This is a genomic window from Salmonella sp. FC25216 (assembly GCF_057751355.1).
The window spans coordinates 288,358-346,028 of the sequence record NZ_JBDGON010000005.1 but is presented as its reverse complement, the minus strand read 5'-3'; the positions used below and the strand labels follow the sequence as shown (position 1 = coordinate 346,028).

At 50.6% G+C, this 57,671-nt stretch carries 52 protein-coding genes and 1 pseudogene (2 of these 53 only partly in view); 25 read left to right on the top strand and 28 right to left on the bottom strand.

All coding sequences use genetic code 11. The features are described 5' to 3' along the window. Together AC3G3F_RS12895 and AC3G3F_RS12890 are read left to right on the top strand one after the other, a co-directional pair. A protein-coding gene (locus AC3G3F_RS12895) for an NEL-type E3 ubiquitin ligase domain-containing protein (protein ID WP_220531510.1) crosses the window boundary here: on the top strand, positions 1-2,081 show its 3' portion. Its footprint begins 256 nt before the window's first position; 2,081 of the gene's 2,337 nt are visible here — the last part of the coding sequence; its start codon lies beyond the left edge, outside the window; its stop codon occupies positions 2,079-2,081. Between the two features lie 127 nt (positions 2,082-2,208). Next, positions 2,209-3,966, top strand: coding sequence for an NEL-type E3 ubiquitin ligase domain-containing protein (locus AC3G3F_RS12890; RefSeq protein ID WP_079796439.1), 1,758 nt, complete (start codon positions 2,209-2,211; stop codon positions 3,964-3,966). Between the two features lie 51 nt (positions 3,967-4,017). Here the strand turns inward: AC3G3F_RS12890 and putP are convergent, their stop codons facing one another. After that, positions 4,018-5,526, bottom strand: coding sequence for a sodium/proline symporter PutP (gene putP, locus AC3G3F_RS12885; protein ID WP_023248704.1), 1,509 nt, complete (start codon positions 5,524-5,526; stop codon positions 4,018-4,020). Between the two features lie 421 nt (positions 5,527-5,947). Between putP and putA the strand changes: the two genes are divergently transcribed. Together putA and AC3G3F_RS12875 are read left to right on the top strand one after the other, a co-directional pair. Beyond that, a complete protein-coding gene (gene putA / locus AC3G3F_RS12880; RefSeq protein ID WP_488395108.1) occupies positions 5,948-9,910 on the top strand; it encodes a trifunctional transcriptional regulator/proline dehydrogenase/L-glutamate gamma-semialdehyde dehydrogenase in 3,963 nt (1,320 codons plus the stop codon). A gap of 58 nt (positions 9,911-9,968) precedes the next feature. Then, positions 9,969-10,364 (top strand): lysozyme inhibitor LprI family protein, encoded by a 396-nt coding sequence (locus AC3G3F_RS12875; RefSeq protein WP_053510693.1) that lies wholly within the window; start codon positions 9,969-9,971, stop codon positions 10,362-10,364. On the opposite strand, the gene rutR is transcribed toward AC3G3F_RS12875, so the two are convergent. Next, positions 10,361-10,999, bottom strand: a complete 639-nt coding sequence (rutR, locus tag AC3G3F_RS12870) for an HTH-type transcriptional regulator RutR (RefSeq protein ID WP_079817534.1) — start codon at positions 10,997-10,999, stop codon at positions 10,361-10,363. The genes AC3G3F_RS12875 and rutR overlap by 4 nt on opposite strands. Positions 11,000-11,134: 135 nt before the next feature. Further along, positions 11,135-11,302 (bottom strand): con-10 family general stress protein, encoded by a 168-nt coding sequence (locus AC3G3F_RS12865; RefSeq protein WP_001273663.1) that lies wholly within the window; start codon positions 11,300-11,302, stop codon positions 11,135-11,137. Between the two features lie 384 nt (positions 11,303-11,686). Here AC3G3F_RS12865 and wrbA point away from each other — a divergent pair, with 384 nt between their 5' ends. After that, positions 11,687-12,283 (top strand): NAD(P)H:quinone oxidoreductase, encoded by a 597-nt coding sequence (gene wrbA / locus AC3G3F_RS12860; RefSeq protein WP_023248708.1) that lies wholly within the window; start codon positions 11,687-11,689, stop codon positions 12,281-12,283. 20 nt (positions 12,284-12,303) lie between these two features. Further along, complete coding sequence (locus tag AC3G3F_RS12855) at positions 12,304-12,531, top strand: YccJ family protein (RefSeq protein WP_023248709.1); 228 nt, start codon at positions 12,304-12,306, stop codon at positions 12,529-12,531. A gap of 33 nt (positions 12,532-12,564) precedes the next feature. Here the strand turns inward: AC3G3F_RS12855 and agp are convergent, their stop codons facing one another. The 5 genes from agp to AC3G3F_RS12830 all read right to left on the bottom strand — a co-directional run bounded on the left by agp (position 12,565) and on the right by AC3G3F_RS12830 (position 17,352). Then, positions 12,565-13,806, bottom strand: coding sequence for a bifunctional glucose-1-phosphatase/inositol phosphatase (gene agp / locus AC3G3F_RS12850; RefSeq protein WP_070804034.1), 1,242 nt, complete (start codon positions 13,804-13,806; stop codon positions 12,565-12,567). 132 nt (positions 13,807-13,938) lie between these two features. After that, positions 13,939-14,445: a protein disulfide oxidoreductase gene (locus AC3G3F_RS12845; protein WP_023248711.1), complete on the bottom strand. Its 507-nt coding sequence runs from the start codon at positions 14,443-14,445 to the stop codon at positions 13,939-13,941. After that, positions 14,435-15,058, bottom strand: coding sequence for a DsbA family protein (locus AC3G3F_RS12840; protein ID WP_023248712.1), 624 nt, complete (start codon positions 15,056-15,058; stop codon positions 14,435-14,437). Before AC3G3F_RS12840 ends, AC3G3F_RS12845 begins: the two co-directional genes overlap by 11 nt. Beyond that, positions 15,055-16,941 (bottom strand): protein-disulfide reductase DsbD family protein, encoded by a 1,887-nt coding sequence (locus AC3G3F_RS12835; protein WP_053530160.1) that lies wholly within the window; start codon positions 16,939-16,941, stop codon positions 15,055-15,057. The genes AC3G3F_RS12840 and AC3G3F_RS12835 overlap by 4 nt, the downstream gene beginning before the upstream one ends. Before the next feature lie 48 nt (positions 16,942-16,989). Beyond that, positions 16,990-17,352, bottom strand: a complete 363-nt coding sequence (locus AC3G3F_RS12830; RefSeq protein WP_023248714.1) for a hypothetical protein — start codon at positions 17,350-17,352, stop codon at positions 16,990-16,992. 234 nt (positions 17,353-17,586) lie between these two features. Between AC3G3F_RS12830 and cbpA the strand changes: the two genes are divergently transcribed. The 3 genes from cbpA (at position 17,587) to AC3G3F_RS12815 (ending at position 19,829) form a co-directional block, all read left to right on the top strand. Continuing rightward, a complete protein-coding gene (gene cbpA / locus AC3G3F_RS12825) occupies positions 17,587-18,507 on the top strand; it encodes a curved DNA-binding protein (protein ID WP_023248715.1) in 921 nt (306 codons plus the stop codon). After that, positions 18,507-18,812: a chaperone modulator CbpM gene (gene cbpM / locus AC3G3F_RS12820; RefSeq protein ID WP_023227206.1), complete on the top strand. Its 306-nt coding sequence runs from the start codon at positions 18,507-18,509 to the stop codon at positions 18,810-18,812. Before cbpA ends, cbpM begins: the two co-directional genes overlap by 1 nt. A gap of 654 nt (positions 18,813-19,466) precedes the next feature. Further along, complete coding sequence (locus AC3G3F_RS12815) at positions 19,467-19,829, top strand: anti-adapter protein IraM (RefSeq protein WP_023248717.1); 363 nt, start codon at positions 19,467-19,469, stop codon at positions 19,827-19,829. 408 nt (positions 19,830-20,237) lie between these two features. On the opposite strand, the gene AC3G3F_RS12810 is transcribed toward AC3G3F_RS12815, so the two are convergent. From AC3G3F_RS12810 to hpaG, 9 genes are all read right to left on the bottom strand, one after another. Further along, the gene (locus AC3G3F_RS12810) at positions 20,238-21,176 is read right to left on the bottom strand and encodes an MBL fold metallo-hydrolase (protein ID WP_023248718.1); all 939 of its coding nucleotides are present in this window, start codon (positions 21,174-21,176) and stop codon (positions 20,238-20,240) included. 13 nt (positions 21,177-21,189) lie between these two features. Further along, positions 21,190-22,086 (bottom strand): 4-hydroxyphenylacetate catabolism regulatory protein HpaA, encoded by an 897-nt coding sequence (gene hpaA / locus AC3G3F_RS12805; protein WP_000336602.1) that lies wholly within the window; start codon positions 22,084-22,086, stop codon positions 21,190-21,192. A 9-nt stretch (positions 22,087-22,095) separates the two neighbouring features. Beyond that, positions 22,096-23,472: a 4-hydroxyphenylacetate permease gene (gene hpaX / locus AC3G3F_RS12800; RefSeq protein WP_053530158.1), complete on the bottom strand. Its 1,377-nt coding sequence runs from the start codon at positions 23,470-23,472 to the stop codon at positions 22,096-22,098. A gap of 72 nt (positions 23,473-23,544) precedes the next feature. Beyond that, the gene (gene hpaI, locus AC3G3F_RS12795; RefSeq protein ID WP_023248720.1) at positions 23,545-24,339 is read right to left on the bottom strand and encodes a 4-hydroxy-2-oxoheptanedioate aldolase; all 795 of its coding nucleotides are present in this window, start codon (positions 24,337-24,339) and stop codon (positions 23,545-23,547) included. A 10-nt stretch (positions 24,340-24,349) separates the two neighbouring features. Then, positions 24,350-25,153 (bottom strand): 2-oxo-hept-4-ene-1,7-dioate hydratase, encoded by an 804-nt coding sequence (hpaH, locus tag AC3G3F_RS12790; RefSeq protein ID WP_000884795.1) that lies wholly within the window; start codon positions 25,151-25,153, stop codon positions 24,350-24,352. A 77-nt stretch (positions 25,154-25,230) separates the two neighbouring features. After that, a complete protein-coding gene (locus AC3G3F_RS12785) occupies positions 25,231-25,611 on the bottom strand; it encodes a 5-carboxymethyl-2-hydroxymuconate Delta-isomerase (protein WP_023248721.1) in 381 nt (126 codons plus the stop codon). A 9-nt stretch (positions 25,612-25,620) separates the two neighbouring features. After that, the gene (gene hpaD, locus AC3G3F_RS12780; protein WP_023248722.1) at positions 25,621-26,472 is read right to left on the bottom strand and encodes a 3,4-dihydroxyphenylacetate 2,3-dioxygenase; all 852 of its coding nucleotides are present in this window, start codon (positions 26,470-26,472) and stop codon (positions 25,621-25,623) included. 1 nt (position 26,473) lies between these two features. Beyond that, positions 26,474-27,940: a 5-carboxymethyl-2-hydroxymuconate semialdehyde dehydrogenase gene (gene hpaE, locus AC3G3F_RS12775; protein WP_053510707.1), complete on the bottom strand. Its 1,467-nt coding sequence runs from the start codon at positions 27,938-27,940 to the stop codon at positions 26,474-26,476. Then, positions 27,937-29,226 (bottom strand): 4-hydroxyphenylacetate degradation bifunctional isomerase/decarboxylase, encoded by a 1,290-nt coding sequence (hpaG, locus tag AC3G3F_RS12770; protein ID WP_023248724.1) that lies wholly within the window; start codon positions 29,224-29,226, stop codon positions 27,937-27,939. Before hpaG ends, hpaE begins: the two co-directional genes overlap by 4 nt. 274 nt (positions 29,227-29,500) lie before the next feature. Here hpaG and hpaR point away from each other — a divergent pair, with 274 nt between their 5' ends. The 3 genes from hpaR (at position 29,501) to AC3G3F_RS12755 (ending at position 32,252) form a co-directional block, all read left to right on the top strand. Then, entirely contained in the window at positions 29,501-29,941 is a 441-nt protein-coding gene (hpaR, locus tag AC3G3F_RS12765; protein WP_023248725.1) for a homoprotocatechuate degradation operon regulator HpaR, read from the top strand. A 218-nt stretch (positions 29,942-30,159) separates the two neighbouring features. Then, positions 30,160-31,722 (top strand): 4-hydroxyphenylacetate 3-monooxygenase, oxygenase component, encoded by a 1,563-nt coding sequence (gene hpaB / locus AC3G3F_RS12760; RefSeq protein WP_000801496.1) that lies wholly within the window; start codon positions 30,160-30,162, stop codon positions 31,720-31,722. 17 nt (positions 31,723-31,739) lie between these two features. Then, entirely contained in the window at positions 31,740-32,252 is a 513-nt protein-coding gene (locus AC3G3F_RS12755; protein WP_023248726.1) for a 4-hydroxyphenylacetate 3-monooxygenase reductase subunit, read from the top strand. A 123-nt stretch (positions 32,253-32,375) separates the two neighbouring features. Here the strand turns inward: AC3G3F_RS12755 and hiuH are convergent, their stop codons facing one another. Continuing rightward, positions 32,376-32,786 (bottom strand): hydroxyisourate hydrolase, encoded by a 411-nt coding sequence (gene hiuH / locus AC3G3F_RS12750; protein ID WP_023248727.1) that lies wholly within the window; start codon positions 32,784-32,786, stop codon positions 32,376-32,378. A gap of 135 nt (positions 32,787-32,921) precedes the next feature. On the opposite strand from hiuH, the gene hprR reads away from it, so the two are divergent. The 4 genes from hprR (at position 32,922) to AC3G3F_RS12730 (ending at position 36,812) form a co-directional block, all read left to right on the top strand. Further along, positions 32,922-33,602 (top strand): response regulator transcription factor HprR, encoded by a 681-nt coding sequence (hprR, locus tag AC3G3F_RS12745; RefSeq protein ID WP_063390318.1) that lies wholly within the window; start codon positions 32,922-32,924, stop codon positions 33,600-33,602. Then, positions 33,595-34,953, top strand: coding sequence for a heavy metal sensor histidine kinase (locus tag AC3G3F_RS12740; protein ID WP_023248729.1), 1,359 nt, complete (start codon positions 33,595-33,597; stop codon positions 34,951-34,953). Before hprR ends, AC3G3F_RS12740 begins: the two co-directional genes overlap by 8 nt. 179 nt (positions 34,954-35,132) lie before the next feature. Continuing rightward, a complete protein-coding gene (locus AC3G3F_RS12735; RefSeq protein ID WP_488395097.1) occupies positions 35,133-36,602 on the top strand; it encodes a C69 family dipeptidase in 1,470 nt (489 codons plus the stop codon). A 108-nt stretch (positions 36,603-36,710) separates the two neighbouring features. Next, entirely contained in the window at positions 36,711-36,812 is a 102-nt protein-coding gene (locus AC3G3F_RS12730; protein ID WP_044136463.1) for a hypothetical protein, read from the top strand. Positions 36,813-36,820: 8 nt separating this feature from the next. Here the strand turns inward: AC3G3F_RS12730 and AC3G3F_RS12725 are convergent, their stop codons facing one another. Further along, complete coding sequence (locus tag AC3G3F_RS12725; RefSeq protein WP_023248731.1) at positions 36,821-36,991, bottom strand: YlcI/YnfO family protein; 171 nt, start codon at positions 36,989-36,991, stop codon at positions 36,821-36,823. Between the two features lie 332 nt (positions 36,992-37,323). On the opposite strand from AC3G3F_RS12725, the gene AC3G3F_RS12720 reads away from it, so the two are divergent. Both AC3G3F_RS12720 and sigE read left to right on the top strand, forming a co-directional pair. Further along, positions 37,324-39,003 (top strand): type III secretion system effector inositol phosphate phosphatase, encoded by a 1,680-nt coding sequence (locus AC3G3F_RS12720; RefSeq protein WP_088734029.1) that lies wholly within the window; start codon positions 37,324-37,326, stop codon positions 39,001-39,003. A 15-nt stretch (positions 39,004-39,018) separates the two neighbouring features. Further along, positions 39,019-39,360: a type III secretion system chaperone SigE gene (gene sigE, locus AC3G3F_RS12715; protein WP_023248733.1), complete on the top strand. Its 342-nt coding sequence runs from the start codon at positions 39,019-39,021 to the stop codon at positions 39,358-39,360. A 250-nt stretch (positions 39,361-39,610) separates the two neighbouring features. On the opposite strand, the gene AC3G3F_RS12710 is transcribed toward sigE, so the two are convergent. Both AC3G3F_RS12710 and AC3G3F_RS12705 read right to left on the bottom strand, forming a co-directional pair. After that, positions 39,611-40,018, bottom strand: coding sequence for a hypothetical protein (locus AC3G3F_RS12710; RefSeq protein ID WP_063390316.1), 408 nt, complete (start codon positions 40,016-40,018; stop codon positions 39,611-39,613). Between the two features lie 340 nt (positions 40,019-40,358). Further along, positions 40,359-40,877, bottom strand: a complete 519-nt coding sequence (locus AC3G3F_RS12705) for a DUF2165 family protein (protein WP_063390315.1) — start codon at positions 40,875-40,877, stop codon at positions 40,359-40,361. A 290-nt stretch (positions 40,878-41,167) separates the two neighbouring features. Between AC3G3F_RS12705 and AC3G3F_RS12700 the strand changes: the two genes are divergently transcribed. The 4 genes from AC3G3F_RS12700 (at position 41,168) to AC3G3F_RS12685 (ending at position 44,056) form a co-directional block, all read left to right on the top strand. Further along, entirely contained in the window at positions 41,168-41,248 is an 81-nt protein-coding gene (locus AC3G3F_RS12700) for an IS1-like element transposase (RefSeq protein WP_488395127.1), read from the top strand. An 82-nt stretch (positions 41,249-41,330) separates the two neighbouring features. Continuing rightward, positions 41,331-41,444: an IS1 family transposase gene (locus tag AC3G3F_RS12695; RefSeq protein WP_077944456.1), complete on the top strand. Its 114-nt coding sequence runs from the start codon at positions 41,331-41,333 to the stop codon at positions 41,442-41,444. A gap of 200 nt (positions 41,445-41,644) precedes the next feature. Next, a complete protein-coding gene (locus AC3G3F_RS12690) occupies positions 41,645-42,982 on the top strand; it encodes a surface lipoprotein assembly modifier (protein WP_053510724.1) in 1,338 nt (445 codons plus the stop codon). A gap of 9 nt (positions 42,983-42,991) precedes the next feature. Then, positions 42,992-44,056 (top strand): transferrin-binding protein-like solute binding protein, encoded by a 1,065-nt coding sequence (locus AC3G3F_RS12685; protein ID WP_121767776.1) that lies wholly within the window; start codon positions 42,992-42,994, stop codon positions 44,054-44,056. Positions 44,057-44,239: 183 nt separating this feature from the next. Here AC3G3F_RS12685 and AC3G3F_RS12680 read toward each other — a convergent pair. From AC3G3F_RS12680 to AC3G3F_RS12650, 7 genes and pseudogenes are all read right to left on the bottom strand, one after another. Next, a pseudogene (locus AC3G3F_RS12680) lies at positions 44,240-44,451 on the bottom strand (Hha/YmoA family nucleoid-associated regulatory protein). Positions 44,452-44,584: 133 nt separating this feature from the next. Then, positions 44,585-45,694: a fimbrial protein gene (locus AC3G3F_RS12675; protein WP_488395093.1), complete on the bottom strand. Its 1,110-nt coding sequence runs from the start codon at positions 45,692-45,694 to the stop codon at positions 44,585-44,587. A gap of 73 nt (positions 45,695-45,767) precedes the next feature. Then, positions 45,768-48,314, bottom strand: coding sequence for a fimbria/pilus outer membrane usher protein (locus tag AC3G3F_RS12670; protein WP_079836511.1), 2,547 nt, complete (start codon positions 48,312-48,314; stop codon positions 45,768-45,770). A gap of 10 nt (positions 48,315-48,324) precedes the next feature. Further along, entirely contained in the window at positions 48,325-49,056 is a 732-nt protein-coding gene (locus tag AC3G3F_RS12665; protein WP_023247010.1) for a fimbria/pilus periplasmic chaperone, read from the bottom strand. Positions 49,057-49,112: 56 nt separating this feature from the next. Then, entirely contained in the window at positions 49,113-49,649 is a 537-nt protein-coding gene (locus AC3G3F_RS12660; protein ID WP_488395090.1) for a fimbrial protein, read from the bottom strand. Between the two features lie 1,749 nt (positions 49,650-51,398). Continuing rightward, a complete protein-coding gene (locus AC3G3F_RS12655; RefSeq protein ID WP_023247013.1) occupies positions 51,399-52,286 on the bottom strand; it encodes a siderophore-interacting protein in 888 nt (295 codons plus the stop codon). Positions 52,287-52,301: 15 nt separating this feature from the next. Beyond that, a complete protein-coding gene (locus AC3G3F_RS12650; RefSeq protein ID WP_023247014.1) occupies positions 52,302-53,513 on the bottom strand; it encodes an MFS transporter in 1,212 nt (403 codons plus the stop codon). Positions 53,514-53,645: 132 nt separating this feature from the next. On the opposite strand from AC3G3F_RS12650, the gene iucA reads away from it, so the two are divergent. The 3 genes in view from iucA to iucC are tightly spaced (each overlapping or abutting the next) and all read left to right on the top strand, a layout consistent with a single transcriptional unit that may run on beyond the window. Continuing rightward, positions 53,646-55,370: an aerobactin synthase IucA gene (gene iucA / locus AC3G3F_RS12645; RefSeq protein WP_149667662.1), complete on the top strand. Its 1,725-nt coding sequence runs from the start codon at positions 53,646-53,648 to the stop codon at positions 55,368-55,370. Then, entirely contained in the window at positions 55,371-56,318 is a 948-nt protein-coding gene (gene iucB / locus AC3G3F_RS12640) for a N(6)-hydroxylysine O-acetyltransferase (protein WP_085425556.1), read from the top strand. Beyond that, on the top strand, positions 56,318-57,671 hold the 5' portion of the coding sequence (gene iucC, locus AC3G3F_RS12635) for an aerobactin synthase IucC (RefSeq protein ID WP_023247017.1). 380 nt of this gene lie beyond the right edge of the window; 1,354 of the gene's 1,734 nt are visible here — the first part of the coding sequence; it begins with the start codon at positions 56,318-56,320; the stop codon falls past the right edge of the window. The genes iucB and iucC overlap by 1 nt, the downstream gene beginning before the upstream one ends.

Here is a 57,671-nt window from a genome sequence, read left to right as displayed (position 1 = left end):
GTAATAATCATTTATCTGCCCTTCCAGATCTACCCAAAGGATTAAGAGCTCTTACTTGCGCTGGCAATACATTGGCCTCACTTCCCGTGCTCCCTCCAACGTTACAAACACTTGATTGCTCACAAAACACATTATCCGAACTACAAAACGTCCCTCCCGCGTTAACGGCGCTCAATTGCTCAAAAAATAGTTTGAGAGAGCTTTCTCATTTACCTGATACACTTCAATCATTAGATTGTTCAGGTAATATGATAGCCTCACTTTCAGAATTACCTGATACACTTCAATCATTAGATTGTTCAGGTAATATGATAGCCTCACTTTCAGAATTACCTGATAACTTACAAATACTCGATTGTTCAGGAAATAGGCTTGAAGTCCTACCGGATCTCCCCCCTTCATTGAAAACTCTTAATTGTGCTGTCAATGGATTAATAGGCTTTCCATTTATGCCTTTTTCGCTGCAAACACTCAATTGCTCATACAATGAACTCACCGGGCTTCCCCCTTTTCCTGATTCACTGATAAATCTCGACATCGCCTATAATGAATTTAATTCTCTACCGCCACTCCCTCCTTTATTGGCTACATTCATATGTACAAATAATCCACTTCACCAGTTTCCAGTATTGCCTCTTTCACTACAAAGACTTACCTGCGCCAGCACATCACTAACGGCACTCCCGCCTCTGCCATCTGCACTACAGGAACTTCATTGCCAGAATAATGAGCTTATCTTCCTGCCTGAGTTGCCTGCTTCATTAACCGATTTGAATTGCTCAAATAATTATCTGGTGAGAATGCCAGCGCTACCTGACTCGCTCATTTCGCTTGATTGCTCACACAATCGTTTAGAAACGCTTTCTATTTTACCCAATTCACTTCAATTCCTGATTATCCTTCATAATCGATTAACGACGCTTCCTCAATTATCTGAATCACTGAGGTTTCTCAACTGTTCGAGTAATGGGATTACGGTACTCCCAGATTTACCTAATACTTTAAATAGTCTTTATTGCTATGCCAATAGACTGGAAACGCTTCCTACTTTGCCAGATACCCTACAAGAGCTTGGCTACAGCGGTAATCCACTGACAACGTTACCCGAATTACCGGCGTCACTCATAAGCCTGAATAACAGTGAGTCTGCCGGAGGCGCTATCGCTCCTCTTTCGTTCATCCAAAGTATTGGATATTGGTTTCCGTTCTCGCAGAGAGCTGAAATGCTTACTCGTTTTGAGGGAATAGCCAACGAAGAGAATGCAGAGATATTTAGTCGTTTTCTTAACAGACTTCAATATCGTTACAGAGACCCACAGTATGAAGATTTCAGATCCCAGGTTAAGGAGTGCCTTATCCGACTCGCTGACAAACCTGAATTGAGAGAAAAATTATTTATGTGCGCCTATGAATCAACACTAAATTGCGATGATCGCATTTCTCTCACATGGAATATGATGCGGGTCGCTGAAATGGCTTTTACCGTAGAGCAAGAGGGTCATGAGGGAAATCTTCCGGAAATGATCGATATAGCTCGTCAAGTATTTAGAATAGAATCGTTAACGGAGATTGCCAACAGAAAAATCCAGCAGATCCTAAGAGTAAACAATACATTCAATGAAGATTTAGAGGTGATATTAGGCCTACAAACCCAACTGCGCGACGCTCTTCGCTTAACGCATGTCGCCCCAGATATGTATTTCTTCCGTTTTTCTCATCTTACTGAAATAGATGTAAAAACTGCAGAACGTCAGGTGCGAGTAGCGGAAAATAGCCGGTTTGAATCATGGCTCAACAATTGGGAACCGTGGCAAATGTTGCTAAAACGTATAGATCCACTGTGGTATGAAACGGCTGTAAATGAAAAATACGCTTTTGTGGATGGCCCGGATTTTCAAAACCGACTGGACGAAAAATTCCAATTACATCAGGTACCTCCTGAGGCTCGTGACGATGCCCGCTATCCTTTAGGTAAGATCGTTCTTGCAGAAAAAATACACGAAATTTTTGTTAATCAGACACGCAAAATTTTGGCAGCGAAAGAGCACTCATCCTTGTTGGAGCCACTATGGACCGAATAAAAAACCGATTCTTCAGGAAGAAAAAACAGACAGTTAGCTAACAGCGCAGGCGACTACTGCCGTTCCTATATGATGCCACTGGTATCGACATATCAACGACATTGATGCCATGAACAGGAGAGTTATTATGCTACCAATAAATAATCCCGGAGGTATTCCGACATTGGTGCCAGAAACACCGCCAGCTACGGACAAGGACTATCCTGCTCTCTGGCAGGCCTGGGCAAAAGAAGCACCCGCAGGAGGCCATGAATTGAGAGAGATGGCAGTCGAAAGATTACTGGCCTGTCTGGCAAAACAGGAAAGTACGTTAGATCTCAGCGAGCTTAACTTAAGTTCGCTGCCAGACTTACCGCCATTGATTAAGACACTGCACGTGAATGATAATCATCTTTCGTCGTTGCCGGATCTGCCTGAATCGTTACAGATACTCATCTGTTCATTTAATCCACTGGAGCAACTGCCTCCCTTGCCCTACTCGTTGAAAGAGCTTACCTGTTCAGCCTGCCATCTGAAAAACTTGCCTTCATTGCCAGACGCTCTGGAAGAACTCTGTTGCTCAGGGAATTCTCTGGAAGAACTTCCCGTACTCCCTGTATCGATGAGGTATCTTACCTGCACAAACAATGGCCTTAGATCGCTTCCTGCTCTACCAGAATCGCTACGCATGTTGATTTGCTCAGACAATCCACTATCAGCATTACCCGGTTTACCGGGATCACTGTGTTCACTTTACTGCTCAGGGTGCAAATTAGAAACACTGCCAGACTTACCAGAGTCGCTAAACTCTCTCATCTGCCCACGTAATCAGCTCCGGGAAATGCCAACATTACCTCTTGACCTGGACGAACTTAACTACCTGGAAAATCCCCTACTGCAATTTCCTGTTTTGCCACCGTCACTCATTACACTTAATAATAGCCCCTATGAAGGCGGCGCGACCAACACTGCGCGTCCGCTGACGGATAGCGTCGCCGACTGGTTTCCTCTCGTCCAACAACGAGATATTCGTGAGCGCTTTCGGGAGATCACGCATGAAGCAAACGCCGGAATTTTTAGCGAGTTTTTAGACCGGCTGCGCAACCGTTACGCCGATCCGCAGTATGAGACTTTCAGGTATCAGGTTATGGGCTGCCTGCTCCGCTTAGCCGCGTCCCCTGGGTTACGGGAAAAATTATTTATGTGCGCGCTGGGCGCAACGGCTCGCTGTGACGACCGCGTCTCTCTGAGTTGGAACAACATGCGCATCGCGGAAATGGCCTACACCGTTGAACAACACGGCGCTGAACATAATCTGCCTAAAATGGTCGACCTCGCCCGCGAGGTATTCCGTATGGAAAGGCTTACTCAGATCGCCAGTCAGAAGCTCGCCCAAATTCAACGCGCGCACGAACACTTTAATGAAGATTTAGAGGTCCTGCTGGGTTACCAAACCGCTCTACAACATACGCTTCGTTTGACGCAAGTCGTACCGGATATGTATTTCTTCACCTGTTCGTATCTGACAACAGAAGATGTGGAAGCGGCAAGGATTCAGGTTCAGACAGCAGAAAATCAACATTTTCTGGAATGGCTGAGCCTGTGGGAGCCATGGCAGGCAATGCTCAAACGGCTTAATCCTGCCGCCTGGGACGCTGCGGAAAGCGAAAAAAACGCCTTTACGGTTAGCGAAGAATTTCAGCGCCGAATTAATGCGAAGCTGGAAACGCCCGGCTCGTCTGAATCCGTTCCCAATAAGACGATGCAGGAGGCTGGCGTCGAAGTGATGAAAGAGAAACTACGAGAATTATTTATGCCCTGTACGCTCAGCACGCTGGAAGCCAAATCGCAGTTATCGCTGCTGGAACCGGTCTGGGACTTATCAGGGAACCAGGCAGGCGTATAATACCGCCGGGTAAAACATGTCCGATAGCAATAACGCTATCGGACATGTCGGTTATTCCGCCTGTAGTTTCGACGGCGGCGCTGAATGATAATGCGCGTCCGCTTTTGCAAAGCGCTCCTGCATCGCCGCTGTCGGCGCTTTGCCAAGCAGGCTAAAGACTACAATGCCTATACTGCCGAAAATGAAGCCGGGGATGATCTCATACAGTTCCAGCCAGCCATACTGTTTCCAGACAATAACCGTGACCGCGCCGATGATCATTCCCGCCAGCGCGCCGTTACGTGTCATACGCGACCACATCACAGAAAACAGGACAACAGGTCCAAATGCCGCGCCGAATCCAGCCCAGGCGTAGCTCACCAACCCCAGCACACGGTTATTGGGGTTCGCCGCCAGCGCAATGGCGATCAGCGCCACCACCAGCACCATCACTCGCCCTACCCATACCAGCTCTTGCTGGCTGGCGCTTTTACGCAGAAAAGCCTTATATAAATCTTCCGTAATCGCGCTGGAGCATACCAGCAACTGACAACTCAACGTCGACATCACCGCCGCCAGGATAGCAGACAGGAGAATACCGGCAATCCACGGGTTAAACAGGATCTGCGCCAGTTCAATAAATACGCGTTCTGAGTTTTGGTTCACCGCCCCGGCCAGCGCAGGGTTATTGTTAAAGTACGCAATACCAAAGAAGCCCACCGCAACCGCGCCCGCCAGACACAGAATCATCCAGGTCATACTGATACGACGCGCATGCACAATGCTGTGATGGGAATCCGCCGCCATAAAGCGCGCCAGGATATGCGGCTGACCGAAGTAACCCAGTCCCCAGCCCATCAGGGAAATAATGGCGACAAAATTCAGCCCCTTGAGCATGTCAACGTTTTCGATGCTCTTTTGCTTGATCACCTCCAGCGATTCGCTAAAACCGCCTACGCCGACAATAACCATCACTGGCGTCAGGATTAACGCAAAAATCATCAGGCTGGCCTGAACGGTATCCGTCCAGCTAACGGCAAGGAACCCGCCGATAAACGTATAAATGATAGTTGCCGCGGCCCCCGCCCACAGAGCGGTTTCATAGCTCATACCGAAGGTGCTTTCGAACAGTCGAGCCCCAGCGACAATACCTGACGCGCAATAGATAGTGAAAAACAGCAGAATGACCAGCGCGGAAATAATACGCAGAACTCGACTCTTATCCTCAAACCGACCGGTAAAATAGTCCGGCAGCGTGAGCGCGTTATTGTTAAATTCGGTATGCACGCGCAGGCGCCCGGCCACCAGCTTCCAGTTAATCCATGCGCCTAACGTCAGGCCAATGGCGATCCAGCTTTCAGAGATCCCCGACAGAAAGATAGCGCCAGGCAGCCCCATTAACAGCCAGCCGCTCATATCCGACGCGCCGGCTGATAAAGCCGTAACAAACGGCCCCAGACTGCGACCGCCAAGAATATAGTCATCAAAGTTTTTGGTTGAGCGCCAGGCGATAAACCCAATCAATATCATGCCAAAAATATAGACACAGAATGTCACCAACATCGGTGTGCTAATAGCCATCAAGGTTCTCCAAATTTATTTATTGGCACTACCGTAGCGTGCCGTTTTGTACCCTGCCGGAACGTGGCAAGGGTGTTATGTTTACCAGGGCGACCGTATCCTGCCGGAAGCGGTGGTTATTCACAATCGATTTAACACACCATTTACATCAAATTTGATTGCAGAGGGATACTATTTTTCTCCAGGTTGCACTCTCTCACATTTTTTGCGGTTGCACCTTTTAAAAGTGTTAACTACCGCAGAGAAAATAAATCCAGATGGTTTTCCCCGTCAGACTCCCCCTTTCTTTTTTTAACAATTTATTCATTTTTAAGCTTGCAACGCAGGTCACATTCAACGAGGTTGCACAAAGTTGCAACATAGTGGATATTTTCCGCTAACTATTGGTTAGCAGATAGAGCGAATAACAGGAGTAGAGGGTATGGGAACCACCACGATGGGGGTTAAGCTGGACGACGCCACGCGCGAACGGATCAAAATGGCCGCCTCGCGTATCGATCGCACGCCGCACTGGTTAATAAAACAGGCAATCTTTAGCTATCTGGACAAGCTGGAAAATAGCGATACGCTACCAGAGCTACCTGCACTGTTTGCCGGCGCGGCAAATGAAAGCGAGGAGCCGGTCGCGCCGCAGGATGAGCCGCATCAGCCCTTTCTGGAGTTTGCCGAACAGATCCTTCCTCAATCCGTCTCGCGCGCCGCTATCACTGCCGCCTGGCGCCGCCCGGAAACCGATGCGGTATCAATGCTAATGGAACAGGCGCGCCTGTCGCCGCCTGTCGCTGAACAGGCGCATAAACTGGCGTATCAACTGGCGGAGAAATTGCGCAATCAAAAATCCGCCAGTGGTCGCGCGGGTATGGTGCAAGGCCTGTTGCAGGAGTTTTCCCTCTCTTCGCAAGAAGGCGTAGCGCTGATGTGTCTGGCGGAAGCGCTGCTGCGTATTCCCGACAAAGCTACGCGCGATGCGTTAATTCGCGACAAAATCAGTAATGGCAACTGGCAGTCGCATATTGGCCGTAGCCCGTCGCTGTTTGTAAACGCCGCCACCTGGGGGCTGCTCTTTACTGGCCGACTGGTCTCAACGCATAACGAAGCCAATCTTTCGCGCTCGCTGAACCGCATTATCGGCAAGAGCGGCGAACCGTTAATCCGCAAAGGCGTCGACATGGCGATGCGTTTAATGGGCGAGCAGTTCGTTACCGGCGAAACCATTGCTCAGGCGCTGGCGAATGCCCGAAAACTGGAAGAGAAAGGGTTCCGCTATTCTTACGATATGCTGGGCGAAGCCGCGTTAACCGCCGCCGATGCGCAGGCCTATATGGTCTCTTACCAGCAGGCGATTCATGCCATCGGCAAAGCGTCTAACGGTCGCGGTATTTACGAAGGGCCAGGCATCTCGATTAAACTGTCCGCCCTGCATCCGCGCTATAGCCGCGCGCAATACGATCGGGTAATGGAGGAGCTTTATCCGCGCCTGAAATCCCTGACGCTGCTGGCGCGCCAGTATGATATCGGTCTCAATATCGACGCCGAAGAGGCGGATCGCCTGGAGATCTCGCTCGATCTACTGGAAAAACTCTGCTTCGAACCCGAACTGGCGGGCTGGAACGGCATTGGCTTTGTGATTCAGGCTTACCAGAAACGCTGCCCGCTGGTCATTGATTATTTAGTCAGTCTGGCCTCCCGTAGCCGCCGTCGGCTGATGATTCGTCTGGTGAAAGGCGCCTACTGGGATAGCGAAATCAAACGCGCGCAAATGGAAGGGCTGGAAGGCTATCCGGTTTACACCCGCAAAGTGTATACCGATGTCTCTTATCTGGCCTGCGCGAAAAAACTGCTCGCCGTACCTAATTTGATCTACCCGCAGTTTGCGACCCACAACGCCCATACATTAGCGGCGATTTATCATCTGGCCGGGCAAAATTACTATCCGGGTCAGTACGAATTCCAGTGCCTGCACGGTATGGGAGAACCGCTGTATGAACAGGTCACCGGTAAAGTGGCGGACGGAAAACTTAACCGCCCCTGCCGTATTTACGCGCCGGTGGGAACACACGAAACCCTGCTGGCCTATCTGGTACGACGCCTGCTGGAAAACGGCGCCAACACCTCTTTTGTCAACCGCATCGCCGATGCCACCCTACCGCTCGATGAACTGGTGGCGGACCCGGTCGAGGCCGTGGAAAAACTGGCGCAGCAGGAAGGTCAGGCTGGCATACCACATCCGAAAATTCCGCTGCCGCGCGATCTGTACGGCGAAGGTCGGATAAACTCCGCCGGACTTGATTTAGCGAATGAACATCGCCTCGCCTCGCTTTCTTCTGCCCTGTTAAGCAACGCCATGCAGAAATGGCAGGCAAAACCTGTGCTGGAACAACCGGTGGCCGACGGTAAGATGACGCCGGTTATCAACCCGGCGGAACCGAAAGATATTGTCGGCTGGGGACGCGAAGCGACAGAAAGCGAGGTTGAACAGGCATTGCAAAACGCGGTCAATCAGGCGCCGGTTTGGTTTGCGACGCCGCCGCAAGAACGCGCCGCCATTTTGCAGCGGGCGGCGGTATTGATGGAAGACCAAATGCAGCAGTTGATTGGCCTGTTGGTGCGTGAAGCGGGGAAAACGTTCAGCAACGCCATTGCCGAAGTGCGCGAAGCGGTAGACTTCCTCCATTATTATGCCGGTCAAGTGCGTGACGATTTCGATAACGAAACGCATCGCCCGTTAGGACCGGTGGTCTGCATCAGTCCGTGGAACTTCCCGCTGGCCATTTTCACCGGCCAAATCGCCGCCGCGCTGGCGGCAGGCAACAGCGTTCTGGCAAAACCGGCAGAGCAGACATCGCTGATTGCCGCCCAGGGCATTGCTATTCTGCTGGAAGCGGGTGTACCGCCGGGCGTCGTGCAACTGTTGCCGGGACGGGGAGAAACCGTCGGCGCCCAGCTCACCGCCGATGCGCGTGTACGCGGGGTGATGTTTACCGGTTCCACGGAAGTCGCGACGTTGTTGCAGCGCAACATCGCCACGCGTCTTGACGCCCAGGGCCGCCCTATTCCATTGATTGCGGAAACCGGCGGCATGAACGCTATGATTGTCGACTCTTCCGCGCTCACCGAGCAGGTGGTCGTGGACGTGCTGGCTTCCGCTTTCGACAGCGCCGGACAACGCTGTTCCGCGCTCCGCGTGCTGTGTTTGCAGGACGATATCGCCGAACATACGCTGAAAATGTTACGCGGCGCGATGGCGGAGTGTCGGATGGGGAATCCAGGCCGTCTGACGACCGATATCGGGCCGGTGATTGATAGCGAGGCCAAAGCCAACATTGAGCGCCATATCCAGACGATGTGCGCCAAAGGTCGCCCGGTTTTCCAGGCCGCGCGTGAAAACAGCGAAGATGCGCAGGAATGGCAGACCGGTACGTTTGTTATGCCAACGCTTATTGAACTGGAAAACTTCGCAGAACTGGAGAAAGAGGTCTTCGGACCCGTGTTGCACGTCGTGCGCTATAACCGTAACCATCTGGCGACACTTATCGATCAGATTAACGCTTCCGGCTACGGGTTAACGCTGGGCGTGCATACCCGTATCGATGAAACCATTGCGCAAGTCACCGGTTCCGCCCATGTCGGCAACCTGTACGTTAACCGTAATATGGTGGGCGCGGTCGTCGGCGTCCAGCCGTTTGGCGGCGAGGGACTGTCCGGTACCGGGCCAAAAGCGGGAGGGCCACTCTATCTCTACCGCCTGCTGGCACACCGCCCGTCCAATGCGCTCAATACGACTCTTACTCGTCAGGATGCGCGTTACCCGGTAGATGCGCAGCTTAAAACGACGCTACTCGCGCCGTTGACCGCCCTGACGCAATGGGCGGCGGATCGCCCGGCGCTACAGATGCTCTGCCAACAATTCGCCGATCTGGCGCAGGCCGGCACGCAGCGCCTGCTACCGGGGCCGACCGGGGAGCGCAATACCTGGACGCTGTTGCCACGTGAACGGGTGTTATGCCTGGCTGATGATGAACAGGACGCGCTGGCGCAGCTTGCCGCCGTTCTCGCCGTCGGCAGTCAGGCGCTATGGCCGGACGATGCCTTCCACCGTGATCTGGCGAAATGCCTCCCCGCCGCCGCTGCGGCGCGTGTCCAGTTTGCGAAAGCGGAAACGCTGATGGCGCAGCCGTTTGACGCGGTGATTTTCCACGGCGACTCCGACAAGCTGCGGACCGTGTGCGAAGCCGTCGCCGCCCGCGAAGGCGCAATAGTGTCGGTACAGGGGTTCGCCCGCGGCGAAAGCAATATGCTGCTGGAACGGCTCTATATTGAACGTTCGCTAAGCGTAAACACTGCCGCCGCTGGCGGTAATGCCAGCCTGATGACAATTGGCTAATACTGTGGTTAATTAGGGCTCCGTCAATGGAGCCTTTTTACTCGCATCAGAGGACCATATGAAACGAATTTTCCTTACCTGCGCTGCGTTGTTGTTCAGCAGTCAGGCGTTGGCTGATGAGTGTGCCAGCGCCAGTACGCAACTGGAAATGAATCGCTGCGCCGCAGCGCAATACCAGGCGGCAGATAAAAAGCTGAACGAAACCTATCAAAGCGCGATTAAACGTGCGCAACCGCCGCAGCGCGAGCTGTTACAAAAAGCGCAGGTTGCATGGATTGCCCTTCGGGACGCCGATTGCGCGCTTATTCGCTCAGGTACAGAGGGCGGCAGCGTTCAACCGATGATCTCCAGCCAGTGCCTGACCGATAAAACGAACGAACGCGAAGCATTTTTAGCCTCGCTGTTGCAATGTGAAGAGGGTGATTTGAGCTGCCCACTGCCGCCAGCCGGTTAACGCACGCGAATCCCTTCAATAATAATGCGCTGAACGCTTTCGACCGTTTGGTTGAAAAAGGCTTCATCGCGAAGCGTCGCGCCGGTTACCGCTTCAACCTGAGGGACAAAATCGGCGTAATGTTGCGTGGTGGCCCAAATCATGAAGATCAAATGGTACGGGGAGACGGGCGCCAGTTTCCCGCTGTGTACCCATCCGGCAATCAGCGCTGATTTTTCATCTATCAGAGCTTTTAGATCGCCGGTCAGTTCATCCATTAATAGCGGCGCGCCCGCCAGCATCTCCATACAGAATAGCCGTGACGCCTGCGGATAATCACGCGAAACTTCCAGCTTGAGACGGATATACTCTTTGATGGCCTCCAGAGGAGAAAATTCTGCGCGAAACGCCTTGAGCGGTGCCAGCCAGACATCAAGGATCTGCCGCATTACCGCGACATACAACGCCTCTTTCGAGGGATAATAATAGAGCAGGTTGGTTTTGGAGACTCCCGCCCGTTCAGCCACCTGCTCAAGGCGCGCGCCATGAATGCCATACTGGGAAAAAACAGCGAGCGCGGCCATCAAGATAGCCTGCCGTTTTGCACTGGCGGCCTGCGAACGTTTCCCGATTTTTTTCTCTACGCGTTGCGACATGCGCCCTCTCCTTTTTGTCAGGACGCAAGCATACCAAATCCGGCTTATAAACAAAAAACCGCCGGAGATCCGGCGGCGGTGGCGCATAACGCTTTTTAACGAGAAACACTAAACGTCAAGCTATTTTTACGCAGGCTAGCTATTACGGTTACTGCTTTTGCCCCCTTTTTTGCCTGCTTCAGATGCACGCTGCGGGTCATTCTTAAAATTGCCCCCGCTGTGCTGGCCACCTTTACGACCTGCTTCTGATGCTCTTTCGCGGTCTTCCGCAAAATTACCGGAACCGCCACGATGGTTTGCCATTACTGACCTCCGTCATAGATTAGACATCATATTGCATAGGTAGTGAGGAGTATCTCCTCGCGCAGCGTATAAACGATGCCATCAGTAACGCCACGTAAGATTAAGCGTAGTGAAAATCGCCGTGGTATGCCGCTTACCGAAATATTCTGCAACATCAGAAGCCGAATATGTAGAATAATAACCATAAGAAATAAATAAGTTGCTCTTATGATTGAAAAAATCGAAGCGCTTAAAAATGTATCATTTTGCAACAAAGGCCGAAAAATCAATTATTGTTATAAATCAAAGAAGTGGCGCTGAAATTTGCACTCTTCACAGGAGGGCATATCTTTAAATAGACGTAGCGAATCGCTACACACATGATTAATCTGAGGAGTAGTACAAATGGCAAAGATTCTGGTGCTCTATTATTCCATGTACGGACACATTGAAACCATGGCGCACGCGGTGGCGGAAGGGGCAAAGAAAGTCGACGGCGCAGAGGTCATTATAAAGCGTGTGCCAGAAACGATGCCGCCTGAAATCTTCGCAAAAGCTGGCGGTAAAACGCAAAACGCCCCCGTCGCAACCCCACAGGAGCTGGCGGATTACGATGCGATTATCTTTGGTACACCAACCCGGTTTGGCAATATGTCAGGCCAGATGCGTACCTTCCTGGATCAAACCGGCGGACTGTGGGCATCCGGAGCGCTATACGGCAAGCTCGGCAGCGTGTTTAGTTCTACCGGAACGGGCGGCGGCCAGGAGCAGACCATCACCTCGACCTGGACTACACTTGCCCATCATGGGATGGTGATTATCCCGATCGGTTATGCCGCACAGGAGCTGTTTGACGTCTCCCAGGTACGCGGCGGCACGCCTTACGGCGCAACGACTATCGCTGGCGGCGACGGTTCACGCCAGCCAAGCCAGGAGGAACTTTCTATCGCGCGCTATCAGGGGGAATACGTCGCCGGTCTGGCAGTAAAACTCAACGGCTAATCTTCAACAGGAGGATTCGAATGCCAACTCAAGAAGCAAAAACGCACCGCGTCGGCGAATGGGCAAGCCTGCGTAATACGTCGCCGGAAATTGCCGAAGCCATTTTTGAAGTCGCTCACTATGACGAGAAACTGGCAGAAAAAATATGGGAAGAAGGTAGCGATGAGGTGTTGATCAAAGCCTTTGAGAAAACGGACAAAGACTCGCTCTTCTGGGGCGAACAGACCATCGAACGTAAGAACGTATAAGACAAACGCCCCCGCCTGCGCGGGGGCATACTGTTATTTTGCGGCTGTATTCATGACGTTATCGAACTTATCAAGCGGACAGAAGCCGTTCGCATCCACCGGACATCCTTTCAATTCCAGCGTTACCCTTTGCGCAGGCGATTTGAGCGTTAACGCTTCCGCGTTACGTAACTGCCGGGCGCTCTGGTAGACATACTCGATTTTCATCAAATCCCGGTTAGCGTTGCCGTCATGCCAGCGTTGGAAGACAAGCTGACCGCCAATCGGCGTTCTCTCATACTGGTCATGGAGCTGATAGGGTTTAAAATCCAGCGCCGTCAGCAGCGAAGCGATATTGGAATCATGCCCCACCAGCACGGTAATCTTCGGCGCGCTAACGCGATCGGCAACCAGCACCTTATCGATATATTTCACCAGCGGCGCAGCAACATTGCGCGCCACCGTTGGTGAGGTAAACAGGCTGTCCTGGTAGCCGTTTTTCAGTTTTGACAGCACTTTCCACTGCCGATCGGTGTTAATCTTGCCCCAGGCAACCTGATCCAGCGGAAAACCTTCGTAATATTGTAGGGTAAACGCATCCACCAGCGAGTTCCCTACTTTCAGCGGCCCCTGCACGCCAGGCTCTTGCTGATAATTCGCACTGAAGGTATTTTTCGCGTCGATTAGCGAACATTGATGCTTCTCTTTGCAGGACGGCGAGTCCTGATAATGTGTTATCTGCTCAAGCAGTTTATAACTCTCATCAAGATGCATCTGACTACGCGCTTTTTCCATCGCCTGTACGGCCTGTTGCCTGAACGCAGCGGAATCATCGGTAATCACCGGATTGAAGGTAGGGTCCATAGTGCCCATTTTTTCCTGATGATGAACAGGAATATCACAGCCGGGGAAAGCGCCGGTAATGAAAAATTGCGCAGTGGCGACGGTGCGCTGCAAACTATTCGCATAGGCATATACCGTATCGGGCGCCGGACATTCTCCTGGCGGTATCAGCCCCTGCGCGACCAGCCATTCACGTGTGTAGTGCCCCATATAGACTTCCAGCACGCCGCCTTTCGTCGTCAGTTGCCCGCCGGGAACGTCCCACGCCGGCCAGGCGTTCGGCGTCGACTGCGCCAGTACGCTGCCATTATTCGCCAGCGGCGCCCGCAGATTATGGCGGCTCATCATCAGCACCTGTTGTAATTGATAACCTTCTGGCGTTGTCTGCGCCTGTACGGCGGATGACAACAAAACAGCCCCTGCCACAGCAACAGCGAGTAATGATTTTTTCATCCCTATGACCTCTTGTTGTTATCAAATCGTTCTGAGTGTGACAGAAACGGATCATTTTTCCGGGAACGATTTCGCAAAACGGGGGTTTTTCTTACAGTAAACGCGTTAGCGCCGGGAAATCCCGGCGCATATTCAGAACGTTTTCGCCCACCACAGCCGAAGCTTCATGCCCCAATAGCTGGTCCAGCCGCTGGTGGTGAAAACGACCCGACCCTGTGAAACCACCACCAGCGTTGGCGTCACGCTGATTTCCCAGCCAGCGGATAAGGCGCCGTTAGCATCATTGACGACCGGAAAGTCAACGCCCTTGCGCGCTAGCCAGCGGGCAACCTCAGCGTCATCGCCGGAGCGGAGCGCAACGGTCATGACGTTTTCCCCTTCCGCCGCCAGGCGAGCGACCGCAGGCGTAGTAAAGCGGCATACCCCGCACCAGCTAGCCCAAAAATAGAGCAGTACGGGGCGTTCCTCGCTCAGTGTCGCCAGAGTTGTCGACTCTCCCGTCAGCGTACGTAACGGTGTAGCAGCAAACGACGGAGGTGCCTGCGGCGCGCGCCAGACGTCCATGGCCACCATCACCGCGATGAGGAGCGCCAGAAAAACCGCGGCTTCACGCAGCCAACGCCGCAGTTTACCCGCCATTGGCAGCCGCCAGTTTTTCTTTCACCACCGCTTCCAGCGTATCCCAGGGCACTGCGCCCGGAATCAGTTCGTCGCCGATGATCGTCGCTGGCGTTCCTTGCACGCCGACCAGCCTTGCCAACTGCAAATTCGTGCGTATGGTTTCCATGCTTTTTTCATCCAACGTCACTGGCGTAGCCCCTGCTTTCTCCTGGGCCTGTTTAATACTGCCATCCGTATGGTAACCGCGCTTTTGCATGAGTTTTTCATGTAGTGCGAGGAACTGTTGCGGATGATCGCGCCAGGTGGTCAGCGCAATACGCGCCGCCAGTACGGAGCTCTCTCCTTTGAATGGCAGCGGTTTAATAATGACCGCAACGTCAGGATATTTCTGCACAATCTTCTCAAGCATCGGATCGAGCTGTTTACAATACGGACAGTTGTAGTCCGTAAAGTTCACCAGCGTCAGTTTAGGGTGTTTAGCGCCTATCCGCGGGCTGGCAGGATCGTTAAACAACGCCGCATGGATCAGATTTTCAATCTGCTTTTCCTGATCCGGCGTAAAAGGGGCGGTTTCTTGCGCGATGCTCAGCGTCGAAAACAGCGCCAGCAGTAAAACAATCATGTATTTCATTGGGTTATTCCTTTCGCTTTTTTCAACGTTTGTAATACCGCATCGCGGGTCAGCAAGGTGGGCAATGCCTCCCCTTCCGGCAAGCCGGGGCCATATATCTGATTAAACGGAACGGCGACCTGGCCGCGCGTTTTCAGAAAATCTGTAATGGCATCGGACGGCAGCGTCCAGTCTCCCCGCAGCGCCACAACATCCGGCTGTTGCAAGGCGGCCTGCACATCCTCTTTTTGCAGCACGTTGTATTTATTCACTTTACAGGTAATACACCAGTCCGCAGTGACATCGACAAATACCCGCTTATGCTGCGCCAGCGCCGACTGGATTGCCTGTTCACTCAACGGTTGCCACTGAACATTGTCTTGCGCGCTCTTTGACGCCGTGAAGCCGAAATGCGGCAGGAGTAACGTCGCCAGCCAGATAGCCGACCCCAGCATCATCAGACCGAGAACCCTGCGCAGGACGTTCATCCAACGCCCGGGGCGCGGTAAACGTAGCGCAAGCCCTGGTCGTATCGCGACCAGTAGCCACGGCGCGCTCATTCCCAGGCCTAGCGCAAGGAACAGCCCCCAAAGCGTCGGCAGCGACGCCGTGAGCGCCACCGCTACCGCCGTGCCCAAAAACGGCGCGCTACAAGGCGTCGCCAGCAGCGTGGCGAACGCACCCTGCCAGAAATGTCCCGACATACCATTACCGCCGTAAGTGGCCAGTTTCGTGGTCATAGATGAGGGAAGCCGGAACTCAAAAAGCCCGAACAGGCTGGCGCTAAACAGCAACATCACCAGCGCCATAAAACCAATAAACCATACATTCTGGAACTGGACTCCCCAGGCCAGCGCATGATTTGACAGGCGAAGGAGGGTCATAAACGCCGCCAGCGCCATAAATGACGCAATGATACCGGCGACCGAAGCCAAAAATTGTCGCCTGATGTGAGAGCGGCTTTTTTCCTCTACCAATAAGATAGAGCCAAGTTTCATGCCCAGAACCGGCAGTACGCAGGGCATTAAATTAAGAATCAGTCCGCCGACCAGCGCCATCAATACAACCTGCCAGAAAGGTAGCGCCGCATTGTCCGGCGTCTGCGCTGGCGCCGCGCCAATGGTTTGCGTGCTCTCCTGGGCGATAGCGCCATCGGCTAACACGAGGGTCAGCGATTTGTCGCGCAAATCGGGCGCCTTTTCGCCCCAACTGTCCGTCACCGGCACCGTCGCCTGTAACCTGTCGCCCTCTACGCGCAGACGAGGCTTCGCAAAATCAACGTCATCCATGGTGTCAAGATAGAGCCCGGGCGATGACCAGCCCGCCGCTCGCGTGGCAGTGATCACCAGTTCTCCCGTGCGATAGCCGACCTCAAGCGAGTCCGTTAGTCCACTGCGTAGAGGAACTTTGCCCATCGCCCGCGCATAGTCATGGGCAAAATCGGCATTCTGCACAGTGGGCGTCACGGAAAAGGGGTAATCGGTCAACAGACAAACATTGCTGCAGGTTGATAACGTCAACACGCCGCTCAAGGTCGCGGGCGGCGTACCGCGCACGATCATCGGGAAGGTCACCTCGTCGTGATAGCCCTGGGTGGTGATATTCGCCACATCAAAGCGCGAGGGGGTTGGCCAGAACCAGCTCACCTCAGGCATGTCGCCTTTCCAGGCGATAGAGGGCGCGACGCCCCCTTCCCCCGGCGCGCGCCAGTAGGTTTTCCAGCCGTTGTCCAGTTTTACATCCAGCAACAGCCGGGTCTCGCCATTAGCGGACGTATCGGCACGTAGCCGTATGCTGGCATGGTCGTTATCGGGCGAACGCAGCCAGCCGCTTTCCGCCGCCCAGGAGACGGGCAGCCAAAGCCATAACAGGCAGAACAGTATCCGCCTGAACAAAATCATCATATTTTTTCTCCGTGAATGAGTAAGTAACCGTTAGCAATAACCGGTCTGTCATTCACGGAAGACACAAAATCGAAGATGTACCCGCAATGTGGGCGGCGAAATAGCCCGTGGAGGCAAAAATGGCAGACGCATGACCCGGACAGGCGCCAGTAAGGAAAGCAGTAGACAAAGCGCAAGGATAGCGCCTTCAAAGAGTACCGGAGGTGCCGCCAGCAGCGACTTGGCGCTTAATTCACAGGGAGTGACCGGCGAGGCGTCATCCGTCGAGGGATGGGCGCTAACTACCGCTGAAGAGGCCGTCGCCTGCATCTGCAAGGCGTGCAGGCCCGCCATGCGTTGCGCGGTACAAACCATTACCACGACACATGCAAGGCAAAGAAACCACCAGCCCATCCGTTGTTGTTTCGCCATTGCGCCCTCACTGTTTAACGCGAGTTATCTTAGCCACTGGGGCGGTTTTGGCAACCTTTCCCCTGTAAAGTTATGTCGGCGCGTTACGCAACCTCTGATAGTCGGACGACGTAATTTATTCTTACTCATGATATAACTGGTGTTTTCATACGCATTTTTCAGGTTTACCCTACACTTAGTGGAGATACCTTTTTGGGGTCCCTTCTGTATGTATTGATTTAGCGAGATGATGCTATGGAACTTAAGGATTATTACGCCATTATGGGCGTGAAACCGACGGACGATCTCAAGACGATTAAGACCGCCTATCGCCGACTGGCCCGCAAGTACCATCCTGATGTCAGTAAAGAACCCGATGCCGAAGCCCGTTTCAAAGAGGTTGCTGAAGCATGGGAAGTGCTGAGTGATGAGCAACGGCGCGCCGAGTATGACCAGTTATGGCAACACCGTAACGATCCACAATTTAATCGCCAGTTCCAGCAACACGAAGGCCAACCGTATAACGCCGAAGATTTCGATGATATTTTCTCATCTATCTTTGGTCAGCATGGTCGCCATTCGCACCACCGCCACGCCGCACGCGGTCATGATATCGAAATCGAAGTGGCGGTATTCCTGGAAGAAACGCTGGACGAGCACCAGCGTACGATTAGCTATTCCGTCCCCGTTTATAACGCGTTCGGCCTGGTGGAACGGGAAATACCCAAGACATTGAATGTGAAGATCCCGGCTGGTGTCAGCAACGGGCAACGAATCAGACTGAAAGGCCAGGGCACGCCGGGGGAAAACGGCGGACCTAATGGCGATTTATGGCTCGTTATCCATATTGCCCCGCATCCGCTCTTTGATATCGTCAATCAGGATCTGGAAGTCGTCCTTCCGCTTGCCCCATGGGAGGCGGCGCTCGGCGCTAAGGTGTCCGTACCAACGCTTAAAGAGCGCATTTTGCTGACCATTCCCCCCGGCAGCCAGGCAGGCCAGCGGTTGCGTATTAAAGGCAAAGGATTAGCCAGTAAAAAACACACAGGCGATCTCTATGCCGTCATCAAAATCGTTATGCCGCCGAAACCCGATGAGAAGACAGCCGCCCTGTGGCAACAACTGGCGGACGCGCAGTCGTCCTTTAATCCACGCCAGCAATGGGGGAAAGCATAATGGCTAACATCACTGTCACCTTTACCATCACCGAATTTTGTTTGCACACCGGCGTGACGGAAGAGGAGCTGAACGAAATCGTCGGACTTGGCGTGATTGAACCTTACGAGAATGATAATGCCGACTGGCAATTCGACGATCGCGCAGCGAGCGTGGTACAACGTGCGCTACGCTTACGCGAGGAGCTGGCGCTCGACTGGCCAGGGATCGCGGTCGCGTTAACGCTGCTGGAAGAGAATTCACGGCTGCGCGAAGAAAACCGACTCCTGCTGCAACGCCTTTCTCGCTTTATCTCTCATCCTTAATCCGCAATAAAGGCAATAAACCGCGGGTGGGCTTTCAGCCCGCCTCGGATTTATATGCACCTGATAAAATACCAGAACGCATCTGACGCGCTCCACCAACTGAAGATATATAGTCTTACACAACGCCTGCGGCCTGTTCAACAAACCACCAATGTTATGAATTAATGCACCATTAAGAACCTCATCGTTTAAATAAAGACCAGCCGCAAGTTCACATGTTTTAGATTTTTTTGTTATTTTTACACGCCAGCATTCATTTATTGTCTGAAGAATATATTCTTTCGCTGTTTCGTACTCCCTGGTTGATACACATCTTCTTCCTGCCAATATTCGGTAAAATGTGCCGCTGCGTTTACAGGTTGCGGTATTTATAAATAAGAAAGACAACAGACACTTACAGTTTAATTATTGAGCATTATAACATCCCCTGCTGTCCAATATTTACACCGATACTAAAACACAAAAATGTAATAGAATGTAAACAAAATAAGAGCATACAATAAATAACTTATTAAAAAATCAATATAAATGGAGTGGTCAATAAAAAACGATCGTTTTCAACGAGTTATGTTTTTCAGATTTTCATCTATCCTGAATAGGCTTGCGAAAAATGTAATTTACACCATTGACTATTTCACTTAAAAGGTTTCTGTAATGGAATGGAAGGTCGTTGATACAGTTATAAGCCCCTCTACCGGAGTGTCATTCTCATGCATACATAGCCTAAAAAATCTTAGATTGACCTTATGGTATCAGGCAGATGTTTACATGCCTCCGGGTAGCATTATCATACCCTTTAATAAGGGGGTCTTAATAAACGATAAACTTTATCCCGTTACTGTTTACAACGTTACCAGGTTTAATCCTGTACTATGGAAATCGCTTAAAGAAAATAGCCACTGTCCTGGTACCTGCAATCCAAAACCAGAAACCTGCAATTATCCTTTCGAGTGTCTGGTGTCCGTTTGTCCATTTGGTTTAACCAGAAATATTCAAATAGATAATAAGAAAGTTTAGGAAATAAAGTATGCATAAGCTATGCTACTGATTAAGTGTATTCGCGCACGTTTGCAGTATTTTGCAGTTAAATATGTTTGATATAAAAATTGTCCAGTTCGGATATTTTTTGATTTGTTTAATCTAACCTTCACTTTGGCAACGATGAGCCGGTACACAGGATATTACTGATGGCCGGCAGACAAAGAAACGCATTGCTTTTAACACTGTATAAATTCCATCCGTGACATTCTTATTTAGTAATATTTCACCAGAGCAATTATCTTACCTTTATTCTGCATAAAAATCAGCAAGTAGTGTTTAGAAAAAATAATGTTTCAGACGAAAAGATCTACGCGTCATGCTGATCGCCAAAAACATAACGGACTGACATCATGTCAGCCCGTTGGTTTACCCCTCCCCTGATGTTTACGGTACGCTTAGCGTCATATTGTCATGACCGACAATGACAGGACCCGGGTAATTTTTCATGGCTTCCTGTTGCCAGACGTCATCCGCAACCGTCGCAGGCACCAGATGACTTAACACCAGTTTTTTCACGTGGGCCTCGCGAGCAATCTTACCTACGTCTTCAATCGTGGTGTGATGCGACGCAATCGCTTCAGCAAGCGTTTTTCCGTTGCCAATACTATTAGCCAGTTTTGCTACCGAAGGGACATGTACCGCCTCATGTACCAGGATATCCGCCCCCTGAGCGAATGTTGCAAGCGGCGGAAACCAGGACGTATCGCCAGAGAAGACGATTCGCTTACCCTGTGTATCAAAACGGTAAGCGAACGCTTCACCGTCCGGGAAAGGGGAATGAGGCACTTTCAGCGCGCTTATTGTGACCAGTTCATCTTTATAGATGACGCCCTGGCCAATATCTGTCGCCTTAACCAGGTTGCGCGGATCGGGTTTCCCCTCTTCTTCCATGCGTAGCGTGATATCCCTGTCAAAAACCTTCCAGCTAGCCTTTGTCATCGCCTGGGTTCCCGGCGGGCCATAAACCTGTATGGTATGGTCTTTCAGGCCACTTGCCCAGGCATTCATCAGCAAGGAAGGATAATCCAGTATGTGGTCGCTGTGCAGATGGGTGAGCAAAATAGTATTGATGCTGCGCAGTGGAATGCCATTTTTCACCAGTTGCAGACTGGCACCGTAGCCGGCATCTATCAGCCATATTTTATCGCCGATAGTGAGCGCCGTAGCTTGCGGTAGTCTGGCCGTATTGAGCAAAGAAGGTCCGCCTTTGGTGCCCAGTAAAACAATTTTGATCTCTTGAGGCGCAGGAGCCCCGACAGCAATGGCAAGGTGACTTTGCGCCAGCATACAAACCGCCAGCATAGCGACGCTATTTTTCATCATGTTTTTACTCTTCTTAGTTAAGGAAAGAGGGAACTTCACGTTGGCGAAACTGCGAGGGAGAACAGCCGGCAAGGCGATTAAAAAAACGGGCGAAATAAGCCGGATCTTTAAAACCTAATTGCCAGGCGATCTCGTTGACAGCATTGTCGGAAAAAAGTAGCAGTCGTTTCGCCTCGCGTAATTGCCGATCAAAAATCAGGCGCTTAGGAGGGCGATTAGCAAAGCGGCGGCAAATATCGGTCAGGCGAGATTCGGTAATATGCAGCTCGCAGGCATAATCGGGCACCGTCCAGTGCTGGTGGAAGTGGTTATCAATTAACAAGGTAAAGCGCTGAAAGAGTTTCAATTCACCGCGCATCCCGGTTGCGGCGTGATCGTCCAGCTTCGCATTGCGTAACAGCAGAGTAAATACCGCCTGCGCCAGTAGCACCAGTGTATGTTCGCAGCCAGCCAGTTGTTCCGTGGACTCCCGCTCAATTAGCTGCCAGTAATGTTTGAGCGCCGCCAGTTCGTTGGGTTTATCCGCCAGAGACAGACAGATTCCCGGCAGGCCGAAGGCCTCTCTGGTACCGGGATAAAGCACTTCCAGCAGCGGCCAAACCAGCTCTTCGCGTACCGTCAGAACATGACCATCGCTATCCGATTCGGTAATAAAAGCATGCGGCACCGAGGGCGGCGTTAGCACAAATAGCGGCGCCTGCACCGAATAGCGATGATCGTCGAGCTGTAGCTCAATCTGGCCGGTATCAAGAAAGTGCATTTGAAAAAACTGGTCGTGGCGATGCGCCTGCATATCACGACCAAAGAAATCCGCCATACGAGCAAACGACTGATAATGCACATCGTTACTGCCCATGCTTTCGTCATACTCTTTGCTGATATCAATATTGGCGATCGCACGTTGGCACATAGTTTCTCCTCAAGGGGTGGCGCGCGGACGCGATGCTTTCATGGGAATGAGCCAGATAATGGCAGCGCCGACGACTAACAGAGAAGCGACAAACCAGAGTCCGCTATTGAAGCTACCGGTGATATCTTTTAGCCAGCCAATCATAAATGGGCTGAGTGCGGAGCCAATATTGCCGGTGGCATTGATGACCGCAATGCCTATCGCCCTGGCGCGTAAACTGATCGACTGATCCGGCGTGGTCCAGAAGATCGCCATCGCGCTAAAGGAACCCGTGGATGCCATCACGATCCCCAGGAGCTGGATCAGGTTATGGTCGGTCGCCGACGCCAGCAGCCAGCCCGCGGCGGCAAACAGGAACGGCAGCGCAGTGTGATGTTTACGCTCTTGATGTTTGTCCGAATGGCGGCTCCAGTAAATCATACCCAGAATAGTACAAATCTGCGGGATCGCCGCCAGCAGGCCGATGGTGATATTGCTGCTGCCTTCATTAAAACTTTTCAGGATTTGCGGCGTCCAGATACTAATGGCGCTAAGCGTATTGGTAAGGCAAAAATAGGCCAGCGTATACATCAGTACAATTGGCGTGAATACTTCGCGCCACAGACTACGCTGTTGCATGGCGTTATGGCTGATGGACCCTTCCGGCTGAACCAGCGTCAGGCGGTCATTATCCATCATCTCCTGCAAACATTTTTTATCCTCTTTCGTCAGCCATTTGGCTTTTGCCGGGGTATCATCCAGGTAAAACCAGACCATAATGCCTAACAAAACTGACGGAAATCCTTCCAACAGGAATAACCACTGCCATCCATGCAGATTGAATATACCGTCCAGCGATAAAATATAGCCGGAGACAATCGACCCCAACGCGGTAGTGGCCGGCATGGCAATCATAAATAACGCGTTGGCGCGGGCGCGGAAAAACGCCGGGAACCAGTAGGTTAAATAGAGCAATATTCCTGGCAAAAAGCCCGCTTCGGTAATGCCCACCAGCATTCGCAGCACATACAGGCTTTTCGGTCCCACCGCGAACATCGTGGCGGTAGATGCAATGCCCCATAGCACCATAATGGTCGCAATCCAGCGGCGCGCGCCGACGATGCTCAACATCACGTTGCTGGGAATGCCGAAAATGACGTAGGTGGCGTAAAACAACGTTGTGGCAAGGCCAAACATGGTGGCGCTTAACCCCAGATCCTGCCCCATCGTCAACCCGGCAAAACCGATGTTAATACGGTCTAAAAACGAGAAGATAAACAACACGAATAAAAATACGATCAGTCGGCGGAACAGTTTATTTATGACGGTTTGTTGACCCGTGCTGAGCGTTTTGTGCGAACTGACAGACTCAGGGCTTTCCGGAAGTGCAGATGATGTGTCGCTCATTTTTTTTCCTCTGATGGGAATTTTTGTAGGGTACTACGGGTTACTCGGTGGCGCTGCGCCATCCGGCCTGGCTTAATAGACGCCGGACGAACCGGACATGTTGTTTTTTTCTGTGCCAAAGCGCGCCGCCAGCGCCTGTGCGCCGCGCGCCAGCAGCGTGGTGTCAACGCCGACGGCGACAAATAGCGCCCCCAGCTCCAGATAACGTTTCGCCAGTTGTTCATTGGCCATCAGAATCCCCGGCGCTTTCCCCGCCGCGCGTATCTGCACGATGGCGTTCTCAATCGCCGCCTGCACTTCCGGGTGCTGCGGGTTTCCGGCAAAGCCCATATCGGCGCTAAGATCCGCCGGGCCAATAAACACGCCGTCAATACCATCCACATCGAGAATTGACGCCAGATTGCTCATCGCCTCACGCGTTTCAATCTGCACCAGTACGCACATGGCGTCGTTGGCCTGGTGGAGATAGTCCGGAATGCGATTCCAGCGCGATGCCCGCGCCAGCGCGCTACCCACGCCGCGAATACCGGCAGGCGGATAACGCGTAGCCGCCACGGCCTTTCGTGCTTCATCGGCATTCTGCACCATCGGTACCAGCAGAGTTTGCGCGCCGACGTCAAGCAGTTGCTTAATCTGTACCGGATCGTTCCACGACGGACGCACCACCGGCTGGCTGAGATAGGGCGCAATCGCCTGCAACTGGGTCAACACCGTCTGCACGTTGTTTGGCGCGTGTTCACCGTCAATCAGTAGCCAGTCGAAGCCGGCGCCCGCTAACAGTTCGGCGCTATAACTGTTGGCAAGCCCCAGCCACAAACCGATTTGCGGGCGTCCCGCTTTTAACGCGTCTTTGAAAGCATTTTTCATCGTTTTTTCCTTACACAAACCGGCAACTGATCGCACCCATGTTGCCGTAGTCGACATGGAAGGTGTCGCCCTTGCGCGCCGGCACCGGGCGGGTGAACGAGCCGCCGAGGATGATTTGCCCGGCTTCAAGCTGGACATCGTAGGGAGCAAGCTTGTTCGCCAGCCACGCCACGCCGTTGGCCGGATGATTCAGCACGCCTGCGGCGACGCCGGTCTCTTCGATCACGCCGTTGCGATAGAGCAGCGCGGAGATCCAGCGCAGATCCAGCTCGTCTGGCTTGATGGGACGACCACCGAGGATCACCCCGGCGTTAGCGGCGTTGTCGGAAATAGTGTCGAACACTTTGCGTGGGCGCTGGGTTTCCGGGTCGATGTTGTGGCTACGAGCGTCAATCAATTCCAGCGCCGGAATCACATAATCCGTGGCGTTGTAGACGTCAAACAGCGTGCAGTGGGGGCCGCGCAGCGGTTTCGCCAGCACGAACGCTAGCTCCACTTCAATACGCGGGACGATAAAACGGTCGGTGGGGATATCGCCGCCGTCATGGAAGAACATATCGTCAAGCAGCGCGCCGTAATCCGGTTCGCTGATTTGCGAGCTTGCCTGCATCGCTTTCGAGGTCAGGCCGATTTTGTGGCCTTTGAGCGTGCGCCCTTCAGCAATCTTGATATTGACCCATTCACGCTGTACGGCATAGGCATCTTCAATAGTAATGTTGGGATAATCCAGCGACACTGCGCGAATCTGTTCACGCTGTTTTTCAGCCTGATTAAGTCGCTGGGCGATCAGGGTATGGGTCTGTTTATCGAGCATAGTGTTTCCTGTGACATTGCATTACCGGATAGCGTTCGTCTATCCGGCCTACGGTTTTCGGCCGGGCAATTTGCACGCTATTTAAATAACGCGTGTACGTTGTTTTGTTTGTAATTGAGCGTCGGATGTAACTCGGCAATCTCAAATGACAGCGCCAGATAGCGGCTCTCCATCAGAGCGGCGAAGTGGGCTTTAATCAGCCCAAACAACATTTTGCCTACCTCCTGACGGCTTTCCAGGCTGCGCCCGGCACCGATTTTCAGCGTCATATGCACGAAGGCGTAATCATGCTTACCGTCAGCCATCTGCCAGGTGTCCAGCCAGTGGGCGCGGCTACGGATGCCGCCCATCGGGAAAATACCAGTGGCGGCCAGCGCCTCGTTCACTTTGCTGAACAGGCCGGGTAAATCAGCCTGCTCACGAATATTTTCAGTACATTCAGCAATAAAGTGCGGCATAAACACTCCTTACGCAGGCAGCGGGAAAACGGCGTTCACCTGGCCGGTACCGGAGCTGGCGAACAGATCGGTGATGAACTCCACCTTGCCGTCGTATTTGTCCCAGCCCAGCATTCCCAGCAGCATTACTGTGTCGTGCATGTTGCCTTCGCCGTAGCAGTAGTCGGCGTACTCCGGCAACATGGTACAAAATTCCTTAAATTTGCCCTCGCGCCACAGCTTGACCACGCGCTCGTCCATCTGATGATCGAACTCGCGGGTATAGCTGTTCATCCCCTCTTCTGCCCGTTGGTCGTCAATAAAACGGTGCGACAGAGAACCACTGGCGAATACCGCTACGGTACCGTCATATTTCTCAATCGCCTTGAGAATTGCTTCGCCCAGTCTGCGACTGTCGGCAAAGTCATGAACAGTACAGAACGCCGAGATAGAGACCACTTTGAAGTGCTTGTCGCTGTTCATGTAGCGCATCGGTACCAGCGTGCCATACTCCAGCTTCAGGCTCGGGATGTTGTGCGCTTTGGCGCGCACGCCCAGTTTGACCGCTTCGTCGGCGATAAGGTGGCCCAGCTCCGGGTTGCCGTCATAGTCGTAAGTCATATCGCGAATAAAATGCGGCAGTTCGTTGCTGGTATAGACCCCCCGGAAATGGTCGGCACAGTTAATGTGGTAGGCGCTATTCACCAGCCAGTGGGTGTCGAATACGATAATGGTGTCGACGCCCATTTCGCGGCAACGCTTGCCAATCTCAATATGCCCATCAATGGCTGCCTGACGACAACCGTGATTTTTTCCCGGCAGTTCAGAAAGATACATTGACGGCACGTGGGTGATTTTTGCTGCTAACGCTAACTTGCCCATATCAGACTCCCCATTTTGGGATAGGATGGTCGCCCATTGAGATGCAGACGTTTTTCATTTCCGCAAACACTTCGAAGCTATATTCGCCGCCTTCGCGCCCGGTGCCGGAGGCTTTCACGCCGCCGAACGGCTGGCGCAGGTCGCGGACGTTCTGGGTGTTGACGAAGACCATGCCAGCTTCAATTCCACGCGCCAGGCGCAGCACTTTGCTAACGTCCTGGGTCCAGATATAAGAGGCCAGACCGTATTCTACGTCATTTGCCAGACGTAGCCCTTCCGCTTCGTCTTTGAATGGCAGCAGGCAGGCGACTGGCCCAAAGATCTCTTCCTGCGCTACGCGCATACGGTTGTCGACATCGGCCAGCACGGTTGGGCGCAGGAAGTTGCCGTCTTTCAGATGCGCAGGCAGGTCAGTGGGTTTTTCCGCGCCGCCCGCCAGCAGCGTTGCGCCCTCTTCAATGCCGAGGCGGATATAACCGGAGACTTTCTCCCAGTGCTGTTGGCTAATCAGCGCACCGACCTGGGTGTTCGGGTCGGTCGGATCGCCGACACGCAGGCGATTCGCGCGTTCGGCAAAGCGCTTCACGAACTCAGGGTAAATGCTCTGCTGGATAAAGATGCGCGACCCGGCGGTGCAGCGTTCGCCGTTGATCGAGAAAATAGTGAACAGCGCAGCGTCCAGCGCGCGCTCAATGTCGGCATCTTCAAAAATCAGCACCGGTGATTTGCCGCCCAGCTCCATCGAGTATTTTTTCAGGCCGGCATTTTTCATGATATTGCGCCCGGTGGCGGTACCGCCGGTAAACGACACCGCGCGCACATCATGGTGACGTACCAGCGCATCGCCCGCCGTCGCGCCGTAGCCCTGCACCACGTTGAGCACGCCTGCCGGAATTCCTGCCTCCAGCACCAGCTCGCCCAACCTGTCGGCAGTCAACGGCGACAGCTCGGACATTTTGAGCACAGCCGTGTTGCCCAGCGCCAGGCACGGCGCGACTTTCCAGGTAGCGGTCATAAACGGCACGTTCCACGGCGACACCAGTGCGCAGACGCCGACGGGCTGCACCAGCGTATAATTGAGCATTTTATCGTCAACCGGATAGGTCTTGCCGTTCATCTGCTGACACACTTCAGCAAAGAATTCGAAGTTATGCGAGGCGCGCGGGATCAGCACGTTTTTGGTCTGATGAATAGGCAGGCCGGTATCGGCGGTTTCCATCGCCGCGATTTCCGGTACATTCTGGTCAATCAGGTCGCCAAGGCGGCGCATCAGGCGCGCGCGCTCTTTCATCGGCAGATTAGCCCACTTCGGGAACGCCTCTTTTGCCGCCGCGACAGCCTGGTTCACTTCTGCTTCACCGCCGGAGGCCACTTCCGCCAGCACCTCGCCGGTCGCCGGGTTGGTAGTCTGGAAGTAGTCGTTGCCTGCAACGTTTTTGCCGTTAATCCAATGATTTATTTTCTTCATTTTGCACTCTCCTCACTGACGATTCGGTTAACCAGGCGCCCCACGCCTTCTACTTCAACGACAACTTCATCCCCCGGCACCACATCAGACAGTCCTTTCGGCGTGCCGGTGGCAATCATGTCGCCCGGTTGCAACGTCATAAATTCGCTCAGATAAGAAATCAGGAACGGGATGCTGAAGATCAGATCGGCGGTCGTCCCTTGCTGGCGCAGCTCGCCGTTGACAAAGGTGCGTAGCGTCAGGTTGTGCGGATCAGAAACCGCTTCTTTATCGACAATCCACGGGCCTATCGGCGTCAGGCCGTCGCGGCTTTTTACCCGTAGATTCGGACGGTAGTAGTTTTCCAGATAGTCGCGGATCGCGTAGTCGTTACAGACGGTGTAACCGGCCACATACTCCATTGCTTCGGCTTCGCTCACCTTACGCGCCGTTTTGCCAATCACCACGACCAGCTCGGCTTCGTAGTGCATGTATTCGACGTTATCCGGGCGCACCGATGTTTGGTTATGTTCGGTAAAGGTGTTTGGCGCTTTGATAAATACCAGCGGCTCTTTCGGCGGGGTAAATGCCAGCTCGCTGGCGTGGTCGGCGTAGTTCAGCCCCAGCGCAAATAACGTTCCCGTCGCTGACAGCGGCCACGTAAAAGTCTGATGGCGGGCGAATTCATCTTCTGCCACTACCGGATTTTCCAGAGCAGGTAAACCTTTCGCCAGAATACGCACCCGATCGCCGGGACGCAGCGCAACGCGATTCTGCGGCGTACCAAGTAAGATCGCATCACCAGGGTTAAGCGTAGCGAACTCACTTAACGCGCTAAGCAGTTGTGCGGCGTTACGCTGCAAATCGGCAGTATTCCAGTGGTCAGCTTCTCGTCCGTTGATTTCAGTGATAATGGTGAGATTATCCACATCACTCAGCGGCGCCATTTCACCCAGCGGGCAAAAGCCATCGCGACATTTCGCTTTAATCGCCGGGCGATAAAAGCTCTCTTCCGGCAGGCTAACTTCGTTAGCCAGCGCATACCCGGCGATATAGTCCGCTGCCGCTTCAGGGCGTACCCGGCGGGCGGTTTTTCCCACGATAAGCGCCACTGTCGCGCCGCTCAGTACCTTTTCTCCCTGCGGATAAGGAATGGGATCACCGTGGCGAATCACTGTATTACGCGGCTTGATAAACCACACTGCGGTTTTAGGCGGCGCATTATAGGGAGGCTGAGAGAAAGCCTCTCGCCAGGCATCAAGCTGACTGCGATGGTTTAACGCAACGGCGAAAACTGTACCCTTCATACATAAACTCCTCAGGCCGACTTAACGGGCTGTGATTTCATTAATATATTAATGATTAGATTTATGCTTTCGCTGTACATTTAGCAAGCTGAAGTAAAGTATTTGTGATGTGATTAACAATATTTTCACAAAATTATTTTTAAAAACATAAATATCAAATAGTTAAATAAAACACCTTGTTTCTGATAGACTCTAATCACAAAACGGATGTCATAGTTAACATCGGTATATACGATTATTCAGGTATTAATAATTCTGCAAAAGAGAACCACTTATGCATGATTCATTAACCATCGCATTGCTTCAGGCGCGCGAAGCGGCAATGACCTATTTCCGCCCCATCGTTAAAAGCCACAATCTGACCGACCAGCAATGGCGCATTGTTCGAATACTGGCCGATAGCCCATCAATGGATTTTCACGATCTGGCCTTTCGTACCTGCATTTTGCGTCCAAGTCTGACCGGAATCTTGACGCGCATGGAGCGAGACGGACTGGTGTTACGACTCAAGCCGGTTAACGATCAGCGTAAGTTATATGTCATGTTGACGGAGCAGGGACAAACGTTGTACGCCCGTGCCCGGACGCAGGTAGAAGAGGCTTATCGAAAAATTGAGGCCGATTTCACGCCCGAAAAAACACAGCAATTGATGCTACTGCTGGAGGATCTTATTGCCCTGGGACGCCAGCTTCCTGATAGCGAAGAGGAAGCATAGCATTCTTACCTTCCCACGCCGCCGACGCGGGAATGCCCTCCCGCTTATAACATTGACGGCGATCGCATTTTACTCTTCTTCTTCGACGTTCATCTGAAAAGTACCCGCCGTTGTCCTGAAAGTCTCTTCACAGTTTACGCTTCTACCTATTCAATTAAACAACAAATAAGAAACATATTATTAACAAAAACATTCCGATTAACGAGGAAGAGGCCGCAATGAAACCTGAAGATTTTCGTACTGATAACAAGCGTCCGTTAACTGGCGAAGAGTATTTAAAAAGCCTGCAGGACGGGCGGGAAATTTATATTTACGGCGAACGTGTTAAAGATGTTACGACACACCCGGCATTCCGCAATGCCGCAGCCTCTGTTGCACAACTGTATGACGCATTACATAAACCGTCGATGCAAGATACCCTGTGCTGGAATACCGATACCGGCAGCGGCGGTTATACGCATAAATTTTTCCGCGTGGCGAAAAGCGCAGACGATCTGCGCCAACAGCGTGATGCTATCGCTGAATGGTCACGTCTGAGTTACGGCTGGATGGGACGCACACCGGATTATAAAGCCGCCTTTGGCTGCGCTCTGGGCGCTAACCCAGCCTTCTACGGCCAGTTTGAGCAGAACGCCCGCAACTGGTACACCCGTATTCAGGAGACCGGCCTGTACTTTAACCATGCTATCGTCAATCCGCCGATCGACCGCCATAAACCTGCCGACGAAGTGAAAGACGTTTATATCAAGCTGGAGAAAGAAACGGACGCGGGGATTATTGTCAGCGGAGCGAAAGTCGTCGCCACTAACTCCGCCCTGACTCACTACAACATGATTGGTTTCGGCTCAGCCCAGGTGATGGGTGAAAACCCGGATTTTGCCCTGATGTTTGTCGCGCCCATGGATGCCGAAGGCGTAAAACTTATTTCGCGCGCCTCGTATGAAATGGTCGCGGGTGCGACGGGCTCGCCGTTTGATTATCCTCTCTCCAGCCGTTTTGATGAAAACGATGCCATTCTGGTGATGGACAAAGTGCTGATCCCGTGGGAAAACGTGTTAATTTACCGTGACTTCGATCGTTGTCGTCGCTGGACGATGGAAGGCGGCTTTGCCCGTATGTATCCACTGCAAGCCTGTGTTCGTCTGGCGGTTAAACTTGATTTCATTACCGCTCTGCTGAAAAAATCGCTCGAATGTACGGGCACCGTAGAGTTCCGGGGCGTGCAGGCCGATCTCGGCGAAGTAGTGGCCTGGCGCAATATGTTCTGGGCATTGAGCGATTCTATGTGTTCTGAAGCAACCCCGTGGGTAAACGGCGCCTGGCTACCGGACCACGCCGCGCTGCAAACCTATCGTGTGATGGCCCCAATGGCCTATGCGAAAATTAAAAATATTATTGAACGTAACGTTACCAGCGGTCTGATTTACCTGCCTTCCAGCGCCCGCGATCTGAATAATCCGCAAATCGACCAGTACCTGGCGAAATATGTACGCGGCTCTAACGGGATGGATCATGTTGAACGCATCAAAATCCTTAAATTGATGTGGGATGCCATCGGCAGCGAGTTTGGCGGCCGTCACGAGCTCTATGAGATTAACTACTCGGGCAGCCAGGATGAAATTCGTCTGCAGTGTCTGCGTCAGGCCCAGAGCTCCGGCAATATGGATAAGATGATGGCGATGGTCGATCGCTGCCTCTCCGAATATGATCAGAACGGCTGGACGGTTTCGCATTTGCACAATAACGACGACATCAATCAACTGGATAAGCTGCTGAAATAACGCGGCAGGAGGTTCTCATGCAAGTAGATGAACAACGTCTGCGTTTTCGCGATGCGATGGCGAGTCTGGCGGCAGCGGTCAACATTGTAACCACTGCGGGTCACGCCGGACGCTGCGGCATCACCGCAACAGCGGTCTGCTCCGTCACCGATACGCCGCCCTCCGTGATGGTATGTATTAATGCCAATAGCGCCATGAACCCCGTTTTTCAGGGCAACGGCAGGCTGTGCATTAATGTACTTAACCATGAGCAGGAGCTGATGGCGCGCCACTTTGCCGGTATGACGGGGATGGCGATGGAGGAGCGTTTTCACCAGCCATGTTGGCAAAACGGGCCGCTGGGCCAGCCGGTACTTAACGGCGCGCTGGCCGGTCTTGAAGGCGAGATCAGCGATGTACAAACCATTGGCACGCATCTGGTGTATCTGGTAGCAATCAAAAATATTATCCTTAGCCAGGATGGGCATGGCCTGATTTATTTCAAACGCCGTTTTCATCCGGTAAGACTTGAGATGGAAGTGCCTGTTTAATCGCCACTCATGCCCACAAGCGGCATAACCACCGCTTGTGGGAAGATAGCCGATACGCTGAAGATTTTTATTCCCGCCGCGATGTCTGCCCGTCATAAATCGCGGCGTTTAACAAAACGTAAATTAGCTCCCGCGATAGGTTGAATAACCATACTGACTTAATAACAGCGGCACATGATAGTGCTCATTCGTTTTGCTGATATGAAACTCGACGGGAATCTCCGGGAAAAACGTGTCCAGTTTTTTACTTTCAAAATAGTGGCCGGTTTTAAAAATAACGCGATAATCCCCCGGCGCGGCAGGTTTTTCCGGCCACAGTGCTTTAATACGCCCATCCTGGTCGGTATGTCCGGTGTTTAATTGCGCCCATCCGTTGTCCTTTTTCTGCTCCAGTACCACCTCCACGCCGGGCGCTGGTTTGCCTGTTTGCTGATCGAGAATATGTACGCTGAGGATATTGTTCCCAGCGGCCAGCGCCATTGCCGGGGCTGCAATAATAGACGCTATCACGGTAGCCAATATATATCGTTTCATGCTTCACTCCTTTACGGTATTGATGCAAGAAAATATATCTGGCGCGTCCAGGATTAACCTTACACGGACATTACAATTATGTCATCTTGTTGGAGATTGACGGATTCGCTAACAAGCCTATGGCATACTGCGTTGATGAAGATTTTATTGATTGAAGATAACCAGAAAACCATTGAGTGGGTACGTCAGGGACTCACGGAAGCAGGCTATGTGGTTGATTATGCCTGTGATGGACGAGACGGATTACACCTGGCCCTTCAGGAACATTATTCATTGATTATTCTTGATATTATGCTGCCGGGGCTTGATGGATGGCAGGTTTTACGCGCGTTACGCACTGCGCATCAGCCCCCTGTTATTTGCCTGACGGCGCGCGACTCGGTTGAGGATCGCGTCAAAGGTCTTGAGGCGGGCGCTAATGATTACCTTGTTAAGCCTTTTTCCTTCGCCGAACTGCTGGCCAGGGTGAGAGCTCAACTCAGACAGCACGTCCCTGTCTTGACCCGACTGACGATCAATGGTCTGGATATGGATGCCACAAAGCAATCAGTGTCAAGAAATGGAAAACCGATTTCCCTGACCCGCAAAGAATTCCTGCTCCTCTGGTTACTGGCGTCCCGGGCAGGAGAAATCGTACCCCGAACCGCGATCGCCAGCGAAGTATGGGGGATCAACTTTGATAGTGAAACCAACACCGTTGATGTCGCGATTCGTCGGCTTCGCGCCAAAGTAGACGATCCATTTGAAAAGAAGCTCATTATGACCGTCCGGGGGATGGGTTATCGATTACAGGCGGAAGTGTCGCAGAATGGTTAAGTTATCAATGACGCTGCGCCTGACAATTTCTTTTATCACCATACTTATCCTCACCTGTACCGGCATTAGCTGGACGCTCTATAACGCGCTGAGCAAGGAATTAACGTATCGGGATGATATGACGCTAATAAACCGGGCGGCGCAAATGCAACAACTGTTACTGGATGGCGCCAGGCCGGAGAATCTGCCGCTCTATTTTAATCGGATGGTGGATACGAAGCAGGATATCTTGTTGATTCATTCACCAACAGGCCATAGTGTTGCGATTAATCATAGCGGCATCCCCGACCAACGCTTTAACACAATTCCAGTGGTTAAAAACATAACCCGCGAAGCCTTATTTCGCCAGACGGTACAAGGAACAGAGCTGACCGCGGTACGGGTAATCGCCAGACGCGACGATATCCCGCTGACCCTTACCATTGCCAGGCTGGCGACGGAAAGGCGACAAATGCTGGAGCAATATCGTCGCAACAGTTTGCTGATGAGTCTTATCGCGATCCTCGTCTGTTCGGCACTCAGTCCGTTAGTCATCAGAAATGGGCTGCGGGCCATTACGTCGCTCAGCCGGCTCACCGCGGCGACAGATAGCGGCACACTTCGCCAGCCGCTGGCGGAACAGGCATTACCCGCCGAACTCAGGCCGCTTGGGCAAGCGCTAAATACCATGCGCCAGAAGCTTTCCGACGATTTTGAACGCCTGAACCAATTTGCCGACGATCTGGCGCACGAGCTGCGCACGCCGGTTAATATTTTACTGGGGAAGAATCAGGTGATGCTGAGTCAGGAGCGCAGCACCGAAGAGTATCAACAAGCCCTTGTCGATAATATTGAAGAGCTGGAGAGACTGTCGCGACTGACAGAAAATATTCTCTTTCTGGCGCGCGCGGAGCACCAGAATATAGCGGTAAAAAAACAGCCTGTTTCGCTAAATGCGCTGGTCGAAAATATGCTCGATTATCTTAGCCCTCTTGCCGAGGAGAAGGGCATCCGTTTTATAAGTCAATGTCAGGGGACGGTATGGGCTGATGAAATGTTATTACAAAGAGTACTCTCAAACCTGTTGACGAATGCCATCCGTTATTCTGATGAAAACGCCGTGATACGTATTGAAAGCGCTTATGAGAATAACATTGCAGAAATTCGGGTCGCTAATCCGGGAAGCCCCCCCGCCGATCCGAACAAGCTCTTCAGGCGTTTTTGGCGAGGAGATAATGCCCGCCACACCACCGGTTTCGGCCTGGGGCTATCGCTGGTTAACGCGATTGCCCTATTGCACGGCGGCTCGGCGTCTTACCGCTATGCCGATGAACACAACATTTTTTTGGTTCGTCTGCCTGATAACGTTTGATAGCTAAGGGCAGTACAGGTTCTATTCCCCTTCCCTGCCACAGGGCTATTGTTCTCAATACAACCTCAATAAAAAGAAAATAAGATATGTCGGTAAAGAGTATTGCCGACGCGATCACTTTCTCGGTTTCCAATCCAGGGTCAATTCATCCCATAACGCGTCATTCAGTGGGAATCTTTATGAAAATGTATCTTGCATTCGCCATTACGCTGCTGGGTATGGGTAAAGTCATTGCCTGTACTACCCTTTTGGTAGGCAATCAGGCTTCGGCTGACGGTTCCTTCATTATCGCGCGCAACGAAGATGGCTCGGCGAACAACGCCAAGCATATGGTTATTCACCCAATCGCGTTTCATCAACACGGCGAGTATAAAGCACACCGGAACAACTTTAGCTGGCCTCTTCCGGAGACAGCGATGCGCTATACGGCGATTCATGACTTTGATACTAACGATAACGCCATGGGGGAAGCCGGTTTCAATTCGGCGGGCGTCGGAATGAGCGCAACGGAAACCATTTATAACGGCAGAGCGGCGCTGGCCGCCGATCCTTACGTGACAAAAACGGGAATTACTGAAGACGCCATTCAGACCGTGATCCTGCCAGTGGCGCAATCGGCGCGTCAGGGTGCCAAATTACTGGGCGACATTATTGAACAAAAAGGCGCGGGCGAAGGTTTCGGCGTCGCTTTTATTGATAGCAAAGAGATATGGTATCTGGAGACGGGGAGTGGTCATCAATGGCTGGCAGTACGACTTCCGGCAGATAAATATTTCGTTTCCGCAAATCAGGGACGTTTACGCCATTACGATCCGGATGATAAAGCGAATTATATGGCGTCGCCGACGTTAGTAAGTTTTGCGAAAAAGGAGGGATTATATGATCCGGCTCACGGCAGATTCGACTTCCATCAAGCCTATTCGCAGGATAACAAAATCGATATCACCTATAATTATCCTCGCGTCTGGACGCTGCAACACCAGTTTAATCCGCATCTGAATACTGCCGTTAACGAAGGGGAAACCTTTCCCATTTTTTTAACGCCAATGACGAAAATCAACGTGGCGGTAGTACAAAACGCGTTACGCAATCACTATCAGGGAACGTCGCACGACCCTTATTCCAGTCATAATCCACAAGAACCATGGCGACCCATCTCCGTTTTTCGTACCCAGGAGTCGCATATTTTACAGGTCAGACCGAAATTACCGCAAGCTATCGGCGAAATAGAATACATTGCCTATGGAATGCCATCCCTTAGCGTCTATCTCCCCTATTATCAGGGAATACGTCATTATCAACCCGGATATGATAAAGGAACCGATCGGGCGAGTAACGATTCTACCTACTGGACATTCCGCACGCTGCAAACGCTGGTTATGCAGGACTACGATACGTTTGCGCCAGATGTGCAACGCGCCTGGAAAACATTTGAACAGCAAACGGCTAAGCAACAGCATACGATGGAACAGGCCTATCTGAGATTATATGCGTCGCATCCGAAAGAAGCGCAACGCTTACTACAAAATTTTGAAGATAAAACGATGCAAAGTGCGCAGACGCTCGCCCATCGTCTGACAAACAATATTATTACAACAATGACTTACCATACAGATATGAAATATCACTTTTCAAGTACGCAACTATAAATTTAATGGTAATCTATTAGCCACTCATAAACAATAAGATAAAGCGGCAGCAAAATTAGCCAGATATAAAAGACAATAATTATTATGGATTGATAGAGAGGATAGTTTATTACACTCCAGGAGAATATCAGTAAAGAGACAAAAGCGGCAAAAACCCAGGAGGTATATAAGCACGTTTTTCTTTTCAAAATAGCCCCCCCTCTCGCATAAGACGATAGCTACAGCTTATGTCCCGTATTACATAACTTCTCCCGACAGGCCTCTTTTACCCATGCTGAAAAATTTTGCGTCTTCTCTGATTTTAACGCGAATTCTATCTGTTCGAGCATGGAATAGGAAAAACGAATATTTTTCGTCACGGTCTTACTTGTCCGGGGCTTGGCTGGCATACACACACCTGTATAACATTTGATGTAACGCCGTTACTTTACGCAGGAGCAAATTGGTGAATTTGATCTGAATCAAAAAGACAGGTTTTCAATAAAAGTTGTGCCGTAAATTGTGAAGTTTGTAGATTTTATGAACATCTGATGTGCCGTTCTCCCCTCATCATCACCGCTATGTATGGGCGTCAGGACGTTCCCCAGCCTGAGCAGAAGTGTTTTTCCACTAAAAAGGACGTTTTCTTAAAGTTTCTGGCGAATAAAAACCACACCCTTTTAAGAGGTCGTTGAACCTGTCGAATGTTCCCACTACACCATTCAGGGATATTAAAACTGCTATGCAAATACAGAGCTTCTATCACTCGGCTTCATTAAGAACCCAGGAGGCTTTTAAAAGCCTACAAAAAACCTTATACAACGGAATGCAGATTCTATCTGGTCAGGGAAAAGCGCCGGCTAAAGCACCCGACGTTCGCCCGGAAATCATTGTCCTGCGAGAGCCTGGCGCAACATGGGGAAATTATCTACAGGATCAGAAGGCGTCTAACCACTCGCTGCATCACATCTATAATTTACAGCATGACCTTCTTACCGTCGCGGCAACGATTCTGGATAGACAAGACCCGGTACTAATGTCAATGGCAAATCAAATGGAGTTAGCAAAAGTTAAAGCGGACCGGCCAGCAACGAAACAAGAAGAAGCCGCCGCAAAAGCGTTGAAAAAAAACCTTATCGAACTTATTGCAAAGCAACAGCAGAGTGGTCTGCCTGCAAAAGAGGCTTACCGCCTTGCAGCAGCGACGTTTAGGGACGCTCAGGTCAAGCATCTTAATAGTCAGCCCTGGCAAACCATAAAAAATACGTTAACACATAACGGGCATCAATATACCAACACGCAGCTCCCTGCCGCAGATATGAAAATCGGCACACAGGATATCTTTCCCAGCGCTTACCAGGGAAAGGGCGTATGCAGTTGGGATACCAAGAATATTCATCACGCCAATAATCTGTGGATGTCTACGGTGAGTGCGCATGAGGACGGTAAAGATAAAACGCTTTTTTGCGGGATACGTCATGGCGTTCTTTCACCCTATGATGTGAAAGATCCGCTTCTGCGTCAGACCGGCGCTGAAAACAAAGCCAAAGAAGTATTAACTGCAGCACTTTTTAGTAAACCTGAGTTGCTTACCAGGGCCTTAGAAGGTGAAGCGGTAAATGTGAAATTGGTATCTGTTGGGTTACTCACCGCGTCGAATGTTCTCGGCAAAGAGGGAACAATGGTCGAGGATCAAATGCGTGCATGGCAATCGTTGACCCAACCGGGAAAAATGATTCACTTAAAAATCCGCAATAAAGATGGCGAACTACAGACGGTAAAAATAAAGCCGGAAATCGCCGCGTTCAATGTGGGTGTCAATGAGTTGGCGCTCAAGCTTGGCTTTGGCCTTAAGACATCTGATAGCTATAATGTCGAGGCGCTACATCAGTTATTAGGTAATGATTTACGCCCTGAGGCCAAACCGGGCGGCTGGGTTGGCGACTGGCTGGCGCAATACCCAGATAATTATGAAGTCGTAAACATATTAGCACGCCAGATTAAAGATATCTGGAAAAATAACCTTCATCATAAAGATGGCGGCGAACCCTATAAACTCGCACAACGCCTCGCAATGTTAGCCAATGAAATCGACGCAGTGCCCGCCTGGAATTGTAAAAGCGGCAAAGATCGTACAGGAATGATGGATTCAGAAATCAAGCGAGAGATCATTTGCTTACATCAGACCCATACTTTAAATGCTCCTGGCAGCCTTCCAGATCGCAGTGGACAGGAAATTTTCCAAAAAGTATTACTTAATAGCGGCAACCTGGAAATTCAGAAACAAAATACGGGCGGGGCGGGAAACAAAGTAATGAAAAATTTGTCGCCAGAAGTGCTCAATCTTTCCTATCAAAAACGAGTTGGGGATGAAAATATCTGGCAATCGGTAAAAGGAATTTCTTCATTAATCACTTCTTGAGTCTTGAGGTAGTATATGGAAAATCTATTAAATCGTTTATATGACGCGTTAGGTCTGGATGCGCCAGAAGATGAACCGCTTCTCATCATTGATGATGAGATACAGGTTTATTTTAATGAATCCGATCTTACTCTGGAAATGTGCTGTCCCTTTATGCCATTGCCTGACGACATCCTGACTTTGCAGCATTTTTTACGCCTGAACTATACCAGCTCTGTGACTATCGGTGCTGACGCAGACAATACTGCTTTAGTGGCGCTTTATCGCTTACCCCAAACCAGTACCGAAGAAGAGGCGCTAACTGGTTTTGAATTACTTATTTCAAACGTGAAGCAATTTAAAGAACATTATACATAATATATCAATATGCTCTCTTCAGGAGATAAAACGCAATGCGTATTCTCGTTACCTAAAGAGAAAAAGCCACAGTCTATATACAAACCAAAGATAACCCCCAGCGAATGTTATTCGCTGGGGTTGGTTTTTAGTGGAAATGTAAGGGGCAAACGCTCATCTCTCTCATGCTGATCTGTTTGTGGGAGAAATTTTATAGTATGCCTGCGTTCGCTGCGCTATTTTCATATCACTATAGCGCACTATTTATCTATTAACTATTGACTATCATCGCAGCTAAACCTGCAGACAGTGTTGCAGCAAAAATCGCAGCAATAGCTACCGCTGTCACACCAACGCCAGCCCCGACAGCTGCGGCGGTTTTGCCTTTAGAGATATCTTTTTTCTCAAGTGAGGTCAGGTCTGCCAGCGGAATTACCTGATCGGTACTCGTAATTAATGATTGTGGCGTAACTTTCTGGATAGTCACCGTATCCTGACTGCCATCTTTACATTTATATTGTACTACATCGCCTTCATATAGCGGAGGATCAAGAAGATAGTAGGTATAGTTTCTTTCTAATTGATGCTGACGGAGTTGTACGGGATTATAGGTTGAACATCCCGTCATCATCATGACGGTAGCAACCATCATTCCTGCCAATATTTTTTGATATTTCATCTTTTTTTCTCCCCTTCTTTCTCACCGATTGATAACGACCAATCATAATTTACCGCCAGATAGTTGAGAGTCAGTTAACCGTTATGATGATTTACCCGCCTGTTTATACAATGAGGACGCGCTGCACGACTTTTATAGTGATACTAATAACACAGTCGTTCTAAACCATTACTATACAGCAGTGTTATTGTTTAAATCATTAACATATTCAGACCGTGCGTTACTATATCTAATTTAATAATCATGCACTGCACCACAAATAAAAATTCATGCCTGCCATGTATGACCAAGAATATATATCAGGATGAGATGAACATCACTGTCGCTCAATTTTTCAATGCTACTTTGAATTTGTCGATTGCGTCGAATCACCTTCAGGTATAATGAGATAAATAAGCACAACAATCATCATCATAAAAAGTCGAAATGATGCCTCAACGCCGTGGTAAGTTTTAGTAGACATCCACATTCTAAACCATTCACCACCTATGGCAGCAAATCCCGCCAGCCAGAGAATAACCCCTAGTGTAAGGGCAACGATCCCCCATTTTTTTGAGTGAGTAAACTGTTCTGCTGACGCATTCCGGCAACAAAACATAATATATCCGCCATACCATCCAGTCACAGAGATCATTACTTCAAATGCTATAATAATAGAATATGCGATATGATAGGCTATAGGGTTAAGTACCGCTCTGTAACAGATAGTGGAAGACGGTAAAATTGACTCCATAGACATTACTAATTTTACAAATGCAAAATTAGTCTGGTAATCAGTAAGATTACCAAAAGCCACAAGAGTTACATAAAAGGATACGGCAGTAAGCGTTATAATTTTACTATATCTAATAATTAACATAAGTAGCCCTTTTCATGATATGTTTGGCGTAGAACGTAACACACCAAAGATAAACCAGAAGTCACTACGGACAATAAGAGCCAGCCTTCAGTCAATCAAATAAACCAGATGTTTTCATTAGCCGAAAATAATATCCATTGTCGCTATTTTCAGCAAATAGAACCCGTGCACAAGCATGCCTTCGTAAAAACCGGAGAGCCACAACACCACTGCCGTATTTGTCAGCGCTCGTTTCAGGCTAATTACCGCGACAATGCGCACAAGCAGGATGTGAAAAAAGTTATTTCTCAATGGCTCAGGCATCAGCGATACAGTACGAACCACTGAAAGTGGGCATAAACACCGTTATCAGAACCTTAAAAAACTATTAACAAAGCAGGTAATCAACATTGGCTTTATTACCACAGATGACTGGGGGAGTTATGAATATGAAGTTCCGCCAGAAATCCACTTATCAGCAAGGCATTCACACATCACATTGAGCGACATAATTTGAATCTACGGATACATATTAAGCGACTGGCACGTATATCGAGAGACAACATGAACCCCCTGTATACCCCATAAACTCTTGCACAAATGCAGATGCAGGCCCAACGGAGATAAAAAACAACCTATTTCGGCAGGACAAAAAATGACTCACCTCGAAAAAACCGAGCATTCAGCGGTGATTATTCGAATAGTTTTTTATTATGTAATCATGTTAAATATGATAACGATAATCATTCAGTAATGATAGAAACACATAAACAGAATTATATATTTTCATGAAAATTATTGCATACATACGGCTGATGCAGGGGAATCCATCAGCTATGACCTTTATTTTATTGATTCTTTTTTCCTCCTCCGTACCAGCAAAACAAAAAAACCAGGGAATCGTACATACTGATTTTATTAACTATTTAGTGAATAATGATCCTGTAGGTGTGAAAAATACTCTGCAATATTGTGATAAATGCCTGCAGAATATCGACCCTCTTTTTCTCGACTGGGCTAACGCTATTCTTGAGTATCACAAGAAAAATTATGCTGAATCAATACAATATTACAGAAAAATAATTTCAGCCAGGCCTGACTGGTACAGTGCAAGGTTACAACTGGCCACAGTCTTATATCTGAACAAAGACATTCTTTCGGCTGAAGAGCAACTGAGAAAGTTACGCAGTGAACATCTGACAGAAGAGGCGGCTGGTCTCATTGACAGATTTATTGCCAGGGTACAAAAAACAGATCACTGGTCATTCCGTGGTGGTTTTACATATCTGAATGAAAAAAACATTAATAATGTTCCACCGTCAGGACGTTCCATCAGAGGATGGAAGCCCGAAAAACCGCAGTCGGGTAAAGGGGTGATGTTCTGGGGAGAGGCGGAAAAAAGGTTTTCTCTTCCGGATAATTTTTTTGTTATTACCCGCCTGGCTACTTCAGGGAAAACATACTGGAATAACCATTCTTATGATGAGCTGGATGGCAGTGTTGGCGTGGGAGCAGGTTATCGGAATGTAAATACCATGGTCCAGTTTATCCCATTTTACGAAAAAAGTTATTATAGCGGAGGTCAAACATCAGATGGTGGTTTGCAGTCTTACTCTGATACAACTGGTATCAAGGTGGAAACAGAATTCCAGCTCGCATCACGTTGGCGTTTATATTCAGATGCTAAGTTGGATAAAAATGAGTATAAGAAAAAGACTTACCTTAACGGATATCGCTACTCGCTTAATGAAACTCTGATTTATTTCCCTGATTCACGCCAGTATATTTCTGCGGGTCTGGGATACAGTATGCTCAGAACTGAAGAAAAAGATAGCTCTTTCAATAAGTCAGCATTCCGGGCCGGGTGGATGTACGAATGGGATGGAGGTATATCAACGCTCTTACAAGCTGCTTATGGTTATAAAAAATACCTGGACGGAGACTTCTGGGGAATAAAACAAATGAACCATGAATATAGTACGTCTGTAACAGTATGGCATCGCGATATTTATTTTTTTGGAGTAACACCAAAAATAACATGGAATTATCAGAGAACTGACAGTAATCATCCTTTCTACGACACAGAGAGGAATCGTCTTTTCCTGAGTTTCAGCAAATACTTCTGAGAGGATACAATGAAAACCACTTTTATTATCACCAGCATAATCTTGTCGTGCAGCCTGTTAACGGCCTGCGGTGGCGGAGGGGGAAACAGCAGCAAAACACATAGTACCACCACGAGTGAATCCACTCACGTCGTGAGTATCACCACATCAGGAACCCCCGGTTCATCTAATAATAATTCAGATGAGATAACTGAAACCGTCGGCTCCACGGGAAATGATTCCACCGACAATACGGGGATACCTGCAATTAGTGAAACTAGCGGAACTAGCGGAACTAGCGGAACTAGCGGAACTAGCGGAACTAGCGGAACTAGCGGAACTACGTTACAGAAAGAGCCTGTAATATCAACGCCGTCCAGTGAGACTCGTATTCCAGAGGCTAAGTACAGCTCAGGCACCATCCTTACCCGTACAGTAAATGATACGGACTCCAAAATACTTCATAGAAATGATGTAGTACGCAATCCTGATGCCTTTACTCTCAGAATGAAAGACGGTGAAGTTGTCGTGGATGTCAAACCAATAAATACCGGCGATCCGGCTGACTACCGTGAGCTGGTATCAAAAAATCTTAATATCCTGAGGGATAAAAGTGGTGAGGCTGTCGGTTTTTACGGCATCGTGGAAACGTATACGAGTGAAACTACCCGAAATCTGTCAGGCAAAGAAAAATATGGCAGAATGGATTATATCGTTGCCATGAACGGAGAAGAAAAGAAACTCCCTTCTGTCGCGGCTGACTATACCGGTAAACTTTACTACGATCAGGAGCAGGCCGCAGGAAAAGAAGCCGATATCAGCCTTCGTTATGAAGATCGTCAGGTTACCGGGGCCATACTAGATAAAGATCGCCCACATTTCAGCATGGAAATTGATACCCGAAAACCTCACGAAGTGGACGAAGATGGCAGTTTCATGGCCGTGTTAGTGGGGACGAATAACCGTGCAGACACCAACATGCACGGGTACATTTATGGCAATTTTTACGGAAAGGACGGTGAAATCGTCGCCGGTTCGGTCCACTCTAAAGATGATGACAGCTGGGGTGGCGTGTTCGGGGGAGAAAAGCAGTAATAAATATCAGGAGGTGGTATATCCACCTCCGCTAATTTTAGTGGTGCGGCAGGAATAACCCTGACCGGTCCCCCCGCAGCCCGCAAGGCTGACACAAAATAGGCATCCCCCGGTCATATTTCTCGAACAACACCGCTAGCCTCCACTCAAAAGACTATAAAAAAGAGTCCGGAATCTGTTTCTTCAACCATTATCTGACAAACCGCACCCTGCCGGAAATCTGTCATATAGTTTATTCATTGTCAGCTCTGCAAGACGATGATTTACTGCCGAATTAAATAACCCAGTTCATCGTTTGAAAGTTTATACCGGTTTGACTCTGCTACTTTCACCTGGGTTTCCTTATTCTGACATTTTCTGAACTAAAAGAACCAGTCCTGTTTATTTTTCTTCATTACTCTCTCTGCTATGAAATTTTTTCTTATTTCCCCGGCATTTATTGCTACCTTTTTCCTTATCTGGTTGTCGATAAGGCATTGACGTAACCAGTCTCATGACAACGGCTAACATGGCCTTACTTAACATGTTTTATTGATATGAAAATGTTATTGTTGATATAGCCTGAACCGTGCCTGCCTGAATGTCTCCGGTGCGAATATAATTAACTTTAAGACTGACCGCAGGGGCAGGATCTCCCCTGTATGTTGAGAATCGCCACTGGTTTGTATTTCCTTTTACTGAGGAATCTGGGCCGAATCTTAAGGCTTCAGAGTGTCCGTCTTTATATATCTTCAGACCCATCCCTCGTGCTGTTGATGCGTTATCCAGTGAAAGTACCGGGCTCTGGTTTGCCGGGTCCGTGGCATCCGTCAGTGTTGCATAAACATCTATGTTATCCTGGCATTTTAACTGTAAATTGAGTTTTCCTCCTGGTACCTCTGAGCCGACTGACGGGAACTGTTTTTTATAGGCGGCAGCTAACTGAACAGTATAGTTACGTTGCGAAAGACTGCATGTTTTTGTTTTAACAAAGAAATTAAAACCGTTCAGAATAATAAATGAGGTGCCTCCCAGATTGTTGACCCCACTGTTACTTGATGTGACTGAAAAGTTTCCCACATGAACAGGGGGGACATTAATCCACCCGGGTGCAAGCCTGCCCAACACAATGACGCCAATCCTTATCGATGCCCCCATTCTTGGGACAAGATACCATCGGCCATTAGGCGGTATAACGTCCATCAGATTATTCCCTTTCATCTCCACTCCTTCGCCAAACCCGCTTTCCTGACTGTCCGCTATCGTAAAAGTCACCCCGATGTTAGGCACACCAATATCGTAAATATCCTGCCCGTTATACTGGCCCATGACCGGACGGGTTATTACAGCCTGCCCTCTGAGATAATATGGCCAGCAGTAATCAAACAAGACGTTTTCACTGTAATAAGCACTTTTACCCACCTGGTACGGATAGGAAGACGCATCAGCGGGAGCATCAAGATTACTGAACCGTATATCCGGTCTGAGAATAAAATTTTTAGGTGTGTTATTGCAGAAACGGGCCGCTGCGCTCTGCCCAGACTGGAAAAGAAAAAGAAGTATAATGAAGTAACGCATTTTAGCCGGCAACGCCTTCATAATTGCAGTCTCCCTATCCTCAGTTACATTGTCGGTGGATAACATGCCTGAGTTTTTCATCTCAGCACCCGTTACAGACCCCGGCTAATTAAGAGCCAGGAATACAGCGCATATTACTTTTCAATAACCACAGTTATTGTTTTTGCGGTTTCATACAGCGGACTGGCAGTATGGTGACTACGGGTTTATCCGTCTGGCGTTTTACAACAGAGTGATAAGAAAAGATGCAGTGATCAGCAGCATACCGTCCCCATATCACCTTTATGGTTCCTTTATCCTTCAGACCCCGGGCAAAAAGTCGTCCTCCCTGAACAACATACCCAACAGATTTACCCTGAGCATCAAAGGCCTCGGATGCCATAGGAGGGATGCTTCCGTCTGACATTCGTATATCAAACAACATTGCTTCACCTGACTGCGTGGTGAAATTCACCAGCGTCGCACTGTTTGCCCGCGGAATAATTTCCTGTTCTGTCGCTGACAGCTCAACATTCATCGGCAACGCTTCGGGATCGATACTGACCGCATTTTTTTCATAAGGTGTGACAGAAGGGACGATACCGTTTCCCCATGGATCGAGACGATTGCCCGGAGAATTATTAATGGTTGCACCACCGGCGCCTTCCGCATGGATAATAGCGAATGTGTCACTCAGATCGTTACTCAGGGTGATACCAAATGGATGAGCCACGACGGCACCGGAAACGCCAAGCGAGGTCTGGCGGTGATTAAGACTGTCGTTACCGGCTGTCGCGGTTAAATAAGCGTAAGGCGAACGGTAACCGGTACTGGCTGAATATCCGGAACCGCCTTTTTCCATCGCGCTGGCAGAAAGGCCATATGAAAACTGATTGTCCTCTCCGGCAACCCCGCTGACCGAGGTCTGCAGGCTGTTTCCGGCACCTTTGCTGCCATTCAGCGTGGTGGATAAGAGCGGACTCTGCTGACTTTCCCCCAGAGGAATGGAGAAATTCACATAAATACGACGATCATCACGCAAATTGTCAGTGTCAAATGACCGGGAATAACCCACCTGGTAGTTCAGCCGCCGATATACGTTACTGTACCCTGCCTGATATTCGCTGCGGGTCCCTTTACGGCTCCAGTAGCTGTATGTTGAACCCGTCAGATAAAGGTTGCCCCTTCCTGCTCCCAGTTCCTGGTTTACTGATAACTGAAACTGGTTTCTCGGGCGAAAGAACATGCTATTTCTGGCCTGGCTGTTTTCGAAATAATCCACCCGGTTAGCCCACATGGCATCCCGCAGGTTGTAAAAGTCTTTTGACATATACCGATAGGCGGCCAGTGTCAGGCTGGTGTTTGTTAATGGCATACTCACATTGTAGCTGGCGTGCAAACTGTACCCTTTTTGCGTACGGTCATTACGGCTCAGTTTCGTCTCCGAGAACGTGATATCAGATGCAATGGCACCAAATGGGGTGTTAAATGCCGCGCCGGCAAGAGCTGCAATATAATGTGGTGTTGCCATCACCCCGGAGTTTACCGTCACATCATTCACTAATCCGTACTGCAGAGTTCCCTGAAAAACAATTTCATCCAGATTATTGTCTGCATACCGGTAGCGGCCTGTTGATACCTGGTATCGGGTATACCCGGGACGGACAAGTTGCGCCACTGAAGCAAACGGAACAGTAAACAGGCGTGTCTGTCCGTTTGCTTCTGTCACGCTGACCGTCAGGTCACCACCATATCCGGAAGGATAGAGGTCATTGACGGTAAACGGTCCAGCCGGAACGGTTGTTTCATAAATGATATTCCCGTTCTGTCTGATGGTTACTTTTGCATTGCTGCTGGCGATACCATGTACCACCGGCGCATAGCCTCTCAGGGAGCCCGGTAACATCCGGTCATCGGATGCCAGTCTCACTCCCCGGAGGCTGACATTTTCCATCAATTCTCCTCCCGTACTGAAATCCCCCACCGTCAACTGACCACGCAGGGCTGCAACATCATGCCGGAGGTTGGTTTCTGTGCTACGGTACCCCCCGGTACGCCCTCCGGACCAGTTTCCCCTGTGTCGTAAAGCAAATCCGGCAAAATTGAATCCTGCTCTGATCCCCAGATACGTCCTGTCTTCCTGTGTACCGGCAACCCGGTAACGGTAATTATTCAGGTTATAGTTAACAAACGCGGCAGGTACCCCCGTCTGCCACTGTGCCGGAGAGATATAACCGCGGGGACGATGGATAAGCAGCGCCTGGGGAATATCGATATTCAGACGCAACTCTGATGGTTCAAACCGTATTCTGGATACCGGTATGACAGAAGAAATATCCGTACAACCGCTGCTATTTTTTATTATCCTGTCACTCAGCGCTTCTTCGTTTAAATCCAGTAATGATAACAGCTCGGGTGTCAGGCAGAGGAGAGTTCTGTCCATACCGGATGAAAGATTAAAACGCAGTACCGCTCTTCCTTTCCATTCTCCATTAAGCCAGATATCGGAGTAATATTCACCCGGCGGAACAGGTTGTCCATGACTGAAACGCTTCACATCAATAATGTTTTCTCCGGGTATATGTTGTAAAAATACCGGATTAAATTCGACATCGGCTGCCGCCAGTACATCCCTGTTTACCAGACACGGCAATATAATGAAAAGCAATAATACCGATGGCCTGCCTGTTGTTGTCCTTTGTAACCGGCATTTGTTTTCCACTGTTCATCCTTTACTTAATTGATGACTTGCCTTCCTCATAACCACCGTAATCATTAATGACAGTCCAGATGACGCTGGCACCGTAAAGGTTTTTCCCCGGCAAGGTGAACTCTTTAACAGAATAAGGTGAAACCATCCCCGGCTGCGTTAATGACTGAATATCCCTGTCAGACTTCAGTGCAATTTTTTTATAGGTAACAAAATAAGGTGTCTGATTATCAGCCCTGAGGAAGGTCTGGTTTCCTCTGTTTACCCGTGACCACGTAACCTGTCTGGCGGCATCCGCTACAGATTGATTTAAAGTTGCAGGCCGGAAAAAAAGTTTAATACGACTGCGGACAGCAAGCTGGAGATAATTTACATTACCGACATCCGCCTTTTTTCCTCCGAATTCAGGCCTGGGAGGAATGTCAAGTACATTCAGATAAAATACCGACTCTCTGTCCCGGGGAAGAGGCTCCCCGGTATACATAATTCTTAAAGTCTGTCCTGTTCCCGGTTCTATTCTGGAGACCGGAGGGGTGATGACAAAAGGAACCCTGACAGATCCCGGAGAACCAGACGCATCCCCTGTATCGAGCCATGCCTGAACCAGTGACGGTGAATTATCACCATTCTGGAGCTGCACATTAATACTTTTTTTCTGCTCCGGATATACCACCCGAGTCCCCATAATAACAACGCTGGCGCAGGCAGAAAAAGACAGCAGTCCTGATATAATCAAGAGTATCAGTCCGGGCATGGTAACCTCTGTTCAGACAGGAAAAACCGGATTTGCTGCAAAACACTCAGGGAGAATTATTCGTATGCAATCGTGTAATTCACGGTAGCGGCCACATCCCCGGCTGTTGCAGCGCCTGTTGCATAATATCTGGCGTTATAACGCAGTTTTACATCTGAAGCGTCAATCCGGGTTGCTGTGGTATTCTGAGAGGAGACATCTTTACCCAGGGTAATCGGAGTATTTCCATCGGCGTTTAATAACTGAACCTGCACATTAGTTGCCGTTCCCGTATTATTCAGATTCCCGGTAGTAAAATCAGTGGTGGCGTTGGGTTCAAAATAGGCTTTTACACTTTGACCACCGGAAGACGATCCGGTATCACATCCATTCAACTCAATCACAAATGGTGTTAACGCCGCTGTTTTAGCCGGAGTGTCCAGAAGTGTTTTTGAAACAGCCGGTAGCGTCACGGTTAAATTTTTACTGCCGGTTGCCACCGAACATGTCTGGTCCAGAATTTTTCCCACAAAATTAATTGTGCCGTCATAGGAAAGAACACTGGCGGAAAAAATAAACGACAACATACCTGTGGCGATGAAAGTCTTTTTCATGCAACTGCTCCTCAATAACAGCATTAAGTACGATTACCAGCATCAATGAAATAAATACAGACAAGACCTTTATAAATACAAACCAGGAGTTATCTGACAGAAAGTATTATTGACGGCAACATAAAATTCAACGTGTTTATATCGTTTGATCACTAATTAATTGATAGGAAACAACTATCAAACATTAAAAATCGATCGTCGTTATCGATCTGGCATTCTATTGCCACTTACTTATCTCTTTGTTTTATAATCCCTTAAAAAACATAAAGTCACGAACGGCTTCATTAGCATCCTGGTTTATCTGTTACCAGCTCTGGCTAACGTCATAGCATATGGAATATTCTGAGCGGGCTATCTTTTTAAGCCAACATTATCCACAAAGAAATAATAACCATGTTTATCTCCCCCTGTAATGCCCCTCTTTATCTGATGACTGAAATAATGAACTGACTGCCACCAGTAATCCGCCGATTATCTGCCCTCCATTGCGCTCACATAAAGAGTGATGCACGGTAATACATTAAGGTAAATAAAAACTATTCGGCCTTCCCGAAAGTACCACAGATTACATCCCGGGATACATTATTCCGGGATGCCCGGCAACCCTGACTCACGGGGAAAAATGAATGATAAATCCCGTGCTATTAAACACTAACAGGTAGCGAAATATTAAGTCGATGAATCCGCGAAAATGCCTGGGCAAAGAATTGGCAGGACTGTTTTGCTCTCCACAGAAGCCCGGGATTACGGAGATAAATATCCTGTTTCCAGAACCACTATAACTCACTAAAAATCAGCATGGTAAACCGCCGGATTACCCTTTTACCGCATCAGTAAAACTCATCTCCTATACACATTTCACGACGTGATATTTTACGTTATTCATTTTTTAGGATTTATCTGTTCATTTCTACAATAAAAGTCATGTAAATTGTGTGCCATTGCACAGATAACAATCAGGCTGGAAATAAGTTTGCCAGTTTCAGCCGATGAATAAATGCGCCTTAATAACACATCTGTGCGACTGGAGAGGTGATGTTAAATCTCCTTAACATTCAGTTGCTACTGCCCGCTTTATTCCCCGTGAGCGGGACTTTTTACTCGCAAATGTCTCTGATATCACAAAGGTAGCCATGCCCGGATATTACAGAATCCCCCCCGGATGGGAAAACAGAAGACGAAGACAGGATGACGATGTGCTTCTGGAGGCCACGGTGACTGTAGATAAGACAATACAAATACAGGTAGAAAATACGTTCATTCGATGGCTAAAAACGAGGGAAAAGGGGGCAGTTTCTCTTGATAATAAAAAGATAACATGCTGGTACTGTGGCGGAGTATGGCTTCATTACACTGTCAATACTAATGTGATTTCTTTATACCTGCACTCGGGAGGCGAGGATGCCTTTGACTCTCTGGCTGACTGTGCAAATGAAATCGCCCGGCTTTTATATCAAAACCACTCTGACGTCAGCATCAAATGGACTGAGCATCCACACCGGCGCAAATACCTTAAGGATACGACGGGCACTTAACCGATAAGCTTTTTTTTACACCGCGTTCCGGCACCGATGGACAGTACGGTGATTGCGGTGGCCTTCAGCAGGGACAGACCGTGAACTCAGCCCTGAGTGCGCCAGGTATGCGTTTACGGACACTAATACCTGAAGAGATACCGGAGAGTCGAATTGCCAGCCTGCTGTATCCGGAATCCGACAGCCCTATCCTATAGCCAAATTAATCCTTTTATCACGCGCGCCCTTTAGACCAATATGCCATAAAGTTAATCGCTTTGTGCTCGACGCCACACTCACCAATTAAATAGCGGCGCAGTCGCTTGACGACTGTGGACTCTGCGGCTACCCATCCATAAAACTCTGTGTTGCTGGTTGTGGCTTTATCCCAGATAATATCCCCTTCGGCTTCTTCTCGCACCGTATCGTGATGGCGACTTTCGGGTATTCTCGCATGCGTTTTCACGGCCTGAATCAGACATTCACCGTGCTTCACCGCCGAGGAATTACGCGGCAACCAAAAAATTTTGGCGAAATTAAACTCGCTTAAATTCGCACAGTCACCCTGTTCAGGAACTTCAAAGAACGCCTGAACCTGTGGCGGGTTCGTCTGTTCCGCCAGCATTTCCAGGATTCCTCGCGCAGCAGGGAGCGCCGTCTCATCAGCAATGATTAATGCATTCCGCAGTCCATGAGGGGGCGTCCATTCATAGCCGCCGCTGTCTTCAACATGCGTCGCATCAGGCGCCACCATCTGAATGGCATCACCGGGTCTGGCATTAATCGCCCATGCCGAAGCCGCGCCTTCTGTACCATGATTGATAAACTCCACGGTGACCTCCTGGCAAACAGGATCGACATGTCGCAGCGTATAAGTACGGATAACCGGGCGCTTCTCTTTTGGCATCCCCCGCACAAGCTGATACCAGTGCCCTTCCGCAGGTAACGACGGCGGTGTACCGTCTTCGGACGGAAACAGTATCTTAATGCGCTGATCCGGCGAGTCGCACTTCATCTGCGACACCTCCTGTCCGCTGAAAACCAGGCTCAGCAGCGAAGGGGAAAGCTCCGTCTTACGCACCAGTTGAACATTGAACAGGCGGTAGCCCTGAACTCCAGCCATAACTTTTCCTTACGCTTAAATCGCAGAATGCTGTGAACGGTAGCGGCTGCGCCAGATAAAGCCAGATACCACAGTAAATAACACAGCGACAAACAAGGCCGCCATAATCAGCGCCGCTGCGGTGCCAGTTTTCGACACCAGCGGCACCAACAATGCACAAAGCCCATAGCCAAGCGTGTGGCTGGTAGCGATCCAGCCCGCACCTGCGCCGTCTGTCAGCTTATCGTTCAGTAAAAGCTGATAAGCGGGCGTTGCCAGAGCGGCCCCAAACGATAGCGCCGCACAGCCGAGGTAAAACAACCATAGCTGTTCGGCAATCATTATCGCCAAACCACTAATCATCAGCGCCCCGGCACTCAAGAGCAGCGCCATCGGCGTCAGGCGCTGAGGGCGGAGCACCCCGAACTGTGCGATAAGCGCAGCAACTGCGGCCAGACCCAACAGCCACGCAATCTGATGGCTAATGGCGGCAGTATCCGTGGCGAACTGGCGAGTAAGGGCGGGCGAAAGACCAAGCTGCATCATGCTCACCGCCGCGGCTAACAGCAGCGCACAAAGCAGATATGGCAGACAATTCAACCTCAGTCTGGCGCTCTTACGCTCCGCTGCGGGCTGTGGCGGCATGCCCGGCAAACGCAGCAGCATCAACAGCGCCAGCAGTGGGGCTGCCATTAGCAGCCCTATCGGTGCCAGAGGGTGAATTGCCAACATTGCCGCAGCGCACAGCGGCCCGAATAGTCTGCCGCAGCTCAAGCCGGAGCTAATGGTCGCCAGAGCGGTCATGCGATTCTCTTTCCCCGCTCTCTGCAATGCCCAGACCTGACAGGCTGGCACCATCGCCGACACGGTAAGCCCGTAAACGATCCGCGCGATGATTAATATTCCCAGTCCCACCGCTGTCGTTACGGCGTCGGTCGCCATTAGCACGCAACCCAGTCCGAGCAGCGTAAAGCTTGCGCTGTATCCTCCCAGAGCCCACAGCACCACCGGCTTACTGCCCACACGGGTAATTTGCTTTCCCCACCACGGGGAAGATGGCAGGAACAGCATTGAGCCGAACATCAGCAAAGCCGCCCAAATCGACAGGCTCAGGCTTGTCTGAATCACCAGCACAGGGATCGCGACCAACAGGCCGTTTTGCCCGACACCCAGTAGCCCCACGCTGAACGCAAGCGGCCAGCAGGACAATGGCTTTTGCGGCGTTTCCGCTATCTCCACAGACGTCACGATATTGCAATTCCGTATATTAATTGTGTTTATTTGTAAAATTAATTCTACAGATTCTAACAATTGCCATTGATAATGAGAAACATTATCGGCAAAATTCGCATTATCATAACGCGTGGGATCTATTTGATTATGACTTTGCCAACTAAAACGCCGGCCCTGGATGTAGCTGCGCAGTGTTTCCTGAATTCCCTAGTTCGTGAAACCAAAGACTGGCGGCAGACTGAATACCAGCCAGCCGAATTGATCATCCCGCTGGGCGAACAGCAGGCACTCCATTTCAGAGTGGCTTATTTCTCCCCAACCCAGCATCACCGTTTTGAGTTTCCGGCTCGTTTGGTCACAGCGTCCGGTAGTCAACCCGTCGATTTCACCACCTTCTCCCGGCTTATTATTGATAAGCTCCAGCACCAATTCTTGTTGCCCGCGACCCGTTGCGAAACCTTCCATCAGCGTGTGATGGAAAGCCACGCCCATACTCAGCAGGCGATTGACGCTCGCCATGACTGGGTAGCCCTGCGTGAAAAAGCGTTGGACTTTGGCGAGGCGGAGCAGGCTCTGCTGGTCGGGCATGCCTTCCACCCGGCACCTAAGTCTCATGAACCGTTTAATCAGCAGGAGGCCGAACGCTACCTTCCGGACTTCGCTCCCCACTTCCCGCTGCGGTGGTTTGCGGTGGACAAAACGCAGATCGCCGGTGAAAGCCTGCATCTCAGTCTGCAACAGCGGTTGACGCGTTTTGCCGTAGAGAATGCGCCGCAGTTACTCAACGAATTAAGCGACAATCAATGGCTATTCCCGCTACACCCGTGGCAGGGGGAGTATCTATTGCAGCAGGAGTGGTGCCAGGAGCTTGTCGCTAAAGGGCTGCTTAAAGATTTAGGCGAGGCTGGCGAGCCGTGGCTACCGACCACCTCTTCTCGCTCGCTCTACTGCGCCACCAGCCGCGACATGATCAAATTCTCCCTGAGCGTGCGTCTGACCAACTCCATACGTACCCTGTCAGTGAAAGAGGTGAAGCGTGGAATGCGCCTGGCCCGCCTGGCGCAAACCGACAACTGGCAGACGTTACAAGCCCGCTTCCCAACCTTCCGGGTGATGCAGGAAGATGGCTGGGCTGGGCTGCGCGATCTCCACGGCAACATCATGCAGGAAAGCCTGTTTGCCCTGCGTGAAAACCTGCTGGTGGATCAGCCACAAAGCCAGACTAACGTACTGGTCTCTCTGACTCAGGCCGCACCGGATGGCGGTGATTCGCTACTGGTTGCGGCGGTAAAACGCCTGAGCGATCGCCTCGGCACCACTGCACGGCAGGCCGCCCACGCATGGGTCGATGCTTACTGTCAGCAGGTGCTAAAACCGCTGTTTACGGCTGAAGCGGATTACGGTCTGGTGCTACTGGCGCATCAGCAAAATATTTTGGTTCAGATGCTTGGGGATCTGCCGGTCGGGCTTATCTACCGTGACTGCCAGGGCAGTGCGTTTATGCCTCACGCGGCAGACTGGCTTGACACCATTGGCGAGGCGCAGGCGGAAAACATCTTCACCCATGAGCAGTTGCTACGTTACTTCCCTTATTACCTGCTGGTTAATTCCACTTTTGCCGTGACCGCCGCGCTGGCCGCAGCCGGGCTGGACAGTGAAGCGAATCTGATGGCGCGCATACGAACTTTTCTGGCTGAAATACGTGAACAGGTGACCCATAAAACCTGCCTCAACTACGTGCTGGAAAGTCCGTACTGGAACGTAAAAGGTAATTTTTTCTGTTATCTGAACGACTACAACGAGAACACTATCCTCGATCCCTCAGTGATCTACTTCGATTTCGCCAATCCGTTGCTGGCCCAGGAGGGCTAAATGTCTAAGACAAATATCGTTCACAGCGGATATGGACTGCGCTGTGAAAAACTTGACAAGCCTCTGGATCTTGGCTGGAGCCAGGACAATAGCGCGGTACTGCACTACCCGGGGCCGCTACCGACAGGGTGGCTGCGCGACGCGCTGGATCAGATATTTATCGCCGCACCGCAAATTTCAGCGGTGGTTCTCCCCTATGCCGAATGGCGCGAGGAGCCACAGGCGCTGACGCTTTTCGGGCAGGTCAAAAGCGACATCATCCACCGCGCCGCCTTCTGGCAGTTACCGCTATGGCTGAGTTCTTCGGCAAACCGGGCCTCCGGCGAAATGGTTTTTGATGCAGAGCGTGAGATTTACTTCCCGCAGCGCCCACTTCGTCCGCAGGGAGAGGTTTATCGCCGTTACGATCCACGCGTTCGCAAGACGCTGAGTTTCCGCGTTGCCGATCCCGCTCTTGATGCAGAACGGTTCACCCGCTGGATGAACGATCCGCGCGTTGAGTATTTCTGGGAGCAAAGCGGCTCACTGGAGGAACAGATCGCTTACCTGGAGCGTCTGCTCACCGGTAAACATGCGTTCCCACTGATCGGCTGCTTCGACGATCAGCCGTTTAGCTATTTCGAAATCTACTGGGCGGCAGAAGATCGCATTGGTCGCCACTATTTGTGGCACCCCTTTGACCGTGGCTTGCATCTGCTGGTTGGTGAACAGCAATGGCGCGGAGCCCACTACGTGCAAAGCTGGCTGCGCGGACTGACGCATTACCTGCTGCTGGATGAACCACGCACGCAGCACACCGTACTTGAGCCTCGCGCGGATAACCAGCGCCTGTTTCGCCACCTTGAACCTGCGGGATACCGGACAATTAAAGAGTTCGACTTCCCGCACAAGCGCTCGCGCATGGTGATGGCGAATCGCCATCACTTCTTCACGGAGGTCGGCCTGTAATGAATCACAAAGATTGGGATTTTGTTAACCGTCAGTTGGTGGCAAAAATGCTGGCCGAGCTCGAATATGAGCAGGTTTTCCACGCTGACTCTCAGGGTGACGGCCGCTACTACATTAACCTGCCGGGTGCGGAATGGCACTTCAGCGCTGAACGCGGCATCTGGGGCTGGCTGTGGATTGATGCCCAAACCCTGCGCTGCGCGGATGAGCCGGTTCTGGCGCAAACGCTACTGATGCAGCTAAAGCCGGTGCTGTCGATGAGCGATGCCGCCATTGCTGAGCATATGCAGGATTTGTATGCCACGCTGCTGGGTGACCTACAGTTGCTGAAGGCGCGTCGCGGGCTGAGCGCCAGTGACCTGATTGATCTTGATGCCGACCGCCTGCAATGTCTGCTAAGCGGCCATCCTAAATTCGTTTTTAATAAAGGCCGCCGCGGCTGGGGCAAAGAGGCGCTGGAGCGATATGCGCCAGAGTATGCCACCCCCTTTAGACTGCACTGGCTGGCGGTAAAACGTGAGCATATGGTTTGGCGCTGCGACCGCGAGCTGGATATTCAGCAATTATTGACGGCCGCGATGGATCCGCAGGAGTTTGCCCGCTTCAATCAGATCTGGCAGGAAAACGGGCTGGACCATAACTGGCTTCCGCTGCCGGTACATCCGTGGCAGTGGCAGCAAAAAATCGCCCTCGATTTCATCGCCGATCTTGCCAGGGGCAGAATGGTTTCCCTCGGCGAGTTTGGCGACTTGTGGCTTGCGCAGCAGTCGCTGCGCACCCTGACCAACGCCAGTCGCCAGGGGGGGCTGGATATCAAGCTGCCGCTGACCATCTACAACACCTCCTGCTACCGGGGGATTCCAGGCAAATACATTTCCGCCGGGCCGCTGGCCTCACGCTGGCTGCAACAGGTTTTTTCGACCGACGCCACGCTGATGCAAAGCGGCGCAGTAATCCTCGGTGAACCAGCGGCGGGCTATGTGTGCCATGAAGGCTATGCCGCACTTGCCCAGGCCCCCTACCGCTACCAGGAGATGCTCGGCGTTATCTGGCGTGAGAATCCGTGTCGCTGGCTGAAGCCGGACGAAAGTCCGATTCTGATAGCGACACTGATGGAGTGCGACGAAAACAACCAGCCGCTGATAGGCGCATATATCAGCCGCTCCGGGTTGGACGCTGAAACCTGGCTTACGCAGTTGTTTCGGGTGGTTGTGGTTCCGCTGTATCACCTGCTTTGCCGCTACGGCGTCGCGCTTATCGCCCACGGACAAAATATAACGCTCGCGATGAAAGATGGCGTACCACAGCGCGTTCTGTTGAAAGATTTCCAGGGCGATATGCGGCTGGTGAAAG

Excerpts from the sequence above, each read along its gene's own strand:
- AC3G3F_RS12890 (WP_079796439.1), top strand. The coding sequence starts at position 2,209 with ATGCTACCAATAAATAATCCCGGAGGTATTCCGACATTGGTGCCAGAA.
- putP (WP_023248704.1), bottom strand. The coding sequence starts at position 5,526 with ATGGCTATTAGCACACCGATGTTGGTGACATTCTGTGTCTATATTTTT.
- putA (WP_488395108.1), top strand. The coding sequence starts at position 5,948 with ATGGGAACCACCACGATGGGGGTTAAGCTGGACGACGCCACGCGCGAA.
- AC3G3F_RS12875 (WP_053510693.1), top strand. The coding sequence starts at position 9,969 with ATGAAACGAATTTTCCTTACCTGCGCTGCGTTGTTGTTCAGCAGTCAG.
- rutR (WP_079817534.1), bottom strand. The coding sequence starts at position 10,999 with ATGTCGCAACGCGTAGAGAAAAAAATCGGGAAACGTTCGCAGGCCGCC.
- AC3G3F_RS12865 (WP_001273663.1), bottom strand. The coding sequence starts at position 11,302 with ATGGCAAACCATCGTGGCGGTTCCGGTAATTTTGCGGAAGACCGCGAA.
- wrbA (WP_023248708.1), top strand. The coding sequence starts at position 11,687 with ATGGCAAAGATTCTGGTGCTCTATTATTCCATGTACGGACACATTGAA.
- AC3G3F_RS12855 (WP_023248709.1), top strand. The coding sequence starts at position 12,304 with ATGCCAACTCAAGAAGCAAAAACGCACCGCGTCGGCGAATGGGCAAGC.
- agp (WP_070804034.1), bottom strand. The coding sequence starts at position 13,806 with ATGAAAAAATCATTACTCGCTGTTGCTGTGGCAGGGGCTGTTTTGTTG.
- AC3G3F_RS12845 (WP_023248711.1), bottom strand. The coding sequence starts at position 14,445 with ATGGCGGGTAAACTGCGGCGTTGGCTGCGTGAAGCCGCGGTTTTTCTG.
- AC3G3F_RS12840 (WP_023248712.1), bottom strand. The coding sequence starts at position 15,058 with ATGAAATACATGATTGTTTTACTGCTGGCGCTGTTTTCGACGCTGAGC.
- AC3G3F_RS12835 (WP_053530160.1), bottom strand. The coding sequence starts at position 16,941 with ATGATGATTTTGTTCAGGCGGATACTGTTCTGCCTGTTATGGCTTTGG.
- AC3G3F_RS12830 (WP_023248714.1), bottom strand. The coding sequence starts at position 17,352 with ATGGCGAAACAACAACGGATGGGCTGGTGGTTTCTTTGCCTTGCATGT.
- cbpA (WP_023248715.1), top strand. The coding sequence starts at position 17,587 with ATGGAACTTAAGGATTATTACGCCATTATGGGCGTGAAACCGACGGAC.
- cbpM (WP_023227206.1), top strand. The coding sequence starts at position 18,507 with ATGGCTAACATCACTGTCACCTTTACCATCACCGAATTTTGTTTGCAC.
- AC3G3F_RS12815 (WP_023248717.1), top strand. The coding sequence starts at position 19,467 with ATGGAATGGAAGGTCGTTGATACAGTTATAAGCCCCTCTACCGGAGTG.
- AC3G3F_RS12810 (WP_023248718.1), bottom strand. The coding sequence starts at position 21,176 with ATGATGAAAAATAGCGTCGCTATGCTGGCGGTTTGTATGCTGGCGCAA.
- hpaA (WP_000336602.1), bottom strand. The coding sequence starts at position 22,086 with ATGTGCCAACGTGCGATCGCCAATATTGATATCAGCAAAGAGTATGAC.
- hpaX (WP_053530158.1), bottom strand. The coding sequence starts at position 23,472 with ATGAGCGACACATCATCTGCACTTCCGGAAAGCCCTGAGTCTGTCAGT.
- hpaI (WP_023248720.1), bottom strand. The coding sequence starts at position 24,339 with ATGAAAAATGCTTTCAAAGACGCGTTAAAAGCGGGACGCCCGCAAATC.
- hpaH (WP_000884795.1), bottom strand. The coding sequence starts at position 25,153 with ATGCTCGATAAACAGACCCATACCCTGATCGCCCAGCGACTTAATCAG.
- AC3G3F_RS12785 (WP_023248721.1), bottom strand. The coding sequence starts at position 25,611 with ATGCCGCACTTTATTGCTGAATGTACTGAAAATATTCGTGAGCAGGCT.
- hpaD (WP_023248722.1), bottom strand. The coding sequence starts at position 26,472 with ATGGGCAAGTTAGCGTTAGCAGCAAAAATCACCCACGTGCCGTCAATG.
- hpaE (WP_053510707.1), bottom strand. The coding sequence starts at position 27,940 with ATGAAGAAAATAAATCATTGGATTAACGGCAAAAACGTTGCAGGCAAC.
- hpaG (WP_023248724.1), bottom strand. The coding sequence starts at position 29,226 with ATGAAGGGTACAGTTTTCGCCGTTGCGTTAAACCATCGCAGTCAGCTT.
- hpaR (WP_023248725.1), top strand. The coding sequence starts at position 29,501 with ATGCATGATTCATTAACCATCGCATTGCTTCAGGCGCGCGAAGCGGCA.
- hpaB (WP_000801496.1), top strand. The coding sequence starts at position 30,160 with ATGAAACCTGAAGATTTTCGTACTGATAACAAGCGTCCGTTAACTGGC.
- AC3G3F_RS12755 (WP_023248726.1), top strand. The coding sequence starts at position 31,740 with ATGCAAGTAGATGAACAACGTCTGCGTTTTCGCGATGCGATGGCGAGT.
- hiuH (WP_023248727.1), bottom strand. The coding sequence starts at position 32,786 with ATGAAACGATATATATTGGCTACCGTGATAGCGTCTATTATTGCAGCC.
- hprR (WP_063390318.1), top strand. The coding sequence starts at position 32,922 with ATGAAGATTTTATTGATTGAAGATAACCAGAAAACCATTGAGTGGGTA.
- AC3G3F_RS12740 (WP_023248729.1), top strand. The coding sequence starts at position 33,595 with ATGGTTAAGTTATCAATGACGCTGCGCCTGACAATTTCTTTTATCACC.
- AC3G3F_RS12735 (WP_488395097.1), top strand. The coding sequence starts at position 35,133 with ATGAAAATGTATCTTGCATTCGCCATTACGCTGCTGGGTATGGGTAAA.
- AC3G3F_RS12725 (WP_023248731.1), bottom strand. The coding sequence starts at position 36,991 with ATGCCAGCCAAGCCCCGGACAAGTAAGACCGTGACGAAAAATATTCGT.
- AC3G3F_RS12720 (WP_088734029.1), top strand. The coding sequence starts at position 37,324 with ATGCAAATACAGAGCTTCTATCACTCGGCTTCATTAAGAACCCAGGAG.
- sigE (WP_023248733.1), top strand. The coding sequence starts at position 39,019 with ATGGAAAATCTATTAAATCGTTTATATGACGCGTTAGGTCTGGATGCG.
- AC3G3F_RS12710 (WP_063390316.1), bottom strand. The coding sequence starts at position 40,018 with ATGAAATATCAAAAAATATTGGCAGGAATGATGGTTGCTACCGTCATG.
- AC3G3F_RS12705 (WP_063390315.1), bottom strand. The coding sequence starts at position 40,877 with ATGTTAATTATTAGATATAGTAAAATTATAACGCTTACTGCCGTATCC.
- AC3G3F_RS12700 (WP_488395127.1), top strand. The coding sequence starts at position 41,168 with ATGGCTCAGGCATCAGCGATACAGTACGAACCACTGAAAGTGGGCATA.
- AC3G3F_RS12690 (WP_053510724.1), top strand. The coding sequence starts at position 41,645 with ATGAAAATTATTGCATACATACGGCTGATGCAGGGGAATCCATCAGCT.
- AC3G3F_RS12685 (WP_121767776.1), top strand. The coding sequence starts at position 42,992 with ATGAAAACCACTTTTATTATCACCAGCATAATCTTGTCGTGCAGCCTG.
- AC3G3F_RS12675 (WP_488395093.1), bottom strand. The coding sequence starts at position 45,694 with ATGAAAAACTCAGGCATGTTATCCACCGACAATGTAACTGAGGATAGG.
- AC3G3F_RS12665 (WP_023247010.1), bottom strand. The coding sequence starts at position 49,056 with ATGCCCGGACTGATACTCTTGATTATATCAGGACTGCTGTCTTTTTCT.
- AC3G3F_RS12660 (WP_488395090.1), bottom strand. The coding sequence starts at position 49,649 with ATGAAAAAGACTTTCATCGCCACAGGTATGTTGTCGTTTATTTTTTCC.
- AC3G3F_RS12655 (WP_023247013.1), bottom strand. The coding sequence starts at position 52,286 with ATGGCTGGAGTTCAGGGCTACCGCCTGTTCAATGTTCAACTGGTGCGT.
- iucA (WP_149667662.1), top strand. The coding sequence starts at position 53,646 with ATGACTTTGCCAACTAAAACGCCGGCCCTGGATGTAGCTGCGCAGTGT.
- iucB (WP_085425556.1), top strand. The coding sequence starts at position 55,371 with ATGTCTAAGACAAATATCGTTCACAGCGGATATGGACTGCGCTGTGAA.